The sequence below is a fragment of the Paraburkholderia sp. NMBU_R16 genome (assembly GCF_013282575.1).
Lineage (GTDB): Bacteria > Pseudomonadota > Gammaproteobacteria > Burkholderiales > Burkholderiaceae > Trinickia.
In genome coordinates, this window is sequence record NZ_JAAAYE010000003.1 from 115,343 (window position 1) to 171,107 (window position 55,765).

A 55,765-nucleotide genomic window follows, 5' to 3' on the forward strand; every position below is an offset into this window, starting at 1 on the left:
GGCGCGGCGCAGGCCACGCTGCAGCAGGATTCGCCGCTGCAATCGGATATGCATCAGGCGTTGAACCAACTCACGCAGACGCTGCAATCGCTGAACGCGCTCGCCGATTATCTCGAGCGGCATCCCGAATCGCTATTGCGCGGCAAAGCCAAGGATGGCCATCCATGACCTCCATTCGCACTTCCTACCGGGCCAGGCTCGTTCGTGCTGCGATCTGGGCCAGCGCCGCGGCGCTCATTGGCTGCGCCTCGCCCTCGAGCCGCTTCTATACATTGAGCGGCGCGAATGCCGGCGGCGACGCAGCGGTGCCGGCAGCGGCAGCGCAACGTCCGGCGACGGCTCCCGCGTTGTTGTTCGAGGTGCCCCCCGTCGACACGCCGGCCCAGGTTTCGCGCAATCAGCTCGTCGTGGAGGCTGGCGATGCACGCGTCGACGTGCTCGAGCAGGAACGCTGGGCCTCACCGCCCGCCGATGAAATCCGCAGAGCGCTGTCGAGCGATCTCGCCGCGCGCCTCGGCTCGTTCGATGTGTATGGCGCGCCCTATCCGGCAGGCGTGCCGGTTTACCGCATCACGGTCAACGTGCGCCGCTTCGAATCGTGGCCTGGTTCGCGCGCGGTGCTCGACGCGGTGTGGAGCGTGCGCGCCGTAGGCTCTCAGGCCTTGCTGACCTGTCGAACCGTGGCGAGCGAGCCTGTCGAAGCCGGCTACCCCGCGCTCGTCGACGGGCACCGCCGCGCCGTCGCACAAATGGCCGACGACATCGCGGCCGCCGTGCGCGCGTTGGCGGCGCGGCCGGCCGCCGCGGGTGCGGGTGCGACGGCCAGCGGGTGCGCGTCGGGAAGCCAGGGCGCTGTGAGCAGTTCGAACTGACAGCGCGGCGAAATCGGACGCCGGCAAGGCCGTCCCGGCAGCGCAGATTGAAAACGGTTTCGCCGCCACAGCGCACACTTGTGTTCGAGCCGCGCGTGGAGGCGCCGGGACGCATGGATGAGGCGCGTACAATGGCGTCTTTGAATTACCCCTGTGCCTTATGTCCTCACCCACGCCGTTCGATTTTTTCGCCCCTTGTCCGCGCGGGCTCGAAGCCGCGCTTGCCGCCGAGCTCGCGGAAATCGGCGCCCGCCTGCAAACGGCAGGCGCTGCCGCCCCGTACGAGGCCGGCACCCAAGTGCCTGGCGGCGTACAGTTTCGCGGCGGCTGGGCGGTCGGCATGGCGGCCAATCTGCATTCGCGCATTGCCAGCCGCGTGCTGCTCAAGATCGCCGAGCGCTCCTATCGCAATGAACAGGATGTCTATGCGCTTGCTGCGGAGCAGCGCTGGGAGACCTGGTTTTCCGCGAACGAAACGCTGCGCGTGGACATCACCGCGATCAAATCGCCGCTGCGCAGCCTCGAGTTCACCACGCTGCGCGTGAAGGATGCGGTCTGCGACCGTCTGCGCAGCGTGAGCGGTGCGCGTCCGAGCATCGACACGGCGCAGCCCGACGTGCGCGTGTCCGCGTTTCTGACCGCCGATCTTTGCACCCTTTATCTCGATACTTCGGGCGAACCGCTGTTCAAGCGCGGTTGGCGGCTCGACAAGGGCGCAGCGCCGCTGCGCGAGAACCTCGCCGCCGGCATCCTGCGCGTGGCGGGCTGGACGCCGGGCACGCCGCTTTACGATCCCATGTGCGGCAGCGGCACGTTCCTTGCCGAAGCGGCGCAAATGTCGCTCGGTATCGCACCCGGCGTCGAGCGCCGGTTCGGTTTCGAGAAGCTGAAGCAATACGACGTCGCGGCCTGGCAGGCGATGAAAGTCGAGGCGATGGACGCCAAACGCGCGGCACGGGCATCGAATGCGTCCGATCTGCGCATTTTCGGCAGCGATATCTCGGGCGATATGCTGGAGAAGGCCCGCGCGAACCTCGAACGGGCTGGGTTGCCGTCGATCTCGCTCAAGCAGCTCGACGCGCGGGCGATCACGCCGCCGATCGCGGCCCCCGGTATCGTCGTCGCGAATCCGCCCTATGGGGAGCGACTCACGGTACGTGGCCGCGGCCCGCGCGGGGAACTGCGCGAGCCGCGTGAAAACGCGGAAGGTTTTCGCCGTGCTCACGAAGAAACCCCGGATGCGGAGTTCTTTCAGGCGTTTGGCGATGCACTCAAACAGCGCTTCGCGGGCTGGAGCGCTTTCGTGTTGACGGCGGATCGCAAACTGCCCGGGCTCATGCGGCTACGCGAATCGACGAAGACGCCGCTTTTCAACGGCGCGCTCGAGTGCCGGCTCTTTCGCTTCGATCTCGTGACGGGCAGCGTGAAGTCGCGGCCGGCGCGTGACGATGGTGAGCCTCGAGAGTGAGTGCTTAAAGCCGGAGCGGTTCTTGGGGAGGCCGCATTGCCGTTCGAGTTGAATGTAAAGCCGACATTCCGGCTGCGCAAACGGCGTACGGTCAACTACGTCGGCGAGCTACCAATCGATTGGCGGCCCAGACGAGAGCCGAAGCGAACGCGACCGCGATGAGCAGGCTGGCGATCACGTAGACGTCTTCGACCTGCTCGTCACCGTACATGCCGAACCCTGCAGCAAGGCGGATCAACAAATCCGTCGCCCATGGTGCAAACGGAATACCGCCGAGAATGCGCACGACACCGAGCGCAATGGCGATGACCGACACGATGTTGACTGTTATGCGGGTTATGCGCTTCATCGCACGTCTACCGTCCCATAGGCGCGCATCGCCGTTCCGGGTATGGAAATGGTTGGAGTCGACTTCAAACGGTCGTACAGCATTTTGAACTGACTCGGACTGACTATTGCGATACAGCCGTCGCTGAGTCGGCGCGGGCCAATGGGGTGAAGCCTGAAGTTGCCACGGCGGATGCCGTTTATGCTGGTCCAATCATCAATCACATCGTCGCTGCGATATAGCGCAAACCAAGTGGTCCTGTCGGTGCCGTAAAAATGTTTAAGTACGAAATCACGGATGCTGCCCATCCGCCCACCGGACTCGCGATCAACGATGTAATACCGCCCAGGCGGCAGGGGCCCAATATCGGGTTTGTCTACGGCTGCTGGATTGTCGCGCCCCAAACCATTGCCGGAAAAAGCGGCGAAGGCACCGATGCCGGCGCAGGTGAATGTCGAAAACTGGCTGTTGTTCAATGCAAACTTGCACGAAATCGGCATGGCGAGGCTCGCGTAATGGATCGCATGCCGCAAGATACAACAAACTTCAGATGAATCCACACCGAACCGCATGATTGCGCCGCGCGTCCCGGCACGCCAATGCGCGAACGCCGCAGCCGCTTACCGCCCCCCTCTTGAAATCTCCATTTTCTGCACTATCTTAGGTTTCGCTCAGGCAGTCGCGGTTCACGCGCTGCGTGTTTCGATTTGTTTGTCAGCGGGCTTCCTCGCGGACGGATGAACTGGAGCGCGTAGTCCGGTTCAGCTCCGTGCGGGCCCCCGAAAGGAGCCAATCATGAGCGATCTTTTCTTCGACGCCAATCTGCTGGGCGAGCTCGATCGCCTGCAAAGGCAGATGACGAACCTCTTCGCGGGGTTCCCGGCGAGTCTGCGCGCCACGCGCTTCGACGCCTTCCCTCCCATCAACATCGGCACGACCGACGAATCGGTCGAAATCGTCGCATTCGCGCCAGGGCTCGATCCGGCCACGATCGACGTTTCAATCGACAAGGGCTTGCTTACCATCAGCGGCGAGCGCAAACGCATCGAGCCGGAGTCGTCCGACGAGACACGAGTCTATGCCGAGGAGCGCTTCGTGGGCGCATTCCGGCGCGTCGTGGAACTCCCGCAGCCCGCCGACCCGGACAAAGTCAACGCGCGCTACGTGGACGGGTGCCTGACGATCAGCGTCGGCAAGTCCGAAGCGTCGAAGCCGCGTTCGATCACCGTGCAGTAAACGCGGCGACGCACGAAACAGCGAATTCGGCCGGTGGGGCGGCCCGCCCAAGGCATTACGGAGGACATCATGAATGACACAACCGAATTGGCCACGCAGGCCCAAGGGAGCAGCACGACCGCGAGGAACCCGGGGAACGAACAGACCGCAACGCGTCAAGTGCGCCTCGCGCCGGACGTGGATATTTTCGAGGACCGTCATGGCATTACGCTCTACGCCGATCTGCCAGGCGTACCGCGCGAAAAACTCGATGTGCGCGTACACGACGGCAGTCTGACGATCGAAGCGGAAGCGGTCGTACCGACGCCCTCCGGGTTGCGTCTGCAGCACGCGGAAATCCGTCACCCGCACTTCGCGCGCGCGTTCACGCTGAGCCCGGACTTCGACGTATCGCGCATCGACGCGCAACTGCGCGACGGCGTGCTGAAGCTGACGATTCCGCGCCGCGACGAAGCGAAGCCGCGGCGCGTCGAAATCAGCGTCGGCTGATCGGCGGTTGGCCACTGCATGTCCGTGTTTTGCGAACCGCGCGACGGTGGTATAGCGCGGTTGCGCGTGCGGTCGTTAAACCCACCGCCTTGCCGCGCGCAGCCGTCGCGATACGCTTTCCTTTAGCGCCGTGCCCTGATCGACGAGGGATTCGCGGCCGCCCTCATTCCGCCGGCGTGACGCAGGCGCACCCGGCGGTGACGATCCGGTCGGCAGCAGAACGCAGGAACGCAGGGAACTCGACGGCGGTCAAGGGCCGGCTCAACAGGAACCCCTGCATCTGATCGCAGGCAAGCTCGCGCAGCGTCAGGAACTGCGACTGCGTCTCGACACCTTCCGCCACGACCTCGATCTGCAACGCGCGCGCGAGCGTCATGACGGCCGACAGCAATGCGCTGCCGCGCTCGCCGCCGGCGACGAGATCGCGCATAAACGAGCCGTCGACCTTTATCTGGTCGAACCTGAAGCGCTGTAGATAAGCGAGACTCGAGTATCCGGTGCCAAAATCGTCTACTGCGACGGTATAGCCGCGCGACTGCAGCGCTTCGATCGTGCGGCTCGTCTTCTCGATGTTCTGCATCGCCGTCGTTTCCGTGATCTCGAACATCAGGCGACAGGGATCGACGCCGGCTGCGCCGATCAGCGTGTCGATGCGGTCCACCAGATCTTGCACGTTGAACTGGATCGGCGAAAGATTCACCGCCACACAAACCGCAGGCAGCCCTTGTGCATCCCATAGCGCAATGTTGCTGCACACCTCCCGCAATACCCAGTCGCCTATCTCGACGATGAGGCCCGAGCGTTCCGCGATGGGGATGAACTCGAGCGGGGGAATCTCGCCGAGTTCGGGATGGCGCCAGCGAATCAGTGCCTCCACGCCCGTCACCGATTGCGATGCAACGCTGAACTTCGGCTGAAACGACACGCTGAGTTCGCCGCCCGTCAACGCACGATGCAGATCGCGTTGCAGAATCAGCGATTTGAGGGTGGTATGGTTCATCTGCGGCTCGAACACCCGGAACGTGTTGCGCCCGCTTTGCTTCGCGACGTACATCGCGGCGTCCGCACTGTGCAGCAGTTCGCCGGCATTGCTGCCGTCACGAGGATAGAACGCAATGCCGACGCTTGCGCTCACGCGCAGCGGCAATCCGTTGACGTCGATCTCCTGGCTGAGCCGCCGCAGGACGCCATTGGCAACCGCCACGGCGGACGACGGCTCGGCCAAGTTCTCAACCACGATCACGAATTCATCTCCGCCGAGCCGGGCGACCATGTCGGTCGTGGGCACGTCCTGGCGTAGACGTTCGGCGCACACTTTAAGCAGGTCGTCGCCGACGCCATGGCCGAGTGAATCGTTGATCGACTTGAAGCCATCCAGATCGATGAAGAGCACGGCGAATTGCGATTCTCTGCGCGAGCATTCGGCGATCGCCTGCGCGATGCGCAACGAGAGTTGCTGGCGGTTCGGGAGATTCGTCAGCGCGTCGTGCGTGCCGAGATAATGCAGTTGCCGGTTCGCGCGCCTGAGCGAGATCGAGAGGCTGCTCGTATGGAAGCCAAGCAATGCGAGTGTGCCGACCAGCACGGTGAACGACGTCGCGGTGACGACGAGCGCAAGCCAGTTCGCATCGAGCTTGCCGACGGAGAGGCAAATACTGCCCGCGGCGAAATTGGCCGCGCTCATGCCGACATAATGCATTCCGGTGATCGCGATCGCCATGATGAAGGCTGCGCCGAGCCGCTTGACCACGACGTTCTGCACGTCCGAAGCGCGCAGCGTGAAGGCGAGCCAAAGCGCCGCCATCGAAGCGGCGATCGCCACGCCCACCGACAACGCGACTCTCCAGATCGTGTAGTCGATTCCCGGCGACATCTGCATCGCGTGCATGCCGGTGAAGTGCATCGCGGCGACGCCGATGCCCATGATCGTCCCTGCGGTGCACAGGCGCCTGCTCGACAGCACGCCGCGGCTCGCCGTGGCAAGCGCGATCAGCGACACGCCGATCGCGAGGAACAGCGACGCTATCGTGCTGGCGAGATCGTAGCCGACCTCAACGGGCAGCGAGAACGCAAGCATGCCGATGAAGTGCATCGACCAGATGCCCACGCCCATCGACACCGCGCCACCCGCCAGCCATAGCGGCCGCCGTTTGGCGCCCGTGAGCGTATTCAGGCCGCCGGACAGTTCCACTGCCGTGTAGGACGCAAGGAATGCGACCACCAGCGACAGGCAGACCAGCAGCGGGTTGTAGACCCCGGTCATCGGCTCTCTCTTGTGTAGTATCAGTCAGTCTTGTGCGACTGTGTCTTCGTGCGGTCCAGCTTCAAAGGGTCGCACCACATCTGCGTGGAGCGCACTGTATCCAGCTTGTTGTATCGACAAACTGGCGGATTACTTTATCCGTAAGAACCGCATCCCGATGCGTGCCGGAGAGATGCAACAGAGACCGCCATTGCCGGACCTCGAAACCCGGACGGCCTCACCGCCACCTCTACTGACAGAACGCTGTCAGCAGCACCGCCTCAGACTCTCCCTCACGCGCCGCCCGGCGCACTGTCCGGCACACCGCCGCCCCACGATGGAGACTGTCATGACCGCTGTCGCTGCTGCCACTCGCGTTATCGCCTGGTTCGAACTTCCGGCCGTCGATCTCGAACGCGCCGCCCGTTTTTACGAAGCCGCGCTCGGCATCGAATTGAACCGTGAAGTCGTCGGCGGGGTGCCGATGGCAGTATTCCCCCACGAAGACGGTGCAACGGGCGGTTGCATCGTCAACAACCCCCAGCAGTTGCGGCCCGCTCAACCCGGTGACGGCGCCCTCGTCTATCTGAATGCCGAGCCGTCGTTGCAAGCCACGCTCAAGCGCATCGAAAAAGCCGGTGGCAAGCAGGACGGCTCGCTGGTCGAGTTGCCGAACGGGTACGGCTACATCGGGTTTTTCATCGACTGCGAGGGCAACCGAGTCGGTCTTCATTCGCTCGAACTGCGCTGATGTGTGCCGGGCGCGGCCGCTCATTCGGCGACTGTTGGGTGACGGCCCGCGCTATCATCGCGCCATACCGAGCCCGGGCCACCGGCCCCGCCGAGCCGTACCTGCCTTGCCTTGCCCTTGGCCATTTCGCTACCGTTAGCCGAGTCCGTCCGCCATGAGCCGCCGAGCCGACCGCCTGTTCCAGATCGCCGAGTTGCTGCGCGGGCGGCGCCTGACGACGGCGCAGCAACTCGCGGAATGGCTGAATGTCTCCCCGCGCACCGTCTATCGCGACGTTCGAGATCTGCAACTATCGGGGGTGCCGATCGAAGGAGAGGCAGGCATCGGCTACCGGCTTTCGCGTACGGCAAGTCTGCCGCCGCTCACCTTCACGCCCGACGAACTCGCGGCACTGGCAGCCGGCGCCCGCATGATCGAAACCTGGGGCGGCGCGGGCCTCGCGGCCGGCGCCCGCAGCGCGCTCGCGAAAGTGGCTTCGGCCATGCCGGCCGACAAGCGCGCGACACTGGAGCGTCTTGCCGTTTTCGCGCCGTCGTATCACATCGATCGCCAGTTCTCGCAAAACGTCGATGCGCTGCATCGCGCCGTCGATACGCGCCGCGTCGTCAGCTTCTCGTATCGGGACAAGAAAGGCGCCCGGACCGAGCGGCGCATCTGGCCGCTCAGCCTCGTCTATTGGGGTGGGCAATGGACGGTCGGCGCCTGGTGCGAACTGCGCGAAGACTTCCGCAACTTCGACATCTCGCGCATGGTCGACGTCACGCCGCACGAGGCGTTTCCCGACATGACCGGCCGGCGGCTCGCCGACTACCTGCGGCATGTCGAAGCGCCATCGTCGGCATGACGCCCGAGCGCGCAAGCGCTGCCGCCGAGGGCCGGCCTGACGCGCGGCAACATCCCGCGCGTCAGGCCCCGCATCTCAATCGACCGACTTCACCATATCCTCGATGACCTTCTTGGCGTCGCCGAACACCATCATCGTCTTGTCCATATAGAACAGCTCATTGTCGAGCCCCGCGTACCCGGCCGCCATCGAGCGCTTGTTGACGATGACGGTACGAGCCTTGTAGGCCTCGATGATCGGCATTCCCGCGATGGGCGATGCCGGGTCGTTTTTCGCCGCGGGATTCACGACGTCGTTGGCGCCCAGGACGAGCACGACATCGGTCTGGCCGAACTCGTTGTTGATGTCCTCCATTTCGAAGACGAGATCGTAGGGCACCTCGGCCTCGGCGAGCAGCACATTCATATGCCCCGGCATGCGGCCCGCGACCGGGTGAATCGCATAACGCACGTCGACGCCTTTCTCGATGAGCTTGTCGGTCAACTCCTTCAGCGCATGCTGCGCACGCGCGACGGCAAGACCGTAGCCCGGCACGATCACGACGTTTTCGGCATTGCCGAGCATGAATGCGGCGTCTTCGGACGAGCCCGACTTCACGGGCCGCTGCTCCGCCGGACCGCCCGCGGCGGCCGCGCCTGGCTCGGCGCCGAAGCCGCCCAACAGTACGTTGAAGAACGACCGATTCATCGCGTGACACATGATGTACGAGAGAATCGCACCGGACGAACCGACGAGCGAACCCGCCACGATCAGCATCGCGTTGTTCAGCGAGAAACCGATGCCGGCCGCCGCCCATCCCGAGTACGAGTTCAGCATCGAGACGACGACGGGCATGTCGGCCCCGCCGATCGGAATGATGATGAGCACGCCGAGCGCGAAGGCGATCAGCGTCATGATGATGAACGGCAACCACGACTGCGTGAGAAAGAAGATGATGCCGAATCCGAGCATGCCGAGCGCGAGCATCAGATTGATCAGATGCTGGCCCGCATAGACGACGGGCGCGCCTTGAAAGAGTCGAAACTTGTACTTGCCCGAGAGCTTCCCGAACGCAATCACCGATCCCGAGAACGTGATGGCACCGACGAACGTGCCGATGAACAGCTCGATCCGGTTGCCGAACGGCAGATAGCCCGCATAGGGTGCATCGGGCGGCACGAGCCCGAACGCGGCCGGCTCGGACACCACGGCGTAGGCAATCGCGACTGCTGCGAGACCGATCAGCGAATGCATCGCGGCGACGAGTTCGGGCATCTTCGTCATTTCGACGCGAGCCGCCACGAACGCCCCCACCGCACCGCCGACGACGAGCGCGGCGAAGAGCAGCCCGAGCCCGAGTGCGAGATTCGAGCCCAGCAGCGCGGCTTCTCTGACGATCAGCGCGACCGTGGTAAGGATCGCAATCGCCATCCCGGCCATGCCGAATACATTGCCCGCGCGTGCGCTCTTCGGATTCGAGAGGCCCTTGAGCGCCTGAATGAAACAGATGGAGGCGACGAGATACAGGAGCGTAACGACGTTCATGCTCATTTACGCACCCTCCTTCGTCAGTTTTTTCGGTTCTTTTCTCTTGAACATCTCGAGCATGCGCCGGGTCACGAGAAAACCGCCGAACACGTTCACTGCCGCGAGCAGCACGGCCAGCGTGCCGAAGAACTTGCCGGCGCCGCCGACGGTGAGCCCGGTCGCCAGCATCGCGCCGACGATCACGATTGCCGAAATCGCATTGGTCACGGCCATGAGCGGGGTATGCAGCGCAGGCGTGACGTTCCAGACCACGTGATAGCCGACATAGACGGCCAGCACGAAGATGATCAGATTGATGACCGTGTGGTTGATGATTTCCATCGCCGGCTCTCCTTAGGATGTGCGCGTGGTCGCACCGTCGCGGGCAATCAGCGTTGCCGCGACGATGTCGTCGGTCAGGTCGATGTTCAGCGCGCCTTCTTTCGTCACGATCAGTTTGAGGAAGTCGAAGAGGTTGCGCGCGTAGAGCGAGGATGCGTCGGCGGCGACCATGGCCGGCAGGTTCGTGTGACCGACGATCGTCACACCGTGTTTCGTCACGACGCGGTCGGCCTCGGTGAGCGGACAATTGCCGCCGCGCTGACCGGGGCGGTCCGCCGGCTCGGGGCCGCGCCCTGCCGCCAGATCGACGACGACCGAGCCCGGCCGCATGGCCTTGACCGTATCCTCCGACAGCAGCGTCGGCGCGTCGCGCCCCGGAATCAGCGCTGTCGTGATGACGATGTCGGCAAGCTTGGCGCGTTCGTGGACCTGCTGCGCCTGACGCGCAAGCCAACTCGCCGGCATCGGCCGCGCATAGCCGCCGACGCCTTCGGCCGCATCGCGCTCTTCCTGGGTTTCGTAAGGCACCTCGACGAATTTCGCGCCGAGCGATTCGATTTGCTCCTTGACGGCCGGCCGCACGTCGGACGCCTCGATGACCGCACCGAGGCGACGCGCCGTCGCAATGGCCTGCAGCCCGGCCACGCCCGCGCCAAGCACCAGCACGCGCGCGGCCTTGACCGTGCCCGCGGCCGTCATCAGCATCGGCATGAAACGCGGATAGAGATCGGCCGCAACGAGTACGGCTTTGTAGCCCGCGATATTGGCTTGCGAGGACAGCACATCGAGGCTTTGTGCGCGCGTCGTGCGCGGCGCGGCCTCGAGCGCAAAGGCGGTCACGCCCGCGGCGGCCAGGCGCGCGGCATTCTCGGCGTTGAACGGTTCGAGCATCCCGACCACGACGGCGCCCCGCTTCATCATCGCGAGTTCCGCCGGCTCCGGCGACTGCACCTTCAGGACGAGTTCGGTGCCGAACGCGGTCGCCGCGTCGGCAAGCTCCGCGCCCGCGGCGGCGAACGCGTCGTCGGTCACGCTAGCGGCACTTCCCGCTCCGCGCTCGATCGTGACACGATGTCCGGCCGCGACGTACTTCTTGACCGTCTCGGGCGTCGCGGCCACGCGCGCTTCATGCGCACGCGTTTCGGCTGGCACTCCGATGTGCATCGTTCAATCCTCCTCACCTTCTCGTTCGTCAAGCAAAGCGAAGACAGGCCGACCACGCACGCCGGCTCCATCTGTCGAGATACACGGCTGACACGGCTGATTCGAAGCGACACTTTAACCGAACTTGTGCCGGCTGACGAAAATCGGTGCGGATCGATCGCCAGGAGGTGTCGAGCGGCCGCATCGCGCATTCGGTAAAATGCGCTGCTATGAAAAATGAACGCTGGGCGCCGCATGTGACGGTCGCGGCCGTCATCGAGCGCGACGGCCGCTTTCTGATGGTCGAGGAGCAGACGGCGGACGGCCTGCGGATCAACCAGCCGGCTGGCCATCTCGAAGCCGGCGAGACGCTGCTTCAGGCCGCCATCCGGGAAACGCTCGAGGAAACGGCGCACACGTTCGCCCCGCAAGCGCTCGTCGGCGTCTATATGACGCATATCGACAAACCTGGCAGCGGCACAACGTACCTGCGCTTCACGTTCTGCGGCACCTGCAGCGCCGAGCCTGCGCCGCGCACGCTCGATGCGGGGATCGTGCGTACGCTTTGGCTCACGCCCGACGAACTGCGTGCCTGTCGCGAGCGTCACCGGACGCCGCTCGTCATGCGCTCGCTCGACGATTACCTCGCCGGCCAGCGCTTTGCGCTCGACCTTCTGCATACGCATTCGGTCGGACCGCCAGTCGCCGACGCGCCATGAACCCGATAGCAGTGAATTCGATGAGCAAGCAAAAAGTGGTGGTGGGTATGTCGGGCGGTGTCGATTCGTCGGTGACCGCCTGGCTCCTCAAGGAAGCCGGTTATGACGTCGTCGGCCTGTTCATGAAGAACTGGGAGGACGACGACGACAGCGAGTACTGCTCGACGCGGCAGGACTGGATCGACGTCGTCTCCGTCGCGGACCTGATCGGCATCGACGTCGAAGCCGTCAACTTCGCGGCCGAATACAAGGACCGCGTGTTCGCCGAGTTCCTGCGCGAATATTCGGCCGGCCGCACGCCGAACCCGGACGTGCTCTGCAACGCGGAGATCAAGTTCAAGGCGTTTCTCGACCATGCGATGTCGCTCGGCGCCGAGACGATCGCGACAGGACACTACGCGCGTGTGCGCGAAGCCAATGGCCGCTTCGAGCTGCTCAAGGCGAAAGATCACACGAAAGATCAGTCCTACTTTCTACATCGCCTCAATCAGGCGCAGTTGTCGAAGACGTTATTTCCGCTCGGCGACATTCCCAAAACACAGGTGCGCGCGATCGCCGAGCAAATCGGCCTGCCCAATGCGAAGAAAAAGGATTCGACCGGTATCTGTTTTATCGGCGAGCGGCCGTTCCGCGAGTTTCTGAACCGCTATCTGCCTACCCGGCCGGGGCCGATGATGACGCCCGAGCGCGTTGTCGTCGGGGAGCACATCGGTCTGGCTTTCTATACGTTTGGACAGCGCAAGGGAATCGGCCTCGGCGGCAGCAAGAGCGGCAGCGGCGAGCCGTGGTTCGTCGCCGGCAAGGATATGGCGACGAACACGCTCTACGTCGTGCAGGGCCACGATCATCCGTGGCTGCTGTCGGAGACGCTCGTCGCGGGCAATACGAGTTGGGTGGCAGGCGCCGCGCCCGACGATCGCGCGCGGCTCGGCGCCAAGACGCGCTACCGGCAAGCCGACGCCCCATGCACGTTCAGCGCGCAAGGCGGGCCGCAACAGTTCTCGCTTGGCTTCGACACCCCACAGTGGGCCGTGACGCCCGGCCAGTCGGCGGTGCTCTACGACGGCGATGTCTGCCTGGGCGGCGGGATCATCGAACAGGCGGCGGCCACGACGTCGATCGCCACCGATATCGCAACGAGTACGACGAGCGCCGCATAAACGCCGCCCGCATTGAATTGATGTAGCGAACGCACGATCAGAAAGCCGACACCGCGGCTCGGGGCCAGGCATTCGGCGAGCACCGCCGCGGCAAGTGCAAGCTGGCACCGCAGGCGTAAGCGCGACGACGTGCGAAGCGACTTGCGCCCATCGGCCATCGCTATCGCGAACACGGCCAGCGCGGCGAACACAGCCTTGGGCACCCATCCGCTTGCGCCGCTCAACCCCATGACAAGCGCCGCAGCAATGCCGATACCGACGGCCGGCTGCGCGATGCCCGTCGCGAGCCGCAGTATCCGGCCGCGCATCGAATCCGCCGGACAAGCTGCGACAGCCAGCGCGGCAGCCAACGAGCCGCCTGCCACCCCGGCGGCCGTCTCGCCGAGCGTCAAGCCAATGTGTGTTGCCAATGGGCCGCGCGACGTTGCGCCATGCCACCAGTCGAAAAGCTGATACGCAATGACGGACGGCTGCGAGACGAAGAACGGGTCGACGAGACCGCGCCGCGCGGCGAATTCCCACGCAAGCACGAGCAAACCGAGAAGTATGAGGAAAGCGAGCGCCGCACCGGCCATCCTCCGCCCGCTCAGCGCGCGTGCGTGGCAAACCGCGGCCGGGTCGGTGTGCTCGGGCGAGCGCTCATCGTGCGGGGGCGCGTCGGGAAGATTCAAGCGGGGATCGTGTCGATGAACGACTGCCGCTGCGAAAGCTTCGCGAAGTGCTTGTCGAGATTCGAATGCTTTTCGCGCCAGCCAAGCTCCGGCATCCGGAAGTCAAGGTAGCCGAGTGCGCAACCGACTGCCACATCGGCAAGCGAAAAATGGTTGTTCGCACACCACGGCTTGCCGGCGAGCCCTTGCGACATGGCACCCAGCGCTTCCTCGATCTTGCGCCGCTGGCGCGCGACCCAGCCTTCGCTGCGCCGCGCCTCTTCGCGCTGCGTAGTCTCGAGGCGGATCAGGACGCCGGCATCGAGTACGCCGTCAGCCAGCGACTCCCAGCAGCGGACTTCGACGCGCTCCCGGCCCGATTGCGGAATGAGCCGGCCAACGGGCGACAGCGTATCGACATACTCGCAAATGACGCGGGAATCGAATACGGCCTCACCGTCCTCCATGACGAGGCAAGGAACCTTGCCAAGCGGATTGAACGTATGAATAGTCGTATCGGGTGCCCAGACGTCTTCGAGCACCAATTGGTAGTCGATCTTCTTTTCGGCCAGCACGATGCGTGCTTTGCGCACATATGGGCTGGCCAGCGAACCGATTAGTTTCATCATCTGCGTTTCTCAGGTGTGCGACGGAGAGTATAACGTTGCCAACGATCATAACGGCGGACAGCGTTGCGGGGGTATCGGCCCGATCGGCCAGATCAGCACCTGTCGGCGGAATGCAACAGGCCGGCTGACGCGCGCGCCGCGCCGCGACGGCGCCACGCCATCGGGCCGCCGTTTGGGCGCTACAATCTCACGATGAATCGACCGACCGATCCCCCCCTCGCCGTTGCCGTCTACCGCGAACGCCGCGAGCGCCTGCTGGCTGCGCTGCGCGCGGCCGGCGGCGGTGTCGCCATCGTACGGACGGCCCCGGAACTCGCGCGCAATCGCGATACCGACTACCCGTACCGGCACGACAGCTACTTCTACTACCTCACCGGCTTCACCGAACCGCAGGCGTTCATCGTGCTCGACGCGGAGGCTCGCGACGACGAGCCGGCCAGTCTGCTTTTCTGCCGCCCCAAGAACGCCGAGCGCGAAACCTGGGAAGGCTTTCACTTCGGCCCCGAGGCCGCGCGCGACGCATTCGGCTTCGATGCGGCATTTTCCGTCGACGAAATCGATGCCGAGCTGCCGCGCCTGATTGCCGACGCGCCGGCGCTGCATTACCTGTTCGCGCAATCGGGCGAACTCGACGGTAAAATTCGCGGATGGCTCGACGCGGTGCGCTCGCAAAGCCGCAGCGGCGTCGCCGCGCCCGTGGCGCTCGTCGATCTCACGCCGAAACTCGACGATATGCGGCTCTTCAAGGACCCGCACGAGGTCGCGATCATGCGCCGCGCCGCGCAGATCTCGGCCGAAGCCCACCGGCGCACGATGTCCGTATGCCGGCCCGGCATGACCGAGTACGAGCTCGAGGCCGAGCTGCTCTATACCTTCCGGCGCCGCGGCGCGCAGAGCCCCGCCTATGGCTCGATCGTCGCAGCGGGCGCCAACGCCTGCGTGCTTCACTACCCGGCCGGCAATGCGGTGTTGCGCGACGGCGAACTCGTGCTGATCGACGCAGCGTGCGAGCTGGACGGCTACGCCTCCGACATCACACGCACGTTCCCCGCGAACGGGCGGTTCTCCTCGCCGCAGCGGGAGCTCTATGACATCGTGCTCGCCGCGCAGCAAGCCGCCATCGATACGACGCGCCCGGGCGTGAGCTTCGAGGCGCCGCATGACGCCGCCGTGCGCGTGCTCGCGCAGGGGCTGCTCGATACCGGCATCATTGCGCGCGAGCGCTTCTCGTCGGTCGACGATGTCATTGCCGAGCGCGCCTATGCGCGCTTTTATATGCACCGCACTGGCCACTGGCTCGGCATGGACGTGCACGATTGCGGCGATTACCGCGACCGCGGCGCCCCGCGCGATGCGCAAGGCGCCTTGCCTTGGCGCACGCTCGCGGCCTCGATGACGCTCACGATCGAGCCGGGGCTCTATATCCGCGCGGCCGAGGACGTGCCCGAGCGCTACTGGGACATCGGCATACGGATCGAGGACGATGCGGTCGTGACCGAGACCGGCTGCGAGCTGCTGTCGCGAGACGTGCCCGTGCAAGCCGACGAAATCGAAGCACTCATGCTTGCCTCGCGGGCCGCTCAGCCATGACCGCGCAATCGACCCCAAACGGACCGACCGGATCCGCCCAATCTGCCGACGTGGCCCAAGCCTCGCGCGAGGCGGGCGGTCCTGACTTCGATGTGGCGATCGTCGGCGCGGGCCCCGTCGGCCTCGCGCTCGCCGCCTGGCTTGCCCGGCGCAGTGCAAGCGCCGGACTCGCCGTCGCGCTCGTCGATGCGCGCGAGCCGGAGGAGGCGACCAACGATCCACGCGCCATCGCCGTCTCGGAGGGCTCCCGTATGTTGCTGGAGCCGCTAGGGGCGTGGCCCGCCGACGCCCATCCGATCGAGCGCATCCACGTTTCGGAGCGCGGACGATTCGGCCGCACGCTGATCGAACGTGACGAGCACGGCCTCGCGGCCCTTGGTTATGTCGTTCGGTACGGCTCGCTCGTGCAGACGCTCGCCCGGACCGTGCGGCGCACCGCCGTACACTGGTTCACGTCCACCTCCGCACTGCTGCCGCGTAACGAGCCGGGCGACGACGCGCTGACGCTGCCGCTCGAAACGGCAGCCGTGCGGCGCACCGTGCGCGCGCGCATCGTCGTCAACGCCGAAGGCGGACTCTTCGGCGAGGTGCGCACCGGCGAGGGCGAGGGCGAGGGCGAGGACGACAGGTCGCATGGCGCGGCAGGCTCTACCGAGGTCGCCCGCCGCACGATGCGCGACTATCGACAAACCGCGCTCGTCGGCGTCGTGAGCGTCGCCATACCGCAGCCGGATACAGCCTGGGAGCGCTTCACCGACGAAGGGCCGATCGCGCTTTTACCGATGGGCGGGGTCGGACAGGCCGATTACGCGCTCGTCTGGTGCATGTTGCCCGATGAGGCCACCCGCCGCGCCGGACTTGCCGATGCCGAGTTGCTCGACGAACTCGGGCGCGCGTTCGGCTCGCGGATGGGCCGCTTCGAGGCGATACGGGGCCGTGCCGCTTTCCCACTCGGCCTCGCCGCGGCAAAGACGCTCGTCGATGGCCGCATTGCGGCGATCGGCAACGCCGCGCAGACGCTTCACCCGGTCGCGGGACAAGGCCTCAATCTGGGGCTGCGCGACGCGCACGCGCTGGCCGATGCGCTCGCGCGGCTCGGGCCCGTGCCGGAGGCACTCGCCGCGTTCGCCCAAGCACGCCGGTTCGACAGAAGGCTCACGATCGGCGCGACCGACACGCTTGCGCGCCTGTTCACGGCCGATCTCGGGCCGCTGTCGCCGCTGCGCGGCCTCGCGCTGACGGCGCTCGAATTCCTGCCGCCCGCCAAGACCGCGCTCGCGCGACAGATGATGTTCGGCCAGCGCCAGTAGCTTGCGAAACGAGGGCTGACCGGGGCTGACCGTTAACGCGGTAAAATGCCCGTTTCCCTTGTCGCCAGCCTGCGTCCGCGCCGCGTCACGAGCCCGGACAGCCGTTCCATCATGCCAACCCTCGGCCCCCACACTCTGCGCAACAATCTGTTCGTCGCTCCGATGGCAGGCGTCACGGACCGGCCGTTTCGGCAGCTCTGCAAGCGCCTGGGCGCCGGGTACGCCGTATCGGAAATGGTCGCATCGAACGCTCAGCTCTGGAAAAGCGAAAAGACGATGCGCCGCGCGAATCATGCGGGCGAGGTCGAGCCGATCGCAGTGCAGATCGCGGGCGCCGATCCGGCAATGATGGCCGAAGCCGCTCGCTACAACGTGGCCAACGGCGCGCAGATCATCGATATCAACATGGGTTGCCCGGCGAAAAAGGTCTGCAATGTCGCCGCGGGCTCCGCGCTTTTGCAGGACGAGCCGCTCGTCGCCCGCATCGTCGAGGCGGTCGTGGCCGCCGTCGGCGTGGGGCCGGATGCCGTGCCCGTCACATTGAAAATCCGCACCGGCTGGGACCGCGAGCACAAGAATGCGCTCAACATCGCCCGCATCGCGGAGAACGCCGGCATCTCGATGCTGACCGTGCACGGCCGTACGCGCGCCGATCTCTATCACGGTGAAGCCGAGTACGACACCATCGCTGCCGTGAAACGCGCCGCGCGAATCCCCGTGGTAGCAAACGGCGACATCGATTCGCCTGCGAAAGCGCAGGCCGTGCTCGCCGCCACCGGAGCCGATGCGATCATGATCGGCCGCGCGGCGCAGGGGCGCCCTTGGCTCTTTCGCGAAATCGAATACTACCTGCGGCACGGCGAGCTGCTGCCGCCGCCGCGCATCGCCGAGATTCGCGAGGTGATGAACGAGCACCTCGAGGATCATTACGCGTTTTACGGCGAGTTCACTGGCGTGCGTACTGCGCGCAAGCATATCGGCTGGTACACTCGCGGCCTTCCTGGCGCCAATGCGTTCCGGCACAGGATGAACACGCTCGATACCACACGCGAACAACTGCTGGCCGTCAACGAGTTTTTCGACGCGCAACTGGCTTTGTCCGACCGTCTCGTCTACGTGGAAGACGAAGCGGATACGAACGGCGAGCCGAACCAGCCGAGACATCAAGAACCCATAGCAGCATGAGCAAACACAACATCGAACAATGCGTCCGCGACAGCCTGGGGCGGTACTTCCAGGATCTCGACGGCGCGAAAGCACACGACGTCTTCGACATGGTGATGTCGTGCGTCGAAAAACCGATGCTCGAGGTGGTGCTCGAGCAGGCCGGCGGCAATCAGTCGCTTGCCGCCGAATATCTCGGCATCAACCGCAACACGTTGCGCAAAAAGCTGCAACAGCACGGTCTGCTGTAGTCGCGCCGCCCTCGTCCCTTTTCGGTATTGGTTTCCATCATGATCAAGCAAGCGCTCATCTCCGTTTCCGACAAGTCCGGCATCGTCGAATTCGCCCAATCGCTCTCGGCGCTCGGCGTCAAGATTCTGTCGACGGGCGGCACGGCCAAGCTGCTCGCCGAGGCAGGCCTCACCGTAACCGAAGTGGCCGACTACACCGGCTTTCCCGAAATGCTCGACGGCCGCGTCAAAACGCTGCACCCGAAAGTGCACGGCGGCATTCTCGCGCGCAGGGACCTGCCGGAGCATATGGCCGCGCTCGAAGCGCACGGGATTCCCACGATCGACCTGCTCGTCGTCAATCTCTATCCGTTCGTCGCAACGGTTTCGAAAGACCAATGCACGCTCGAAGACGCTATCGAGAACATCGACATCGGCGGCCCGACGATGCTGCGCTCGGCCGCCAAGAATCATCGCGACGTGACGGTTATCGTCGATCCGGCCGACTATTCGGCGGTGCTCGATGAAATGCGGGCGAACGGTAACACGGTCGGCTACAAGACGAACTTCCGCCTGGCGACGAAGGTCTTCGCGCACACGGCGCAGTACGACGGCGCGATCACGAACTATCTGACGAGCTTGACCGAGGCGCTCCAGCACAGCTCGCGCAACGCGTATCCGGCCACGCTGAACCTCGCCTTCGAGAAAGTGCAGGACCTGCGCTACGGCGAGAATCCGCATCAGAGCGCGGCGTTCTACCGAGACTTGTCGGCGCCGGCCGGTGCGCTCGCGGCCTATCGCCAGTTGCAAGGCAAGGAGCTCTCGTACAACAACATTGCCGATGCCGACGCGGCATGGGAGTGCGTGAAGACGTTCGATGCGACCGCCTGCGTGATCGTCAAACATGCGAATCCCTGCGGCGTCGCCATCGGGGCCGATCCGCTCGAAGCCTACTGCAAGGCGTTCAAGACCGATCCGACTTCGGCCTTCGGAGGCATCATCGCGTTCAACCGGGAGCTCGACGAGGCTGCGGCCCAAGCCGTGGCCAAGCAGTTCGTCGAAGTGCTGATCGCGCCGTCGTTCACGGAGGGCGCCAAGGCCGTCTTTGCGGCCAAACAGAATGTGCGTTTGCTCGAGATCGCTCTGGGCGCCGGGCAGAACACGTTCGATTTCAAGCGCGTCGGCGGCGGGCTGCTCGTGCAATCGCCCGATGCGAAGAACGTCTCGTCGCGTGAATTGCGCGTCGTGACCAAGCGTCACCCGACACCGCAGGAAATGGACGATTTGCTCTTCGCCTGGCGCGTCGCGAAATACGTGAAATCGAATGCGATCGTCTTTTGTGCAAAAGGCATGACGCTCGGCGTCGGCGCGGGCCAGATGAGCCGGGTCGATTCGGCCCGCATCGCAAGCATCAAGGCGCAAAACGCGGGCCTCACGCTGGCGGGCTCGGCCGTGGCGTCCGATGCGTTCTTCCCGTTCCGCGATGGCCTCGATGTCGTCGTGGCCGCGGGCGCGACCTGCGTGATTCAACCGGGTGGCTCGATGCGCGACGACGAAGTCATCGCCGCGGCGGACGAGCACAACATCGCCATGATCATGACGGGTGTGCGGCACTTCCGGCACTGATTGCACGCGAGAGGGTGCCCGGATCGGCCGGGCACCCGTTGCGTGTGCAACGTTTTCATCGAAGACAGTCGAGCCACCGACCGACACGCTCTCGTTGAATCGGCCAGAACGCTGGCCCGGCGTAGCCGATCGTCCCAATAGCTGCGCCGCTTTTCGCCTCTCCTCACACCGCTTCGCCCTCACTCGCGTTTCGATACGTGCGCCCTCGATGCGCACGCGTGCCACGTCGCGCCGCCGTTCTCCTCTTCGCCCACCTCCATGCGCCCATTGTGCGCAACGCGATAATCGTCACCACTTCAGCGCGAGAGCCCTACACGGCACGCACTGAGCCACTGCAAGGCGCTTCGATCACATGAAGTCGTCAGCCATCGCGGCGACAACGCGATCGTCGAGCCGATGATCAAGAGAAGAACCTCCCAAGGAGACGTGAATGTCAACGCCCACTCTCTCGCCCACGGCGGCATCGAACGTCCCGCATGCGCAGCATCCCGCAGCGGACCGGCAGCCTCCCGCCCCCGTCGCTGACGATGTCAATCGGGACAACGCCTCCCGCCTGCGAGGCGGCAAGCTGCGCACTCTCTTACGGATGGACCGGAAGCGAGAGCCCGTCAACGTCGAGGGGACTCTGAACGAGGGTGTCCGAAGGATGTTCAACACCGTCGGGGATCGTTCGAGTGGGCGGGCTGCAGGCGCCGAAAGTGCACAGGACGACAGAGCCAGCACGCGTACAGAAATCGAATCGATGTTCCGCGGCATCAACCCCCAGCTCGTCGAGGAACTGCTCGATTGGCGCGAACAAAGCGATATTCCCATTTACGGCAACGCACCGCGCTACGCTCAAGCCCGCTTGCTGGCCCGGGCGCTTGCGACGGCCACGGGAGGCGATGCCGAACGCGCGAAGGCAGTCATCGGCAACTGGAATCGCCAATCAAAACTCGAGCCGTGGCGGTTCAGCGAGACGACGCAAGCCGACGACTTGGCCACTCACTGCCTGCTCGCAAAAACACCGCTCGGATGGGACATTCTGACTGCCTTGCCCCAGTCGCGCTATGTCAGCCTGGCGGATACGGACGACGAACGTCGGCACATGTCGACTGCGCTGCAGGCATGCGCGCACTTGTTCGAAAATCTTCCGTTCGACGAGGAAGCGTTTGCTCGCCCGCGCAATCTCGACGAAGCCCGCGAGCTCGCCGAAAACATCGTCGCCCAGGGCATGCCCGCGCCCGACGACGACCAGCCGCGGCCCGACGCAAATCCGGCCTTCCGCTTCAAAAGCAACGTGATCGCAGCGCGCGCGCTCATCGGTTCGCTCTCCACGGCCCCGAGCCCGAAGCAGCGCGAGGCGATCGTGCTCTTTCTCGGTGGCAAGCGCGAGCGCGAGATCGACAACGCGTCGATGATGCGCCATCGGGTGAACCAGCTGTTTGGCGAAAGCAACGAGAAGCGTGGCTTGTTCCGACGCATGCCTACGGCGGATCAGCGGACCATGGATATGCTCGCCAAGCGATCCCTCGGCGAGCTTGCCAAGGAGCTTGCGGATCAGCTCCAGGCGCCCAGGATATTGGTAAATGGCTGCCTTGTCCCGGATCCCGACTTCGCGCCCGAACCGACGACGGAACGCATGCGTGCCGAGCTTCACCGTGCCGCATTGGAAACCGCCGTCAAACGCGTGGACCACCGGTCCCGGAGCAGCTCGATCGACCTGAAAGACGATTTGAAGGACCTGCGCCGCACGGTAGCGCGCCGGCTGGGCATCAGGGAGAAGGATCTGAAAAAAGACCCGGAATGGCGAGCGGCGAGCGAGGAGTGCAAGCAATTGAACCTCGACACCGTGCGCGCATGGATGCGCGAGGCCGAAATCGACCCGGACACGTCCGAGCTCGGGCAGCACCTGCAGACGCTCGACGATATGCGCTCCGGCACGGCAAGCCGCGCCGACGGCATACGCGAGCTCGTCAATACCCTGCGTCCAGGCTCATCCCTGGCGTTCACGAGCCACGGCGCAAAAGGACCGAATGTCACCTTGTGGTCGACGATCGCACCTGAAGTATTGAAGCACAAGTGGGGGCATCCCACCGTCACGCCGTTGCCCACATACTCGAATATCAAAGGCCGCGGCGCGGCACTCATTCTCTCGGGAGACGAAGGTCCCGACGGCGCCTACGTCGATATTGACGTCGGGACGTTCGATCGCAAGGCATGGACTTTCCTGGCGGGTATCGTTTCTCAGATCCACTCGGAGACGCCCGCGCACATGACGGACAACTTCTGGTGGCAAGTGTTCGAAATAGGCCCTCATCGGTCGACCGAGAACTCCGAGGGTCTCAAGATTCGCATCAAAGCGGATACGTTCAATGAGGCTAAGCGCCTCGCTTGCAAGGTCGTCGAGGAAATATCCGATACGAAATCGGAAAAGGGCCGCAGTGGATGGCAGCGTCTCGTCGAAACGGCTTGCGATCGCGACGACATCAGCGTCCACTATCAGACGCGCGAAGACAAGGATAAAGTACGCGTCATGCAGACCATGACGGTCCTCGGGCAAAACACGATGACGGGACCTGCCGTTCCGCCAAACAAATGGGTCGGGTGGGGCGTCAACAACTGGTGGAATGCGTTCGCCGCCCAGTTGTCGCGCACCAAAGGAACGACCACGAGCCGGATTCGCGGAGCGAACGACGAATCGCGGATATCGACTCGCCGCGAGCAGCATCTGACTCTGGGTGGCCTGACCTATCCCTTGCCCAGCCTGACGGCGCCGCACTCGGTGTGGGGCATGTCGTTGAGCGGTGGACACGGCGCGTGGTGGCTGCCTGCCAAACGGTTCACTACCGGTCTCGAAAGCGGGCAGGCGCGGTTGTGTCTGCCACCTCCGGGCTCGGGCGGCACTCCGTACCGCGAGTGGGCGATGACCGAGCTCGAGTACATCGAATGGCAGACCGAGCTCTTCGGCGCGTCCTCGCCTACACCTCCTGAGCACTTGCGCAATCATATCCTCCCCGATCGGCCGGATGGCGCACGGGGACCGCGCATGGTCATCGTACGTCAGTTCGCCACGAAGAAGGCAGCGGGCGAGCTGAACGCAACGTTCGACGACATCGAGACAATGAGCGGCGATCCGTCGGCCAGACCGACGATGCAGCGCAAGTTCGACGAAGCCAGCGCGCGTTTGCAGCACCCTTCGACCTGGGGCGAATTCCAAGTCTCGTTCGAATACACCAATCAGCAACAGCGCGTCACTGGATTGCCGCCACTGGGTTACCAGAATCAAGGCTTCATTACCGACACTGAACACGATCGCGAGCATGTGCTGGGCCGCAAGGGTGGACGCAACACCGTCATCGGCACGCGAGTACCGGAAAAGGCGGTGCCCGACGCGGAAAACCGGCGGATTCTTGCCAGGAATGAGCCGACGCGATTTGCGCCTGCAGCTCCGGACTTCAAGCGATCGCCGATACAGGAGCTGGTCGGCGAGATGATGGCGAGCGCCCGGGAGGAATGGCTGCCAGGGGATCCGGTTGTCATGCGCAGCCACATGGACAACTTCGGTCACCTGTTCCACCTTCTGCAAATGCGGGACGAAATCTATCCCATGGGCAGCAAGATTCGCGAACAGCTGCACGCCTATCTCGGCACTTCCGATGGCATGGCGGTGGTGGATTGCACGCCCAAGCGGCATCCGTTCGAGATCATGAAAGACTTCGAGATCGAGCGCGACCTTTACATCATCCGGAAGGGGCACTCGCCGAATGAACGCGATACCTTCGACGACGAATTCTGGAAGGACTTCGACGTCGCCTCCTTCTTCGAGGCAAACTTCGACCCACCTTATCGTCCGCTGGCCGATAAGCAGCCGCCGCCGCAAGACACATTGATGGACCACATCAAGGTGCACCGCACCGCGAACAGGCTCGACATGAGCCACGCGGAGCTTTACTCGGCAATGATCGCGCTGCTTGGTGTCGGCAACGTGGAGTCGAACCGCTTCAGCCTCCAGTTCGGCTGGGACAAGATTCTCGACGCAATGGGCCTCATCGCGGGCGAAACCGAAAGTCCACAGGAAAGAGCAGAAAACCTCGCCACCGTGCGACGCATCATTCAAAACAAGCAGCACCTAATCGACTTGTTGAACATCGACCCGAACGCGAACGCCACGCATTTCACGGGCCGTCCACAGCCGCTGACACTCGGCGTCATCGCGGAGGGATATGCCAACGAGACGGGCAACGACGATATCCTTGTCGAAATTCTGCCTCAGCTGATGGCCGAAACGTTCACCGCAGTGCGCGGCGCCGGCGACTTGCTGCCAGGACAAATTTTCAACGGTATCGCCATGCTGCCGGATGGGCGCTTACAACTCGCGCCGTATGACTACGCCTCATACAAAGGCCCGCGGCCGGAGAGCTATAAGGAGGACAAGCACAAAGCCAAGCTGCAGCTGGAGGAAAACCAAATCAACCAGCTGTTCACCATGATGCACCAGCGCATGAGCGCAGCAACGGGCATCGACTTTTCGGACGCGCAAGTCAATCCGGATGATGGGCGCCCTGAATTGCCGTACTTGCTCTCGTTGCAACAGAACGCGCACTTCCTTCGGTCCCTGGCGGTCTTGAAGCGCGGGTTGATCGCGGCGGCCAAGCGAGATCCGGAGGTCGCGAAAAAGCTCAAAGAAACGGGGGCTCAGGGCGAGGAAGAAATGGCCATTTGGGCGATGAGCGATGCCGGACGCATGGCGCGTCTTGTCGACCAGCTCGAAACCGAATGGACCAAGGCGACACAACAAACGTTCTTCGAGCCGCGCAAAGATATCGAGGTGCGGCGCGGACCGAATGGGACGACGCCGCCGACGCCGTTAACAGTAGGCTCCTACTATCGGGTGAGGACGGCAGAATTGCATCCGACGCTGTCGGCGGAAATCGCCAACGCCTTGTGGGCCGGCATCGTACCCCCCGAAGCCATGGAAGGTACGATCGAAAAGCTTATGCAGTTGATCACGCCGGAAGGCGTCATGGCCTCGGAGCTCCTCAACAGCGGTCAGCAGTGGGATGGCAAAAACTATTGGGCGATGCATGCCTATAAGACAGTGGAAGGCCTCATGCGTAACGGTTACGAGGTCCTTGCCAGGAAAGTAGCCATCGCTTATTGCGAGAACGCGTACCAGGCGTTCTGCATGGAGCGCAGGACGGTGGAGAAGTTGGGGCCGAACGGTGCCTACGGCGGGGGGGGGGAATATTCGGTCGAGTTCAATATGACGATGACGAACGAGTTCCTCGCGTACCTCGGCGCTCTGTTCCCCGAGTGTGCCGAGATCCTCGAGCGTCGCGTGCCGGAAACCGTGGCCGCGTGAGGCGGACCAGCAAGCCGATGTTACTCGCGCGGCACAGGGCTGCGCGAGCGTCGCTATGGTTACTCAGGGCGCAGATCGAATCGGGGCCCAACGCGATAGGCGAGGTGCCGGCGTTCGTTGTAGTATCGCAGGCACTTCCCCGCCTGAATCTCATGAGAATCCTCGGCATCGACCCCGGCCTGCGCGTCACGGGCTTCGGCATCATCGACCAGACCGGCCAACGGCTCACTTACGTGACGAGCGGCGTCATCCGCACGGCCGACGCCGACCTGCCCTCCCGTCTTCGTACCATTTTCGACGGCATCTCCACGCTGATCCGCCAGCACACCCCGGACCAGTCGGCCATCGAAAAAGTCTTCGTCAACGTCAATCCGCAATCGACGCTGCTGCTTGGACAAGCGCGTGGCGCGGCAATCTGCGGTCTCGTGTCCGGCGGCGTGCCCGTTGCCGAATATACGGCGCTGCAGCTCAAGCAGGCCGTCGTCGGATATGGCCGTGCGACGAAAGAACAAATGCAGCAGATGGTTGGACGCCTGCTCGATCTGCCCGGCCTGCCGGGCACCGACGCGGCGGACGCGCTCGGCATGGCGATCTGTCACGCCCATGGCGGAGGTGCGCTCGGCGCCCTCGGCGATATCGCCCCTGGGCTCGCGAAAAAAGGATTGCGCGTGCGGCGCGGGCGACTCGTCGGCTGACATGCAAAGGCGTGCGGCCGGCTCGAGACACTCGGCATACGCTACACTCGCGCATTGCCTTTCCACTCGCCTCAGACATGATCGGTCGAATCGCCGGCACCTTGCTGGAAAAGAACCCGCCTCACCTGCTCGTCGATTGCACCGGCGTCGGCTATGAAATCGACGTGCCGATGAGCACGTTCTACAACCTCCCGTCGACCGGCGAAAAGGTCGTGCTGCTTACACAGCTGATCGTGCGCGAAGATGCGCACCTCCTCTACGGCTTCGGCACGGCCCAGGAGCGCACCACATTCCGTGAACTGCTCAAGATCAGCGGCATCGGCGCACGCATGGCGCTGGCGGTGCTCTCCGGCATGAGCGTTCAGGAGCTCTCCCAGGCCGTGACGCTGCAAGACGCCGCGCGCCTCACGCGCGTGCCCGGCATCGGCAAGAAAACGGCCGAGCGTCTGTTGCTCGAGCTCAAGGGCAAGCTCGGCGCCGATCTGGGCGCGGCGGCCGCGGCCGTGTCCCCGTCCGATCACGCGAGCGATATCCTCAACGCCCTGCTCGCGCTCGGCTATTCGGAAAAAGAAGCGCTCGCCGCCATCAAGAACGTTCCGGCCGGCACGGGGGTGTCCGAAGGCATCAAGCTCGCGCTCAAGGCGCTCTCGAAGGGTTAAGGGGCACGACGGCCCAGCGGCGCCGCGCGCGGTACAATGGCGCGCATGATCGAAACCGACAAGCTCGCCACCGAGCGCATCATCTCCGCGGCACCCTCTTCCTCGCACGAGGAAGCGTTCGAGCGCGCACTGCGTCCGCGCCAGCTCGAAGAGTACGTCGGCCAGGAAAAAGTGCGCGGCCAGCTCGAAATCTTCATCGAGGCAGCCAAGCGCCGCTCGGAGTCCCTCGATCACGTCCTGCTGTTCGGCCCCCCAGGCCTCGGGAAAACGACACTCGCGCACATCATCGCCCGCGAAATGGGTGTCAATCTGAGGCAAACGTCCGGGCCCGTGCTCGAGCGTGCCGGGGATCTCGCCGCGCTGCTCACGAACCTCGAAGCCAACGACGTCCTGTTCATCGACGAAATCCATCGCCTTTCGCCCGTCGTCGAGGAGATTCTCTATCCCGCGCTCGAGGATTATCAGATCGACATCATGATCGGCGAGGGTCCGGCCGCGCGCAGCGTGAAACTCGATCTGCAGCCGTTCACGCTCGTCGGCGCAACGACGCGCGCGGGCATGCTGACCAATCCGCTGCGCGATCGCTTCGGCATCGTCGCGCGCCTCGAGTTCTATAACGCCGAGGAGCTCGCGCGCATCGTCGTGCGCTCGGCATCGCTGCTCGGCGCGCAGATCCACCGCGACGGCGCGTACGAGATCGCGCGCCGCTCGCGCGGCACGCCGCGTATCGCGAACCGGCTGTTGCGCCGCGTGCGCGATTACGCCGAAGTGAAGGCGGACGGCAATATCACGGCGCGCGTGGCCGATGCGGCACTCGCCATGCTCGATGTCGACGCCGTCGGCTTCGACCTGATGGATCGCAAGCTGCTCGAGGCCATTTTGCACAAGTTCGACGGCGGACCGGTCGGCGTCGACAACCTCGCTGCCGCCATCGGCGAGGAGCGCGATACGATCGAAGACGTCCTCGAGCCGTATCTGATCCAGCAGGGCTATTTGCAGCGCACGCCGCGCGGACGCGTCGCGACTTTGGCGGCGTACCGCCATTTCGGCCTGGCCGCCCCCGACGCCGCCAGCCCCGTGCGCAGCCTCTGGGATAACGACGCTCCCTGAGGCGCAAGCATCGAGCGCACGCGTCGGGCAACCCTCATTTCAACGGTTCCCAGCTCTCCATGTCCGATCGCGCCGGCAAAGCCCCTCGTCCGAGCATGGCATGGCGCGATGCGCTCGGCGCCCGGCTGCGTGCCAAGATCGTCCAGGGCATCACTCATCTGACGACAGGCAGCGGCCCGACGCTCGATTTCTCGTCGCCGCCCGGCGACCCGGGCCTCTTCGGTCCCGATGCCGTCTGCTGGCAAGTGCATGCCGATTTCACGGCGATGATGGTGGGCGGCATCTCGGCCTTGATGCTGCAGGCCCTCCATCCGCTAGCGTTAGCCGGCGTCTGGGACCATTCCACGTTTCGCACCGATATGCTCGGCCGCCTGCGTCGCACGGCCACGTTTATCTCGGGCACGACGTTCGGCAACCGCGCCGACGCACTCGCGCTGATCGAACGCGTCAAACGCATCCACCTCGCCGTCAGCGGTACCGCTCCGGACGGGCGGCCTTACCGCGCCAGCGATCCCGCGTTGCTGACATGGGTCCACGTGGCAGAGGTCTCGAGCTTCATGGCTGCCCACCTGCGCTACGTCAATCCCGCGCTGTCGATCGGTGAACAGGATCGCTATTACGCCGAGATGGCCATGATCGCGCAACTGCTGGGTGCCGATGATGTGCCGCACTCCCGGGCGGAAGTGGCGACCTATCTCGCCGCCATGCAGCCCGCGCTCGAGGCAGGGCCGCGCGTGCACGAAGTCGTGGCCGTGCTCGCCCACGCCGCCCCGAAAGGACGCCTAATGCGGCCTGCCGGCGCACTCGTGTTCCGCGCGGGCGTCGATTTGTTGCCCCGCTGGGCGCAGGACTTGATCGGTTTTTCGGCGCCGGCACGGTATGCGGGCAAGCTGGCACGCCATGGGGTACGCATGATCGCGCCCGTGATGCGCTGGGCGCTCGTCAATGGGGCATCGAAGCGCGCACGCCGGCGCGTGGCGGCGCGAGTGTGAAGGGCGTGACCGCAGTAAGCGCGCCATGGCATCGCCCGCGACTAAGCTCACCGCTCGCAGCGCACGCGCGCGTGCGGCGCGGCGCGGCGGCGTCGATGCTGCTCCGTATAGCCTATTTGCGGTCGACGCCTTTCGCCACCGCCAAGCCATCGTCGGCGCTCGCGCCTTCGAGATGTGCGACATCGCCCCATTCGACGATCGAGGCGCGGCCGGCTTCGTCCCACTGCACACTATTGAGACTCGCATTGAGCAACGGATAGTCGCGCGGCGCATCGAGCGCCAGCCCGCGAGCACAGCGATAAACGCAATCGAGCACGCCACCGTGCGTCACGCAGACGATGCGGCCGTCCGGATGCTCGGCCGCGATTTGCGCGACGGCGTGCAGCACCCGGTGATAGAACACCCGCGGCGACTCGCCGCCTTCGGGCGCAAAGCCTGGATCGCGCGTCTGCCAGACCGCGTAGGCATCGGGATACCTGTCCGCGATCTCATCGCTGTTATGTCCTTGGAACACGCCGTAAGCGCGCTCGCGCAGCCCCGGTTGTAGCTTCAGCGACAAGCCGAGCGCGGCAACCGTCGGCTCGGCCGTTTGCCGCGCTCGCATCAAGTCGCTCGCATAGATGGCATCGACCCCGCGGCCGGCGCCGGCGTCGCGCGCCATCCGCGCCGCAATTCGGCGGGCCTGCTCGAGCCCAGTCTCGTTCAGCGGGATATCGATGTGGCCCTGGATGCGCTTGATGCGATTCCAGTCCGTCTCGCCGTGGCGGATGAAAACGATGCGGGTTGGCATGATCGAATACGTATGGACGGTCAGGTCACGTCAGCCCGGACCGTTCGGATCAGTTACGGGCGCGTAGCCAAAACGTGACGGGACCGTCGTTGACGAGCGAGACCTGCATCTCGGCTCCGAACTCGCCGGTTTCGACGAGCGGGTGACGGTCCCGCGCCGCAGCGACGAAATAGTCGAACAAACGCCGCCCATCCTCGGGCGGCGCGGCAGGCGTGAAGCTCGGACGCAGGCCGCTGTCGGTATCGGCCGCCAGCGTGAATTGCGAAACGAGCAGCAACCCGCCGGCACGTCCGGCGCCATCGATATTCGAAAGCGGCAGATTCATTTTGCCGGCCGCATCGCCGAACACGCGATAGCCCAGCACCTTGGCGACGAGTTTGTCGGCCACGGCTTCGCTGTCGCCGCGCTCGGCGCACACGAGCGCGAGGAGTCCCGGGCCGATCTCCCCCGTGACGCGCGTGCCGACGCGCACTTGCGCCTGGCTCACCCGCTGGATCAAGGCGATCACGAGCCCCCTCCGTCAGGCGGTCAGCGTGATGCGCGCGAAGCGCCGCTTGCCGACCTGCACGACATATTCGCCGGCATCGACCTTCAGCCCTTTATCCGTCACCGTCGTGCCGTCGACCTTGACGCCGGCTTGTTCGATGTTGCGCAGCGCCTCGCTCGTCGACGGGACAAGGCCCGCCTGTTTGAGCAATTGGCCGATGCCGAGCGGCGCCCCGGCAAGCGTCACCGACGGGATGTCATCGGGCACGCCGCCGCGCGCGCGGTGATTGAAGTCCTCGAGCGCGCGCTCGGCGTCGGCCTGCGAATGAAAGCGCGCCACGATCTCCTGCGCGAGCAGCACTTTGAAGTCGCGCGGATTGCGGCCTTCCTGCGCTTCGCGGGCGAAGTGTGCAATCTCCTCGACGCTGCGAAACGACAACAGCTCGAAGTAGCGCCACATGAGCGTATCCGAGATGCTCATCAGCTTGCCGAACATGTCAGCGGGCTTCTCGCTGATGCCGACATAATTGTTCTTTGACTTCGACATCTTGTCGACGCCGTCCAGCCCCTCGAGCAGCGGCATCGTCAGAATGCACTGCTGCTCTTGTCCATACTGCTTCTGCAACTCGCGGCCGACGAGCAGGTTGAACTTCTGATCCGTGCCGCCGAGCTCGAGATCGGCATTCAGCGCGACCGAGTCGTAACCCTGCATCAACGGATAGAGGAACTCGTGGATGGAGATCGGCACCCCACCCTGGAACCGCTTCGTGAAGTCCTCGCGTTCGAGCATGCGCGCAACGGTATAGCGCGACGCCAGCTTGATCATGCCATCGGCACCGAGCGGCATTGACCACTCGCTGTTGAAGCGGATTTCCGTCTTGTCGCGATCGAGCACCAGCGCGGCCTGATCGAAATAAGTCTTCGCATTCGATTCGATCTGCTCGCGCGTGAGCGGCGGTCGCGTGGCGTTGCGCCCCGAAGGATCGCCGATCAGCGAGGTGAAGTCGCCGATCAAAAAGATGACGGTATGCCCGAGATCCTGAAGCTGACGCATCTTGTTCAGCACGACCGTATGGCCGATATGAATATCCGGTGCCGTCGGGTCGAGCCCGAGCTTGATGCGCAGCGGCTTGCCCGTCGCGGCACTTCGCGCCAGCTTCTGCACGAACTCCTCTTCGATCAGCAGTTCGTCGGCGCCGCGCTTGGCGACAGCCAGCGCGTGAAGGACCTCGTCCGTGACTGGAAACTTCGAGGCGGGTTGGGCAGTGGAGTCGGTGCTCATCGGAAAGTCGCGTGCTGGGACGTTGCAAAAGCGGTAATTGTCCCATATTCTCGGCGCGCGCCGCCCTCGCAACGCCGCTGAACGCAAGCGCGCCATTGCTTGGATAATGTCGGGGTTGCGGTGCCGTCTTGCGCCGCCTTGTACAGTCTTCCGGCCCGCGCCGGCCACCCCGAAACGACGAGGAGTTTTCCGTGCCCCGTACCGCACCCTCCGCTCCCGGTGACGGCATTTACTTCGGCCTGATGTCCGGCACGAGCCTGGACGGCGTCGACGGCGTCGCCGTCAAATTCGCCGAAGGACGGCCGCCGACCGTGCTGGCCGACGCTTTCGTCGGGTTCGCCGACGGCCTGCGCGGCGCGCTCTTCGCGTTGCAGCAGCCCGGAGACAATGAGATCGAGCGCGAGGCGCTCGCCGCATCGGCGCTCGCCACCCGATACGCGGTGTGCTGTCACGAACTGCTGCGCTCCGCCAACCTGGCACCGTCGCGCGTGCGAGCCATCGGCGTGCACGGACAAACGGTGCGCCATATGATCGAAAAAGGCTATACGCGCCAGATCAATAATCCCGCCTTGCTCGCGGAAATGACGCACATCGACGTCGTGGCGGATTTCCGAAGCCGCGATGTGGCGGCTGGCGGCCAGGGCGCGCCGCTCGTGCCGGCCTTTCACGAGCAGATCTTCCGGTCCGCAGACGAGACCCGCGTGATCTGCAATCTCGGCGGGATCAGCAATATCACGATTCTTCCCGCCGACGCGGACACGGCTGTCCGGGGCTTCGACTGCGGGCCCGCGAACGTGCTGCTCGATGAATGGGCCAGCCGCCATCTGGGCACGCCGTACGACGAAGGCGGTCGATTCGCGGCAAGCGGCACGGTTGTCGAGCCGCTCTTGACCCGGTTGCTGGACGAGCCGTTTTTTGCATTGCCGCCACCCAAGAGCACGGGCCGCGATTTATTCAATGCGAGTTGGCTGGATGCGAAGTTAGCCGGTTTCTCCGGATTGGACCCGGCTGACGTGCAGGCCACGCTGGCCGCGTTGACGGCGACGACCGTCGTGCGGGAGGTCGAGCGGCATGCCGGCGGATGCGGCGCTATTTACGTCTGCGGAGGCGGAGCGCGCAATCCCGAACTGCTTCGAGCGTTCGAGACGGCATTGACGAAGAGTGGTACAAGCGGCGCATCGGTGAGAACCACCGACGAACTCGGCGTACCGCCCCACCACGTGGAAGCGCTCGCGTTCGCCTGGTTGGCGAAGCGGTGTATCGAGCGGGCGCCGGGAAATCTGCCCGCAGTGACGGGCGCAGCGGGCGAGCGCGTGCTAGGGGCGCTCTACCCGGCGTGAAGACCGGGACGGGGAACTTACGTTACGCCGAGAACGACGAGCCGCAGCCGCACGTGGTCGTGGCGTTCGGGTTCTTGATGACGAATTGCGCGCCGTTGATATCGTCCTTGTAGTCGATTTCAGCGCCGACGAGATACTGATAACTCATCGAATCGATCAGCAGTTGAACGCCCGCCTTGTTCATGACGGTGTCGTCTTCGTTGATCGTTTCGTCGAACGTGAAGCCGTATTGGAAGCCCGAGCATCCGCCGCCTTGCACGAAAACGCGCAATTTGAGGTCCGGATTGCCCTCTTCGTCGATCAATTGCTTCACTTTTTCAGCCGCCGCGTCCGTGAAGACGAAGGGGCCGGGCATTTCGGTCACGGGGGTTTCAGTGACGGCGGTCATTCGAACTCTCCAAAAAAGCTGCTAAGCGCCATTGTAGGGCTCTTCGGAATATCGTGCTGTAAGTCCATGAATTCAATGGGTGCTTGCGTGAGACATTCCGTATGACGCCCCGGAAATGAACAAAGCCGCCGGTGCGAACAGCAGCGGCGGCTTTTTTGCGGACCGCGCCAGCATTGCGGCGCGGTACCGGCGCGTATTAACGCTTCGAGAACTGCTTGCGGCGGCGTGCCTTGTGGAAGCCGACCTTCTTACGCTCGACTTCACGTGCATCGCGCGTCACGAAGCCGGCGCTCGACAGCGCGGGCTTCAGAGTCGCGTCGTAGTCCATCAGCGCACGCGTGATGCCGTGACGGACCGCGCCCGCTTGACCCGTCTCGCCGCCACCCGACACGTTGACCTTGATGTCGAACGTCGTGCCGTGGTTCGTGAGCTCGAGCGGCTGACGAACGATCATCAGCGACGTTTCGCGCGAGAAGTAATCAGCGATGGGCTTGCCGTTGACGACGATATCGCCCTTGCCCGCCTTGATGAAGACACGAGCGACGGCGCTCTTGCGGCGGCCCGTACCATAGTTCCAATTACCGATCATGTGGGCTCCCCTTAGATCTCGAGCGCTTGCGGCTGCTGAGCCGTATGCGGATGCGTGGCTTCGGCGTAGACCTTCAGCTTCTTGATCATTGCATAGCCAAGCGGGCCCTTCGGCAGCATGCCCTTGACCGCTTTCTCGAGCGCACGGCCCGGGAATCGCTCTTGCATCTTGCCGAACGTCGTTTCGTAGATACCGCCCGGGTAGCCCGAGTGGCGGTAGTACTTCTTGTCGGTGTTTTTGTTGCCCGTCACCTTCAGCTTGCCAGCGTTGATGACGATGATGAAATCACCAGTGTCGACGTGCGGGGTGAATTCAGGCTTGTGCTTGCCGCGAAGACGGCGTGCCACTTCGCTGGCGACACGGCCGAGAACCTTATCCGTCGCGTCAATCACGTACCATTCGCGCTTTACCTCTTCGGCTTTCGCGGAAAATGTCTTCATGATCGATCCAAAATTGTGACCTGCCCTTGCTTTCATTCCTGCTTGGATAGTTGCGTATCGAGACGCGGCGCAGGCTCTCCCTGTTCTTCTCCCGCGGGCATGGATGCGGAAAAGCCCTGAATTATAAAGGAATTCAAGGCGACACGTCAAAAAAAAGCCCGAACACTTGGCTCGGGCTTAATCCACCTAAGGAGGAGGGTGGAGGAGACATGCGGAGATTGCCGAACAAGCACGGCAACCAATGAGTCGTATTGTACAGAGGATCGTCCCATCGCGCAAGAAAATTTGCATGGCGAAATCGCATCTCACAATACGATATATCGATAGCACGGGCGGTGAGATTCCGCGGGGAGCGGCCGCGTTCGGGCGAGGCTACAATGCGCTCTTCTTTTGACTGCGCGGGAGCCTGGACATGGAATGCAAAGTGAGCTGGATGGGGCCTGACGGCATGGCGTTCGCCGCCGAGACCGGCAGTGGGCATCTGGCCATGATGGACGGCGCCCCCGAGGGCGGCGGCCGCAATCTCGCCCCGCGGCCGATGGAAATGGTCCTGCTCGGCACGGGCGGCTGCACGGCCTATGACGTCGTCATGATCTTGAAAAAGAGCCGTCAGGAGATCGCCGGATGCTCGGTGACGCTGAAGGCGGAGCGTGCGAGCGTCGATCCGAAGGTCTTCACGAGCATTCACTTCCACTTCACCGTGACCGGGAAGAATCTGAATCCGGCCACGGTCGAGCGAGCCATCAACCTCTCGCACGACAAGTACTGCTCGGCGTCGATCATGCTCGCGAAGACGGCCGAATTGACGCACTCCTTCGAGATCGTGGAACAGTAAGGACCATCGCGTCATTCCGCCTTATTTAGCGGCGCGCGAACGCACTGAGCTCGGCCGACAGGCAAGTTTCGATCCTTCGAGTCGGTTTTCAGGCCAAGGGGATATAGGCCGGCTCATCTTCGCGAGGACCCTCCTTGAATCCCAACATCGATCTGATCGGCGTGCCGGGCGGCCGGCACCTGAGCCGGCGCATCTTGTTCTCGCCGACGACGGGTGAGGAATTCGATTCAACCGGCCAGGTATTCACCGAGATGCAGCCCGGGTCGTATCTGTTCATGGATTCGGACTACCTGCAAGCATTGAGCGACCCGTTGCACCCCGCACCCTTCGAGACGTCTTTATTCGTGCAAAGTACGGTCGTCAGCGTCAACGCAGCGGGCTGGGTAACCGTCGATGCCGGCATCAAAAGCTTCGCGACGGATAGCGGCAAGCCCACCGTGGCGCGGGGCATCGACGGGCCGTCGACCTATGAATTCTTCGGCGACGAGCACGGCAAGCTGGTCGTCGACGAAGCCCATCGACCGGCACTCGGCGAACGCGTCGAATTCATCACTTCGCATTGCGATCCGACCGTCAATCTCTACCGCCACTATCATGTCGTCGATAGCGACGCGCTCGTCGCAATATGGCCGATCGACGCGTAGCCCCCCTTAAGCCCCGCCCCGAAATACGACAGTCCGAAGGTGTCGGGCATGCCCGGTCCTCACCACAGCGGTCCACGAAACCATCGAATTCAGACCGAACTCCCCGGGAGACATCATAGACTGTGCTGCTCATCAAGCTATGATCGCGATGCGTGCGTGCCCCAAGGGTCACGGAGCCCCCAGTCAAGGACAAGTGTCACCGTTCCGCGCGGCGTGCGCCGTCAGTCAGGCGCCGGACTTCTCGGCGCAGTCGCCGGTTTTCCGTGAACAACGCGACGAACACGATGACGCCCAAAATCAACGAACTCCACTCCCCCGCGGCATGCCCAAAGGCCCATGCCAGCGACGCCAGAATCAACGACACAAGGAGTAGCAACGTGCGGTCTTTCCACCACTCAGCCGAACCGAACTTCATAGTTACCTCGCTGTGGCTGAAACGCGCGAATCGCAGACGAGCGCCGCATGCGCATACGCTAGGCGGCCGGGCGCGCTTTGATTGAAAATTTCGGGATGGCACTGTATATGGTGATACAACTGCGGCGAAACACGTATGCCGGTATCCCCCCGAAAGCGTAGCACCGCGCGCCCGTTGTTTGCCGGAGAGGGCCCGCAACTCGTGTATTTGCCCATGGCGACCATTGCGCTGCCGATGGCCGCACCCGCGTAGTAAGAGGCATAAATTGCCCCTCCGACCAACAGCTTTTCGGGCAACGTCGTGGCGCCCACCAGTTCCGCAAGCGTCGCCCCCTTACCAAGCTTATCGACGGCTGCCACTAGCGCGCCGAGTTTGGTGAGTATCGTCACCTGAGTGCCGTACCAACTCGCCGGCACATCCAGGCCAAGCGCTTCCATATTCGTCTTGTAGGCGAGGAAAAAACCGGCCGCACCACATTGCATTGGCATAGGAAGTCTCTCAGGAAATGTTGTTATTGGTAAGCCCGCACGGGACTTGCCGCATTTTACACGCGGGCTTTTCATCCGCGGCATCAGAGGAGGTCCAAGTGACCGTCGGGACTTACATCCGCAGGAAGGTGCTCACTCTGGCGTAAAAAGAAAAAGGCGGCACCCTGACAACGGGTGCCGCCCTTCGCGTCAATCGGCAAAGTAAGCCGGTAAGCCGGATTCTGTGCACGCGCAATGCGCCTGACGGCGCGTTACACGCGTGGCAGTCATTCCTCTAGGCGCGCCATTGCTGACGCGCTCGAGCTTCCTACCCGCAGACGAGACGGGGGCCCCGCCTTGCACCCGAGGATGCGTGCCTGCCTATTTGGAATTGCTCCGGGTGGAGGTTACCGTGCCGGACTGCGTCGCCGCAGCCGCGGTGCGCTCTTACCGCACCGTTTCACCCTTACCTGATCCCGGCTTTCGCCGGGCCATCGGCGGTTTGCTTTCTGTTGCCCTGTTCCGCGTGTCGCCACGGATGGCCGTTAGCCATCACCCTGCCCTATGGAGTCCGGACTTTCCTCGCCCGTCGACGGCTTACGCCGGAAACGGCCGCGACTGCCTAGCCTGCTTTGCAACCGGGAAGTTTAGCACGCGGGGGACTGCCGATCCGCGCGACGCCCGCGGCGAAAGACGCACTCGTCGTCGTAAAACGCCGGCTTCGCATTGGCCGGCCACCACCCCGGCACGCCGAGGACCGGTAGCGGAGCGAACAGGCGGCTGGAAAGCGGCGCCTCGGCGAGCGCATCGGCCACCGTCGCGTCGAGCCACTCGGTCTGCCGCGCCGCGGTCCACGAAAAATAGGCCTCGGGAGCGTCGACGATCCAGGCGTGAGCCGTACAGCCCTTGTAGGGCGCAATCAGTTTTTCCTGAAGCGCATGGCCAAACAGGCGCACCGCGCAGCGCTGGCCCCATGCCGTACGACCGGTCACGAACAGCCGCCGCCAATCGAATCCGGTGAGCGCATCCCGAAGCTCGGTGTCGGCCACGACGAACAGCGCGGCGTTCTCGTCGAAAAGCGTCAGTGCGTCGCGTTCGGGCCCGCGCCTGGCATTCACGCCGTCGCGCGCAATGATCCGCGCCTGTCGCGCGTTGAGCGTGGCCTTCACGCGCGGATACGTGAACCACATCAGTGCATTGAAGAAGTCGTGCAGATTGTCGCGCGTCGGAACGCGGCCGGTCGCCGCGATATGCGCTTCGTATGCACTCCCCGGCGGTAAATCTGCCTGAGCGATGAACGTAAGCGCCTCGCCCCGCCCCGTTCGATGGCCGGCTGCGGCGGCGTCGTCCCGCAGCGCCGCGAGATAGGCCTCCGGGCGCTCGATCGCCACGCGCTGCCAGCGCGCGCCGCGTTCGGCGCAGGGTGCAAGCCATGGCGCCGCCCAATCGATGCGGTCGAAGCCCGCGAATGCGGGTGCGCTCGGCGCGACGCCCTTCGCGAGCAGGCTCATCCCGGGATCATCGACGAGTCGTCATTCGAGCGCCGGCCAAGCTCAGGCAAGCCGCCAGCCGATTTCCTCGCCGCCGCGCAACGGCACGACACAAGCGTCGCCCGCATCGAATTCGGCCGGCAACGCCCACCGCTCGCGCCTGAGCGTTACCTTCGCCGTGTTGCGCGGCAAACCGTAGAAGTCGGCGCCGAAAAAGCTTGCAAACCCCTCGAGCTTATCGAGCGCACCCGCCTGCTCGAACGCCTCGGCGTAGAGTTCGAGCGCGTGCAACGCGGTGTAGCAGCCGGCGCAGCCGCAAGCGTGCTCTTTCGCCCCCTTCGCATGGGGGGCGCTATCGGTACCGAGGAAAAACCGCGGATTGCCCGATGTCGCTGCAGCCACGAGGGCACGACGGTGGGTTTCGCGCTTGAGCACAGGCAGGCAGTAATAATGCGGCCGGATGCCACCTTGAAAAATGGCGTTGCGATTGTAAAGCAGGTGGTGAGCCGTGATCGTAGCGCCAAGCTGCCCGTCGGCCGCGCCGTCGTCGCGCACGTAATCGGCGGCATCCTGGGTCGTGATGTGTTCGAACACCACTTTGAGCGCGGGAAAATCGCGCCGCAGCGGGATCATGACGCGATCGATAAACACCTTTTCCCGATCGAACAGGTCGATCGACGGATCGGTCACCTCGCCGTGCACGAGCAGCGGCATGCCCAGTTCCTGCATCGCTTCCAGCGTTTTTGCGCACTTGCCCAGATCGGTTACGCCGGCGTCCGAATTGGTCGTCGCGCCTGCGGGATACAGCTTTACGCCGTGTACGAAACCGCTTTCGCGGGCCCGCCGGATTTCCTCCGCAGGCGTGTTATCGGTCAGATAAAGCGTCATCAGCGGCTCGAAGGCGGCGCCTTCGGGCAGCGCACCCAGGATGCGCTCCCGATAACTGCGCGCGGCCTCGGTCGTCGTCACCGGGGGCTTCAGGTTCGGCATGACGATGGCCCGGCCGAACTGGCGCGCGGTATGCGGCAGCACCGCGGCAAGCATCGCGCCATCACGCAGATGCAGATGCCAGTCGTCAGGGCGGGCAAAGGTCAACGAGTCGGGCAAGGAATTCGAAGAGGCAGTCATGGCAGCGGCAGAACGGAAACAGGAGAAACGGCGCCCCTCGAGAGGCCGCCAAGAGCAACAACGGGCATATCGGCGCCCGCACGAACGTGGGAAAACCGCAACGCCCGGCCGCGCCGGGCCACTGATTTCGCTTTTTTCGGTCAGCGGCTCGGTATATGCTTCAAACAATATATTGTAGCGGGTCCGTCAATCGGCTCGCCCGTACCGCACGCCCTCGTACCATGTGCCAACTTCTTGGAATGAACTGCGCCGCGCCGACGGACGTCACGTTCTCCTTCACCGGCTTCGCGGCGCGTGGCGGCGTCACCGACCATCATGCCGACGGCTGGGGCATCGCGTTTTTCGAGGACAAGGCCTGCCGGCTTTTCATCGATCATCAATCGTCGGCCACCTCGCCGATCGCGGAGATGGTGAAGCGATATCCGATCAAATCGAAAAACACGATCGCCCATATCCGCAAAGCCACGCAAGGGCACATCCTGCTCGAAAACTGTCACCCTTTCATGCGTGAACTCTGGGGGCGGCATTGGATATTCGCGCACAACGGCGATCTCGCGGGCTATCGGCCGACGCTGACAGGTGTCTATCAGCCGGTAGGCACGACCGATAGCGAACTCGCCTTTTGCGCGATCATGCAGGGCTTGCGTCAGGCATTTCCATGCGCGCAGCCACCGTTGCACGATCTGTTCGCGGCGCTCACCGCGCTCACCCGCGAAGTCACGAATTACGGCGTGTTCAATTTCCTGATGTCGAACGGGCAGGCGCTGTTCGCTCACTGCTCGACGCACCTGCATTACCTCGTGCGCCGGTGGCCGTTCTCGACGGCGCATCTCATCGACGCCGATATGTCGATCGACTTCGCGCAATACACGACGCCGGAAGACCGCGTCGCGGTGATCGCCACTCAGCCGCTGACGGACAACGAGACTTGGACGGCGTTCGAGCCGGGCGATCTGCTGATGTTCCAGGATGGCGATGTCGCCGCGCGGGCCCATATCCCGGTGCCGCCGTCAGTGCTCGAAAAAGCACGCAACCCCGCGTGCGATCCCACTGCTTCGAGTACGCGGATCGCTGCCGCGGGCGGCGATCTGGCCGCCGAAGCGGACGACATCGCCGCGTTCGAGTCGTAACGGCTGCCGCCGTTGCCGCGGTAGGTCGCCGCGGCAACGGCTAGCGGCTCAATGCAGAATCTTCGCGAGAAAGTCTTTCGCGCGATCCGATTTTGGATTCGCGAAGAAATCCTCCTTGCGATCGTCCTCGACTATCGCGCCCCGATCCATGAAGATCACGCGGTGCGCGACTTTCTTCGCAAACCCCATTTCGTGCGTCACGCACATCATGGTCATGCCTTCGCGCGCGAGCTCGACCATCACGTCGAGCACCTCGTTGATCATTTCGGGGTCAAGCGCCGAAGTCGGCTCGTCGAACAGCATGGCGACAGGATCCATCGACAACGCTCGCGCGATCGCCACACGCTGCTGCTGACCGCCCGAGAGCTGGCCAGGGTACTTGTCGGCGTGTGCCTGCAGGCCGACGCGATCGAGCAGCTTCAGGCCCTTCACCCTGGCCTCGTCCTTCGAGCGCCCGAGCACCTTCATTTGCGCAAGCGTCAGATTCTCGGTGATCGACAGATGCGGGAAGAGCTCGAAGTGCTGAAACACCATGCCGACCTTGGCGCGGAGCTTCGAGAGGTTCGTGCCCTTGTCGTTCAGCGACTGCCCGTTGACCACGATATCGCCTTGCTGAAACGGCTCGAGACCATTGACCGTTTTGATGAGCGTCGATTTTCCCGAGCCCGACGGCCCGCACACGACGACAACCTCGCCTTTTTTCACTTCGGTCGTGCAATCGGTGAGCACCTGGAATTGCCCGTACCACTTCGAAACGTTCTTGATCGAAATCATCTTGCGACCTTTTTACGGAGTACTTTGACCAGGCTCGACGCCAGCGTACAAATTACGAAATAAACCGCGCCCGCGAACAGTACCATCTCGACCATCGTGCCGTCGCGATCGCCGATGTTGGTAGCCGTGCGGAAAAAGTCCGCGAGGCTGATCACATACACGAGCGATGTGTCCTGAAAGAGCACGATCGCCTGCGTGAGCAGCAGCGGCACCATCGCGCGAAACGCCTGCGGCAGGATGATGTAGCGCATCGACTGCCCGTAAGTCATGCCGAGCGCGAACGATGCGTTGACCTGTCCGCGAGAGACCGACTGAATCCCGGCACGGATGATTTCCGAGTAGTAGGCGGCCTCGAACAGGGAGAACGCCACCATGGCCGAGGCGAGCCGAATGTCGATGTTGGCCGACAGCCCGAGCACGCTTTGGAGGAACTGCGGCACGATCAGGAAGAACCACAGCAGCACCATGACGAGCGGAATCGAACGGAATACCGTCACATAGCCCCTCGCGAACCAGCCGAGCGGGGCGACGCCTGACAGGCGCATCAGCGCGAGCACGGTGCCCCACACGATGCCGACGACGATCGCAAGCACCGTGATCTCGAGCGTGACGATGGCCCCGCTCCACAGCGTCGGCAACGCCCCCGCTATGCTGCTCCAATCGAATTGATGCATCACTTGCCTCCGATGTAGCCGGGCAGGCGGCTCTTATATTCGATGAAGCGCATGATGCCCATGACGACCAGGTTGATGACGACATAAGCGAGCGTGACCGCGATGAACGACTCGTAGGTCTGTGCCGTATAGTCGACGAGTTGCCGGGCTTGCGCCGACAGATCGAGCAGACCGATCGTCGAGGCCACGGCCGAGTTCTTGAAGACATTCAGGAACTCGGAGGTCAGCGGCGGCACGATGATCCGGTAGGCCACGGGCAACAGCACGTAACGGTACGTCTGCCATTGCGTGAGCCCGAGCGCGAGACCCGCGGCACGCTGCCCGCGCGGCAACGCCTCGATGCCGGAGCGAACCTGCTCGCACACACGCGCGGACGTGAACAGGCCGAGACAGATGATGGACGACGAAAAGAATTGCGCGCCGGGCGGCAACTGTTTGAACCATGTGCCGATCGAAACGGGCAACAACTCCGGAACGACGAGATACCAGATAAAAAACTGGACGATGAGCGGGACGTTACGGAAGACCGCGACATAGCCGGTCGCGAAACCCGATAGCGTACGGTTAGGCACCGTGCGCAACACACCGACGATCGAACCGACGATGAGGGCGATCACCCAGGCCGACAGCGACACCGTCACCGTCACGCGCATGCCGGAGAGCAGCCACCCGAGATAGGTCGTCGGTTCGCCGGTCGACACGGGCTGAAGCAAAACGCCCCAGTTCCAGTGATAGGACATGATGAGACTCCAACGAAAAGAACGGAAGGAGCGAGGCCCCTTCCGTTCGATTCAACTTCCAACCGATGCGGATGTGCCGATCAATCGATCGCTTTGTCGTTCGGGTTCTTGAACAGCGCCTTCATGTCGTCGCTTTCCGGGAAGTTCAGATTGAGCCCCTTCGGCGGAATCGGCGATTCGAACCACTTCTTGTAGCTCTTGTCCGCCTCGCCCGATGTTTCGAACTTGGCTATCGCATCGTCGACGACCTTCTTGAATGCCGGATCGTCCTTACGCATCATGCAGCCATAGGCTTCACGCGACTGCGGCGTGCCGACGATCACCCACTCGCCCGGATTGTGTGCTTTGGCGCGCTCGCCCGCGAGCAGTGCATCGTCCATCATGAACGCGACGGCACGGCCCGATTCGAGCGTATGGAACGAATCGCCATGATCCTTCGCGCTGATGATGTTCATACCCATGTTCTTGTCCTGATTCATCTTGCGCAGCAGACGCTCGGACGTGGTACCGGCCGTCGTCACGACGGTTTTACCCTTCAGATCGTCGAAATCCTTGACGCCCGAATCCTTTTTGGTCATGAGCCGCGTGCCGATCACGAAGAACGTGTCCGAAAAGGCGGCTTGCTGCTGCCGCTCCTTGTTGTTCGTCGTCGAGCCGCATTCGATATCGACGGTGCCGTTCTGCACGAGCGGAATACGGTTTTGCGAGGTGACCGGAATATTCTTCACCTGCAGGTTCGGCATGTTGAGCTTCTTTTTGACCGCATCGACGACCGCCATTTGAACGTCGCGCGCGTAGCCCACGACGTCTTGCTTCTCGTCGTAATAGGAAAACGGAATCGACGATTCGCGGTGGCCGAGCGCGATGACGCCCGTGTCCTTGATCTTTTTCAGCGTGCCCGAGTCTTGCGCGAGCGCGCTGCCCGCGACGAGGGTACATACGGCGGCAAACAATACAGCTGTCTTCTTGATCTTCATTGTGGCGATCTCCTTTGGCCTGAACCGGCGCCAGTGTATCAAGTTACCTTTTTGAAAGCATCGGATTTGCGCAAATGCCTTTTCGCGCCGCGAGTCTCGTGCCCGCTCGGATGAGGAAACGGGCGACACCGATCGATGTCGCCCGCGTCGAGGTGCCGGCAGCGCCGCCTCGTGCGCGGCATGCCGGACAACAGGGGAAAAGCTTCCCGGGATAACCGGTATCAGGGGTAAAGCCCGCGCATTTCGCGCGCCATCAGAATGCGCTTGCACGCCACGATGAACGCCGCGGTGCGCATCGAAACCTTGTTTTCGCTCGCCACCTGCCAGACGGCGTTGAACGCTTCGCGCATGACGCGCTCGAGGCGCTGGTTGATCTCGTCTTCGGTCCAGAAGAAGCTCGAGAAATCCTGCACCCACTCGAAGTACGACACGGTCACGCCGCCGGCATTGGCCACGACGTCGGGGATCACCAACACGCCCTTGTCGTGGAGGATGTCGTCCGCCGCGGTCGTCGTCGGACCGTTCGCACCTTCGACGACGATCTTCGTCTTGATCCTGGACGCGTTCTTCTCGGTGATCTGGTTTTCGAGCGCGGCAGGGATCAGGATATCGGTCTCGATCGTCCAGAATTCGTCGCTGCTGACCGGGTCCGCACCCGTGAAGCCGCCGACGCCGCCCGTTTTCGCAACATGCTCGAGCAGCGCGACGGTGTCGATACCGCTCGCCCTATATAGCGAGCCAGTGTGATCCTGCACCGAAATCACCTTGGCGCCGGCTTCCTGGAAAAGGCGCGCCGCGATGCCGCCCACGTTGCCGAAGCCCTGCACGGCCACACGCGCGCCTTCGATGCTCAAGCCCACCCGGCGCGCGGCTTCCGTGCCTACCACGAACACACCGCGCCCGGTCGCTTCGCGGCGGCCCAACGAGCCGCCCAGCGTGATCGGTTTGCCCGTCACGACGCCCGTGGCCGTTTGGCCCTGGTTCATCGAGTACGTGTCCATCATCCACGCCATGATCTGCTCGTTCGTATTGACGTCCGGCGCGGGGATATCGGTATTCGGCCCGATGATGATGCCGATCTCGCTCGTATAGCGACGCGTGACCCGCTCGAGCTCGCCGCGCGAAAGCTTGCGCGGATCGACGCGGATGCCGCCTTTCGCACCGCCGTAGGGAACGTTCACGGCTGCGTTCTTCACCGACATCCAGGCGGACAGCGCCATGACTTCGGAGAGCGTCACATCCTGGTGATAGCGCACGCCGCCCTTGCCCGGGCCGCGCGAGACATTGTGTTGAACACGATAGCCTTCGAAATGCGCGACGGTGCCGTTGTCGAGTTCGATCGGCACATCGACGATCAGGATGCGTTTGGGGCGCTTCAGGGTTTCGATCCAGCGGGAAAGCGAGCCGAGATACGGCGCGACGCGGTCGACCTGACGCAGGTAATTGCCCCAGGGACCTAGATCGTCAGCATGCAGATACGAAGGGATGGATTGCGTAAGTGCGTCTGACGGCAGTGGCGATGACATGAAGACTCCAACGGTCACGGAATGAGCGCCATTGTCGGAAAACCGCTTTTTGAAATCCAATGCCGTATGGTCATCCCGTTATGCGTTTTTTGCATGACAGCCGGACGTCGCAATCGGTGCGGTTTTGCTGTGTCCTTTTCGCGTCCGAGCCTTCACCCGCGGCCAACGCTTGCTACAACCGGAACTGTCGAATCCGAAAGGAACACATCATGAGCGTCCAAGGGCCCAATGGGTGGGCGGGAGGGCAAACTCCGCCCGGGGGGTATCCCGACGATCAGCCCGGCGTGCATGGCACGCCGCAGGGCAATTCGCCACCGCCCCCCGGTTATCCACCGCCGCCGCCCGGTTCCCCTCCACCCGGCGCTTGGCCGAACGGCGGACAGTTCTCGAACGCGCCTCAGTGGGGACCAGGATCGGCCCGCGGCGCCCAGTTCCGGGAAAGCGGCGCACGCCTTGCGGAGGTCGGCGCCCAGGTGGCGGGCAGAGTAGGCGACTGGCTGGGCAAGACGGCCAAAAAGCTTCTGCCGCCTGAAAAGGCCGTAGCGAACGGAGCGAAGGTATCGTGGGTCCTCGAGAACTATGGCTTGCACCCAAGCTACCGTCCCGAACTCGAGAGACTCGCCGCCGAGGGGGCCCAGGCAAGGGAGCGGGCCGTCAAAGCCGTGTTGGCTCCTCATCCGCCCGGCGACATGATTGCGCAAGTCGCGCGCGACCGATTCGGAATCAACGATCAGCGAAACGTCACGAGGCTGCGTTGGAACGTAGCTCAGGATCTCGTCCGTCAGCATCGTATTACACCGGATGACGCCATGACGAGGTGCGGGCTGCCTGAATCGGCGCGCGAGGATCTCATGGAGATCGCGCTCGAGGGCCCGGCACGACACGCCGTGCAACAAGGCTATGCGATCACCCCTGCGATGATCCGTGAGATCGCCAACGCTCACGGCATCGGCGGGAACCCGATGGATGTCATGCGGTTGACGGCTTACGCCGCCGCGCATCGATGGAACCAGGAGGCGCAGAGCGCCGCGATGTACAGGATGCCGCCGCCGCCCTTTGAGCCGATTGCCTCGCAATATGGCATTCATCCAGACGTGCTGCGAACCGTTTTGGCCGCTGTTGCGATCGAACAAGGGGAGCCGATCGACTCCATCATGTACCGGCTCGGGTTGCCGCCCAATACACGTATGCAGCTCGAGGCTCACGCCATGGAAAAGGGCCCCGCAAGTCTTTCCGCAGCCCAGCAACAGATCCCCCCGTGGCAGCTTGCCCGCCAATACGGCATCAGCGATCCGCTCGGTAGCGGACTCGAGCGTGCAGCATTACGCGGACCCATCGGCGCCGCCGTTCGAGCCGACTTGCAAGCACACGTCGACATCGGAGAAATATCGCGCAGGTACGGCATCACGCCGGCGGCTATCCAAGCGGCACACGGCACGCCGCTGAACGAAATTTTCCTGAATCCATCGCTGTCCACCGAGCAACGCCAACGTGCCAACGCGCAACTCGCGCACATTCTCCTCGATGGCCGGGCCGGCGAGGCATTGCGCGCCGGAGCCGATATAAGCGTTGTCGTGAAGAACTACGGCATCGACCAGCCCACTGTAGAGGCGTACTCGAAACGAATGCAGTACCGGCAACCGTAAAGCCCGCGGCCCGGATAGCCTCACGTCCCGGCCGCGCCCGCTTCCAGTTCGTTCGCCACGACGTCCCATAGCCGGCGCACGAGCGCACGGCGCGGGTCGTCTCCGGCGACGGCAAGCTTGTCGCGGTATAGCCGGATCTCCATCGTCAGCGTGAAGCGGGCCGTCGCCGCCCCGCGCGCGGGGCGGTCGAGCCGCAGCAAATCGCCGGCCGCCACCGCGTCTTCCACTGCGCTGTGCGGCAGGAACGCAATCCCATGTCCGGCGATTGCCATCGCCTTCAACGCCTCTGCCATGTCGGTCTCATAGATGCGATCGAGATAGAGACGCTCCGACGCATTCGCGACGATCACCTCCGTCATGCGCCCGAGATAGGCATTCTGCGTGTATGAGAGATACGGCACCGGTGCATCGGGCGTGCCGGGCAATTGATGGCGGGCACGCCCGGCGCGGGCCGGCGCCGAGAACGGGCTGATGGGCTCGAAGCCGAGCGTCAGCATGTCGTAGCGGGCCGGATCGAGCGCGACCGGATGGCTCGGATGGTGATAGCCCATGACGAGATCGCACCCGCCTTCGACGAGCGACAGCACCGCATCATGCACGTTCAGCGCCCGCAGCCGCGTATGCACCGGCCCCATGCGGGCCTCGATACGCTGCAGCCAATGCGGGAAATAGGTGAGCGACAGCGTGTGCGGCACGGCGAATTCGATCGTCGCCGCCGGAGCGCCGATATGCCCGCGCAAAACGATTCTCGCTTCGTGCATCTGCGAAAGCATCGCGAGCGCCTGCTCGTAGAACACTTCGCCGGCCTGCGTGAGCCGCGTCGGATAGACCGAGCGGTCGATGAGCTCAGTGCCGAGCCACGCCTCGAGCGCCTGGATGCGCCGCGAAAACGCGGGCTGCGTCACGTGCCGCAGCTCGGCCGAACGGCTGAAGCTGCGCGTCTCCGCCAGCGAGACGAAATCCTCGAGCCATTTCAGTTCCATAAGAGCATCGGCCAAAAACCGCCGCGGCGGCAACGCCTCGCATTGTACTGTCGCCGGTATCCGCTGCGCCGCGCCCTTGACCAAGGGATCCGCCGGTTTGCGCAGAAGATTGGCGCGGCGCACCATCGAAGCGCGCGCCGCGCACGGGTGCAGTGCCGATTGCGCACGGCAGGTGCGCATGGCTGGGCCGCGCACCATTAAAGCCGCGGCGCACGCGCTGGGCCTCGGTTCTGCGCTCCCTTCGCACTGCGCCAAGCCCCACGCGCCTCGCGCGAGTGTGCCTCCGGTGATGCGGCCATATGGCACAGCCCTTGCATAACCACGCCGTCGCGCTGCACTGCAAAATAACAAGGCGCATCTTTCTCCGATCACCCGCGAGGCTGTCATGAAGAATCTGCAACACGCGCTACAGAGCGGCAACTGGCGATCGCTGCTTGCCTGCTTCCTCTATTTCGATACCGGCTTTACCGTATGGGTGCTTTACGGCCCGCTCGCCCCGTTCATCGGCAAGGACGTAGCGATGACAGCCGCGCAGCAAGGCTTTCTCGTCGCCGTCCCGGTACTGGCCGCCGCGATTTTGCGCGTGACGCTCGGCAACCTCTATCAATCGACCAACGGACGGCGCATTGCGCTCGTCGGCGTGCTGCTGTCCGCGCTACCGACGATCGTGCTGCCGCTTTGGCCCGCCGCGCCCACCTACACACTCCTGCTCGTACTCGGCGTGTTTCTCGGCATGGGCGGGGCGAGCTTCGCCGTCGCGCTGCCGATGGCCGGTAGCAGCTATCCCCCGAAAGTCCAAGGTCTCGTGCTCGGCCTGGCCGCCGCCGGCAACATCGGTGCGGTGCTCGACGGGTTCCTGTTCCCGCGCGTCGCGACTGTGCTCGGCTGGCAAATGGCCACCGCGGCGGCGCTGCCGCTGCTCGCGATCGCGGGCCTCGCGGTCTTCGCATGGGCGGAAGACCGCGGCGAAAAGACCGGCAGTACGCTGCGCGCAACGGGCAGCTTCATCGCTACGCTCGCCGGCCTCATCGTGCTCGTGCTCGCGGTGAAAGCAGGCGTGTTCGGCACGGGCAAGACCGGCTTGCTGCTCCTGCCGGTGCTCGGCGCGATCGGCGCGATCGCGCTGTTGCCGGCGCGCTACCGGAGCGTGCTGGCGGAGCGCGACACCTGGGTCATCATGCTGATCTACAGCATCACGTTCGGCGGCTTCGTCGGCATGTCGTCGTATGTGACGCTGCTGCTCACGAATCTCTATCAAATGCCCAAGCTCGAAGCGGGCTTGTTCATGTCGTTGCTGGCGTTCCTCGGCGCGATGGTGCGCCCGCTCGGCGGCTACCTGGCCGATCGCGTGACCGGCGTGCGCGCCCTCGTCGTCCTGCTCGCCGTCATCTCGGCCGCCGATCTGCTGTTCGCGGCATGGATGCCACCGTTGAGCGGCGGCATCGCAATCCTCGTGTGCCTGTATCTCGCCTTCGGACTCGGCAACGGCTCGACGTTCCAGCTCGTCCCGCATCGCTGGAAGGGCAAGACGGGACTCTTGTCCGGCGTCGTGGGCGCCGCGGGCGGCATCGGCGGTTTCTATCTGCCGGTTGTCATGGGCATCGCCAAGGAAAGCACGGGCAGCTATCAAATGGGCTTCGCCACCTTCGGCGCGCTCTCCGCCTGCGCCTGCCTGGCCGTCGTCGCGCTGCGCGCGCAGTGGCTCGTCTGGGCGGCGCCGGGCGCCCCGGTCGCGGCCCCTGCGGCGACGGCCAGCATCGGTCGCACGGCCACAGCGGGCGACTGAGTTCGGTTCGCGCGCTACGCGCGCGTCATTCTTTGCAAGGCATGCGGCAGCGCATGCCTTTTTCTTTGGTGACGCAGCCACCGGCAGCCAGATACACGAGCGGCGGGTCCCGCTCGGCGGCGACGCCCCCGCTCGATGGTAAAATGCGCGATTCCCTTGCCGCTTATGTACGGGCGCTTGCTGCGCTCCGTCGCCCCATCATGTCCGATACCCGCGCCGATACCCTTTTTGCCCTCACCGCACTCTCACCGCTCGACGGCCGCTACGCCGCCAAGACAGAAGCCCTGCGCGATTGGCTGTCCGAAGCCGCTTTCATGCGCCACCGCGTCACCGTCGAAGTGCATTGGCTGATCGCGCTCTCGCACGCGGGCTTCGCCGAAGTGCCACGCTTTTCGGGCGAATCGGAGCGGTTCCTGCTCCAGCTCGTCGAACGCTTTTCGGCGCACGATGCCGCGCGGATCAAAGAGATCGAGCGCGTCACGAATCACGATGTGAAGGCGGTCGAGTACTGGCTCAAGGAATCGGTCAAAGGTCAGGCCGAACTCGAGCGCGCGAGCGAATTCATTCATTTCGCCTGCACGTCGGAGGACATCAACAATACGTCCCACGGGCTCATGCTCGCCGGCGCACGCGAGCACGTGATCCTGCCCGCGCTGCGCTCGGTCGAAAGCCGGCTCGTCGCGTTGGCGCGCGCGCATGCCGAGCAACCGATGCTCTCACGCACGCACGGCCAGCCCGCGAGCCCGACGACGCTCGGCAAGGAAATCGCCAACGTGGCCGCGCGTCTGGCCCGCGCGATCGAGCGGATCGCGGAGGTGCGGATTCTCGGCAAGATGAATGGCGCGGTGGGCAATTACAACGCGCATTTGTCGGCGTATCCCGAGTTCGACTGGGAAGCGTTCTCGCGCGAGGTGGTCGAAAAGCGGTTGAAGCTGACGTTCAATCCCTACACCATTCAGATCGAACCGCACGATTACATGGCGGAACTCTTCGACGCCATCGCGCGCGCCAACACGATCCTGCTCGACCTCGATCGCGATGTCTGGGGCTATATCTCGCTCGGCTACTTCAAGCAGAAAACGAAAGCGGGTGAAATCGGCTCGTCGACGATGCCGCACAAGGTCAATCCGATCGACTTCGAAAACTCCGAAGGCAACCTCGGATTCGCCAATGCGACGCTGCGCCACCTCGCCGACAAGCTGCCCGTGTCGCGCTGGCAGCGCGATCTGACCGACTCGACGGTGCTGCGCAACATGGGCGTCGCGCTCGGCTATTCGCTGCTCGCCTATGACGCGCTGATTCGCGGCCTCGATAAACTCGAAGTAAATCCGCAGCGCCTGAACGAAGATCTCGACAACTGCTGGGAAGTGCTCGCCGAGCCCGTGCAAACGGTGATGCGGCGGTACGGTATCGAAAACCCGTACGAGCAATTGAAGGAGCTGACACGCGGCAAGGGCATCACGCGTGAGGCGTTGCAGCAGTTCATCGCTCAACTCGCGATTCCCGAAGATGCGAAGGCACGCCTCGCGGCCATGACCCCGGCATCGTACACGGGCAAGGCCGTGGAACTGGCGAAACGAATCGCGTGACCGGGGTTCCCCCGTTGCCCGCGTTGCCGCTCCACGCCCCGACCGCGTGGCGCTTGCGGCGACGCCTCTCGTAGCGGCCCGGGTCTAGGGTCTGTTTACATATGGAACGCACGTGCGAATGCCCGAAATCGCTCGCAGGGCAAGGAGTGAGGAGCGCCGTTTGGCCGAGCCAAACAAGCGACGATCGACGCCGCCATGCGGGCGATTTCGGGCATTCCCCTGGAATGAATTTTCAGTTTGGGGTTGCCACGAGAACGGCCGCTCGCCGCGTTGCGCTCCTTGCGAATACGTCTAGTATTCGCAGCGTCGCGCGCCTCGCGAGCGGTCGTTCTCGTGGCAACGCACGTGCGTTCCATATGTAAACAGACCCTATGACGCGCCGATCGTCTTCAACCGCGCGAGCACCTCGTCGACGATCGCCTCGGGTGTCTGTTCGATGCCGACCGTGATCGCCTCATCCTCGCCCGGCTCCTCGAGCGTATCGAGCTGGCTCTGTAACAGCGCCGGATCGAAGAAATGCCCGGAACGCGCGCCGAGCCGCTCGTGCAGCACGGCGAACGACCCCTTCAAATAGATGAAATGCACGCGGCCGTCCGGCGGTACGCCGCCGCGCAGCACGTCGCGGTACTCGCGCTTGAGCGAAGAGCAGCCGAACACGGCCGTCTCACCCTCGTTCTCTTCCTCGAGGATCGCCTCGCGTATCGAAGCCAGCCACGGCCAACGGTCGTCGTCGGTCAACGGGATGCCGTGCGCCATCTTGTCCTTGTTCGCCGCGCTGTGAAACGTATCCCCGTCGATGAAACCGCAGCCGAGCCGCTCGGCCAGCAGCTCGCCGATGAGCGTCTTGCCAGCGCCCGATACCCCCATCACGATCAAAATCATTGCGCCTCCCGCTGCGGCACCCATGGGCCCCAAAGGGCCGGAAAGTGCATCAAAGAACAGCGCCCAACGCGTAGGTGAGCGCAAGGCCGAGCAGCGAGATGATCGTCTCGCACAAAGACCAGGTCTTGAAGGTCTGCCCGACCGTCATGCCGAAATACTCTTTGATCAGCCAGAACCCCCCATCGTTCACATGCGAGAAGATCAGCGAGCCCGAGCCCGTCGCCAGCACGAGCAACTCGGGACGCACGTGCATCACACCGGCCGCGGCCACCGGTGCGACGATGCCGCAAGCGGTCGTCATCGCCACAGTGGCAGAGCCGGTTGCGAGCCGGATCAGGGCCGCGGCGAACCAGCCGAACAACAGCGGCGAGAGATGCGCCTGCGTGGCGAGCGCGACGATCTGCTGCGAAATGCCGCTATCGCGCAAGACGCCGCCAAAGCCTCCGCCCGCACCGACGATCAATGTAATGCCGGCGATCGGTGCAAGACAATCGCCGCAAAACTTTTGGATCTGCGCACGTGTAAAACCGCGCAGCGCGCCGAACGTCCAGAAGCTGACGAGCACCGCGATGAGCAGCGCCACGTCCGCATTGCCGACGAACCGCAGCAAGTCGTTCGGCAGTGTCTTCGGCGCGAAGGCGAGATCGGCCCAACTCCCTACCAGCATCAGCAAGACCGGCAGCAAAATCGTGAAAAGTGTAATCCCGAAGCTCGGTAAATCGCGCCGCGCCGCAGCCGTGCCCGCGCCGGCCACCCTTGCGTCGTCGGATTCGACGAATTGCGCGGCGAGCGGATTCGTATCGGGCAGTTTGACGTGGCGATAGATGAGCAGCGCAAAAATCGGACCGGCGACGAGCGCGGTCGGCACGCCGACGATGAGCCCATATGCCACGGTCTTGCCGATATCCGCGCCGTACGCCTGCACCGCGAGCAGTGCCGCCGGGTGCGGCGGGATGAGTCCGTGCACGACGGACAACCCCGCCACCATCGGCAAGCCGATCAGCAGCAGCGATTTACCGGTCCGCCGCGCGACGTTGAAAGCGATTGGAATCAGCAGCACGAAGCCGACTTCGAAGAAGACCGGCAAACCGACGATGATGGCGACGAACAGCATCGCCCAATGGATGTTCTTTTCTCCGAACCAGCGAATGAGCGTGGTGGCGATCTGCTCGGCCCCGCCGGACTCCGCCATCATCTTGCCGAGCATCGTGCCCAAACCCACGACGATCGCGATGTGGCCGAGCGTGCCGCCGTTGCCCGCCTCGAACGATTTGACGATCTTGTCCATCGGCATGCCCGCCGCCATGCCCAAAGCAAGCGAGACGAGGATCAGAACGATGAACGGGTACAGCTTGAAGCGGGTGATCAGAATGATGAGAACTGCAATCGCGATCACCGCGTAAAGGAGCAACAGGCCGCCGTGGACCGATCCCATGAAACCCTCCTTGGCTTGTCGTGCAATGAAGGTAAGTGACCGGGCGCGATGCGCCGCGCCGTCGCTGCATTGTAGGCGGACAGACGGCGCGGCGATAGAACGGCTCAGATAAGCGCGGCTTCCCGCGCTAGGGCAGTGTCAATGTTGATGCGCGGCCAGCTCCGAGGCACCGCGCGCGAGGCGCGTGACTTCCTCCCAGTTGTGAGCCGCCAGCGCCGCCTTCGGCGTCAACCAGGAACCGCCGACGCAGACGACGTTCGGCAACGCGAGGAAATTCGGCGCCGTCTCGGCGGTGATGCCGCCCGTCGGGCAGAATTTGAGCGCCGGGAACGGACCATGGAACGCTTGCAGCATCGCCACGCCACCCGCTTGCTGCGCGGGGAAGAACTTCACGATCTCATAGCCGAGTTCGAGCGCGAGCAGGATGTCGGTGGGCGTCATGACGCCGGGCAGGAGCGGCAGTCCGGCATCCTGAGCAGCCTTATGCATGTCCTTCGTCAGCCCCGGGGACACGCCGAATTGCGCCCCCGCTTTCTTGGCCAGCGCGCACTGCCCGGGCTCGGTAATGGTACCGACGCCGACGACGATATCGGGCGCAAGCTGGCTCGCCCGCTCGATCGCCTGCAGCCCGGCCGGTGTGCGCAACGTGATTTCGAGCACCTTGACGCCGCCCGCATGGAGCGCGCGCGACACGTGCTCGCCCTGCTCGACGGACTCGAACGCCAGCACCGGAATGACCGGGCCGAGCCGGACGATGTCTTCGATCTTTTTCATCTGCACTCCTTATCGCTCGATGGCATGAATATGTCGTTCGGCCTGCTCTCCGACGACCAACGGAAGTCCCTGTGGGACGAGTGGGCCGAACACGGAGGCGCCCATTTCCGCCGGCAACGCGGCCGCGCGAAAGACGCCGAACAATTCGCGGCCGAAGCCGACTTCGTTTTCGGCCTGATGCTTCGGCGCATCGACGGCGCGCGCGGCCCATTCGGCCTCGTCGACTTCGACATCGAGCACGCCACGCTCGGCGTCGATCGTGACGATGTCGCCGGTGCGAACCTTGCCCAGCGGTCCAGCAAGCAGTGCCTCGGGCGAGACATGGATGACGGCGGGCACCTTGCCCGATGCGCCCGACATCCGGCCGTCGGTCACCAATGCGACATGAAAGCCCTGATCCTGCAGTACGCCGAGCAATGGCGTGAGGCGATGAAGCTCCGGCATGCCGTTCGCCCGCGCACCCTGGAAACGGACGACAGCGACGAAGTCACGCTTGAGCTCGCCGTTGTCGAACGCTTCTTGCACCGCCTCCTGCGATTCGAAGACGATCGCCGGTGCGCGCACGCTCCGATGCTCGCGCGCGACGGCGGAAATCTTGATGACGCCACGGCCGAGTTTTCCCTGCATGAGGCGCAGGCCACCGTCGGGCTGGAACGGCTCGCCGATCGGCCGCAATACGCTGGCATCGCCGGTGGTCTCGGCACCGGGTACCCAGGCGAGTTCGCCCTCGACCAGACGCGGCTCCTGCGTGTAATGCGCGAGCCCCTTGCCCGCGACGGTGTTCACATCGTCGTGCAGCAAGCCGCCCTCGAGCAGATTGCGCACGAGGAATGCCATGCCGCCTGCCGCATGATAGTGATTCACGTCGGCCTTGCCGTTCGGATAGATCTTCGCAAGCAGCGGCACCGCTTGCGACAGGGTGTCGAAGTCGTCCCAGTCGATCAGAATGCCCGCCGCGCGCGCGATGGCGACGAGGTGCAGCGTATGGTTCGTCGAGCCGCCCGTGGCGAGCAAGGCCACGATGCCGTTGACGATCGCCTTTTCGTCGATCACGTGGCCGATCGGCGTGTAATTGCCGCGTTCCACGGTGAGATCGAGCACGCGACGTGCGGCGGCAGCCGTCAACGCGTCGCGCAACGCTGTATGCGGATGCACGAATGCCGCGCCGGGCAAATGCAGCCCCATGACCTCTATCAGCAACTGATTACTGTTGGCGGTGCCGAAGAACGTGCAGGTCCCGTGCCCGTGATACGCGGCCGACTCGGCTTCGAGCAGCGCCTCGCGCCCCACCTGGCCCGTCGCGAACTGCTGCCGGATCTTCGCTTTGTCATCGTTCGACAAGCCGCTCGTCATCGGCCCGGCCGGCACGAAGATCGTTGGCAGATGGCCGAACTGCAAGGCGCCGATCAAGAGGCCTGGCACGATCTTGTCGCAGATGCCGAGACACAGGGCCGCG

The 55,765-nt window shown here is 63.9% G+C and carries 54 protein-coding genes and 1 other RNA gene (2 of these 55 cut by a window edge); 26 read left to right on the forward strand and 29 right to left on the reverse strand.

Going from position 1 to position 55,765, the window contains the following annotated elements; genetic code table 11:
* The 3 genes from GWC77_RS02325 to GWC77_RS02335 form a co-directional block, all read left to right on the forward strand.
* Window positions 1–168, forward strand: the 3' portion of a protein-coding gene (locus GWC77_RS02325) for an intermembrane transport protein PqiB (protein ID WP_173255248.1). It extends 1,485 nt beyond the left edge of the window; only the last 168 of its 1,653 coding nucleotides appear in the window; its start codon lies off the left edge, out of view; the stop codon is at window positions 166–168.
* Window positions 165–872, forward strand: a complete 708-nt coding sequence (locus GWC77_RS02330) for a membrane integrity-associated transporter subunit PqiC (protein ID WP_173255249.1) — start codon at window positions 165–167, stop codon at window positions 870–872. Before GWC77_RS02325 ends, GWC77_RS02330 begins: the two co-directional genes overlap by 4 nt.
* A gap of 160 nt (window positions 873–1,032) precedes the next feature.
* The gene (locus GWC77_RS02335; protein ID WP_173255250.1) at window positions 1,033–2,340 is read left to right on the forward strand and encodes a class I SAM-dependent RNA methyltransferase; all 1,308 of its coding nucleotides are present in this window, start codon (window positions 1,033–1,035) and stop codon (window positions 2,338–2,340) included.
* Between the two features lie 91 nt (window positions 2,341–2,431).
* Here the strand turns inward: GWC77_RS02335 and GWC77_RS02340 are convergent, their stop codons facing one another.
* The gene (locus GWC77_RS02340; RefSeq protein ID WP_173255251.1) at window positions 2,432–2,689 is read right to left on the reverse strand and encodes a non-ribosomal peptide synthetase; all 258 of its coding nucleotides are present in this window, start codon (window positions 2,687–2,689) and stop codon (window positions 2,432–2,434) included.
* Window positions 2,686–3,168 (reverse strand): DUF2778 domain-containing protein, encoded by a 483-nt coding sequence (locus GWC77_RS02345; RefSeq protein ID WP_173255328.1) that lies wholly within the window; start codon window positions 3,166–3,168, stop codon window positions 2,686–2,688. The genes GWC77_RS02340 and GWC77_RS02345 overlap by 4 nt, the downstream gene beginning before the upstream one ends.
* A 295-nt stretch (window positions 3,169–3,463) precedes the next feature.
* Here GWC77_RS02345 and GWC77_RS02350 point away from each other — a divergent pair, with 295 nt between their 5' ends.
* Together GWC77_RS02350 and GWC77_RS02355 are read left to right on the forward strand one after the other, a co-directional pair.
* Complete coding sequence (locus GWC77_RS02350; RefSeq protein WP_173255252.1) at window positions 3,464–3,904, forward strand: Hsp20/alpha crystallin family protein; 441 nt, start codon at window positions 3,464–3,466, stop codon at window positions 3,902–3,904.
* Window positions 3,905–3,973: 69 nt separating this feature from the next.
* Window positions 3,974–4,393 (forward strand): Hsp20/alpha crystallin family protein, encoded by a 420-nt coding sequence (locus GWC77_RS02355; RefSeq protein WP_173255253.1) that lies wholly within the window; start codon window positions 3,974–3,976, stop codon window positions 4,391–4,393.
* 163 nt (window positions 4,394–4,556) lie between these two features.
* Here the strand turns inward: GWC77_RS02355 and GWC77_RS02360 are convergent, their stop codons facing one another.
* Window positions 4,557–6,656, reverse strand: coding sequence for a bifunctional diguanylate cyclase/phosphodiesterase (locus tag GWC77_RS02360; RefSeq protein ID WP_173255254.1), 2,100 nt, complete (start codon window positions 6,654–6,656; stop codon window positions 4,557–4,559).
* A 328-nt stretch (window positions 6,657–6,984) separates the two neighbouring features.
* Here GWC77_RS02360 and GWC77_RS02365 point away from each other — a divergent pair, with 328 nt between their 5' ends.
* Together GWC77_RS02365 and GWC77_RS02370 are read left to right on the forward strand one after the other, a co-directional pair.
* A complete protein-coding gene (locus GWC77_RS02365; protein WP_254366727.1) occupies window positions 6,985–7,386 on the forward strand; it encodes a VOC family protein in 402 nt (133 codons plus the stop codon).
* A 154-nt stretch (window positions 7,387–7,540) separates the two neighbouring features.
* Window positions 7,541–8,230: a YafY family protein gene (locus GWC77_RS02370; RefSeq protein ID WP_173255256.1), complete on the forward strand. Its 690-nt coding sequence runs from the start codon at window positions 7,541–7,543 to the stop codon at window positions 8,228–8,230.
* A gap of 75 nt (window positions 8,231–8,305) precedes the next feature.
* On the opposite strand, the gene GWC77_RS02375 is transcribed toward GWC77_RS02370, so the two are convergent.
* The 3 genes from GWC77_RS02375 to GWC77_RS02385 are packed head-to-tail and all read right to left on the reverse strand — an operon-like array spanning window position 8,306 to window position 11,242.
* Window positions 8,306–9,760: an NAD(P)(+) transhydrogenase (Re/Si-specific) subunit beta gene (locus GWC77_RS02375; RefSeq protein ID WP_173255257.1), complete on the reverse strand. Its 1,455-nt coding sequence runs from the start codon at window positions 9,758–9,760 to the stop codon at window positions 8,306–8,308.
* Complete coding sequence (locus GWC77_RS02380) at window positions 9,761–10,078, reverse strand: NAD(P) transhydrogenase subunit alpha (protein WP_173255258.1); 318 nt, start codon at window positions 10,076–10,078, stop codon at window positions 9,761–9,763.
* Between the two features lie 12 nt (window positions 10,079–10,090).
* A complete protein-coding gene (locus GWC77_RS02385; RefSeq protein WP_173255259.1) occupies window positions 10,091–11,242 on the reverse strand; it encodes a Re/Si-specific NAD(P)(+) transhydrogenase subunit alpha in 1,152 nt (383 codons plus the stop codon).
* A 209-nt stretch (window positions 11,243–11,451) separates the two neighbouring features.
* On the opposite strand from GWC77_RS02385, the gene GWC77_RS02390 reads away from it, so the two are divergent.
* The gene (locus GWC77_RS02390; protein WP_173255260.1) at window positions 11,452–11,940 is read left to right on the forward strand and encodes an NUDIX hydrolase; all 489 of its coding nucleotides are present in this window, start codon (window positions 11,452–11,454) and stop codon (window positions 11,938–11,940) included.
* A gap of 20 nt (window positions 11,941–11,960) precedes the next feature.
* On the forward strand, window positions 11,961–13,100 hold the full coding sequence (gene mnmA / locus GWC77_RS02395) for a tRNA 2-thiouridine(34) synthase MnmA (RefSeq protein WP_173255261.1): 1,140 nt from the start codon (window positions 11,961–11,963) through the stop codon (window positions 13,098–13,100).
* Here the strand turns inward: mnmA and GWC77_RS02400 are convergent.
* Together GWC77_RS02400 and GWC77_RS02405 are read right to left on the reverse strand one after the other, a co-directional pair.
* The gene (locus GWC77_RS02400; RefSeq protein ID WP_173255262.1) at window positions 12,998–13,771 is read right to left on the reverse strand and encodes a hypothetical protein; all 774 of its coding nucleotides are present in this window, start codon (window positions 13,769–13,771) and stop codon (window positions 12,998–13,000) included. The two genes, mnmA and GWC77_RS02400, sit on opposite strands and share 103 nt — an antisense overlap.
* Complete coding sequence (locus tag GWC77_RS02405) at window positions 13,768–14,379, reverse strand: glutathione S-transferase family protein (protein WP_173255263.1); 612 nt, start codon at window positions 14,377–14,379, stop codon at window positions 13,768–13,770. Before GWC77_RS02405 ends, GWC77_RS02400 begins: the two co-directional genes overlap by 4 nt.
* Window positions 14,380–14,571: 192 nt before the next feature.
* On the opposite strand from GWC77_RS02405, the gene GWC77_RS02410 reads away from it, so the two are divergent.
* The 10 genes from GWC77_RS02410 to GWC77_RS02455 all read left to right on the forward strand — a co-directional run bounded on the left by GWC77_RS02410 (window position 14,572) and on the right by GWC77_RS02455 (window position 29,099).
* Window positions 14,572–15,969 carry an aminopeptidase P N-terminal domain-containing protein gene (locus GWC77_RS02410; protein ID WP_173255264.1) on the forward strand — a complete coding sequence of 466 codons (1,398 nt, stop codon included), beginning with the start codon at window positions 14,572–14,574 and terminating at the stop codon, window positions 15,967–15,969.
* A 50-nt stretch (window positions 15,970–16,019) separates the two neighbouring features.
* Window positions 16,020–17,279, forward strand: coding sequence for a UbiH/UbiF/VisC/COQ6 family ubiquinone biosynthesis hydroxylase (locus GWC77_RS02415; protein WP_367948986.1), 1,260 nt, complete (start codon window positions 16,020–16,022; stop codon window positions 17,277–17,279).
* Between the two features lie 111 nt (window positions 17,280–17,390).
* A complete protein-coding gene (gene dusB, locus GWC77_RS02420) occupies window positions 17,391–18,464 on the forward strand; it encodes a tRNA dihydrouridine synthase DusB (protein ID WP_173255329.1) in 1,074 nt (357 codons plus the stop codon).
* The gene (locus GWC77_RS02425) at window positions 18,461–18,694 is read left to right on the forward strand and encodes a Fis family transcriptional regulator (protein ID WP_173255266.1); all 234 of its coding nucleotides are present in this window, start codon (window positions 18,461–18,463) and stop codon (window positions 18,692–18,694) included. The genes dusB and GWC77_RS02425 overlap by 4 nt, the downstream gene beginning before the upstream one ends.
* Window positions 18,695–18,733: 39 nt before the next feature.
* Entirely contained in the window at window positions 18,734–20,299 is a 1,566-nt protein-coding gene (gene purH / locus GWC77_RS02430) for a bifunctional phosphoribosylaminoimidazolecarboxamide formyltransferase/IMP cyclohydrolase (protein ID WP_173255267.1), read from the forward strand.
* A gap of 430 nt (window positions 20,300–20,729) precedes the next feature.
* Window positions 20,730–25,643: a trehalase family glycosidase gene (locus tag GWC77_RS02435; protein ID WP_173255268.1), complete on the forward strand. Its 4,914-nt coding sequence runs from the start codon at window positions 20,730–20,732 to the stop codon at window positions 25,641–25,643.
* 152 nt (window positions 25,644–25,795) lie between these two features.
* Window positions 25,796–26,338 carry a crossover junction endodeoxyribonuclease RuvC gene (ruvC, locus tag GWC77_RS02440; RefSeq protein ID WP_173255269.1) on the forward strand — a complete coding sequence of 181 codons (543 nt, stop codon included), beginning with the start codon at window positions 25,796–25,798 and terminating at the stop codon, window positions 26,336–26,338.
* Window positions 26,339–26,415: 77 nt separating this feature from the next.
* Window positions 26,416–26,997: a Holliday junction branch migration protein RuvA gene (gene ruvA / locus GWC77_RS02445; RefSeq protein ID WP_173255270.1), complete on the forward strand. Its 582-nt coding sequence runs from the start codon at window positions 26,416–26,418 to the stop codon at window positions 26,995–26,997.
* Between the two features lie 45 nt (window positions 26,998–27,042).
* Window positions 27,043–28,107 carry a Holliday junction branch migration DNA helicase RuvB gene (gene ruvB, locus GWC77_RS02450; protein ID WP_173255271.1) on the forward strand — a complete coding sequence of 355 codons (1,065 nt, stop codon included), beginning with the start codon at window positions 27,043–27,045 and terminating at the stop codon, window positions 28,105–28,107.
* Window positions 28,108–28,202: 95 nt separating this feature from the next.
* Window positions 28,203–29,099: an oxygenase MpaB family protein gene (locus GWC77_RS02455; RefSeq protein ID WP_173255330.1), complete on the forward strand. Its 897-nt coding sequence runs from the start codon at window positions 28,203–28,205 to the stop codon at window positions 29,097–29,099.
* Between the two features lie 112 nt (window positions 29,100–29,211).
* Here the strand turns inward: GWC77_RS02455 and GWC77_RS02460 are convergent, their stop codons facing one another.
* The 3 genes from GWC77_RS02460 to tyrS are packed head-to-tail and all read right to left on the reverse strand — an operon-like array spanning window position 29,212 to window position 31,657.
* A complete protein-coding gene (locus GWC77_RS02460; protein ID WP_173255331.1) occupies window positions 29,212–29,892 on the reverse strand; it encodes a histidine phosphatase family protein in 681 nt (226 codons plus the stop codon).
* A gap of 46 nt (window positions 29,893–29,938) precedes the next feature.
* Entirely contained in the window at window positions 29,939–30,397 is a 459-nt protein-coding gene (gene dtd, locus GWC77_RS02465; RefSeq protein ID WP_173255272.1) for a D-aminoacyl-tRNA deacylase, read from the reverse strand.
* 12 nt (window positions 30,398–30,409) lie between these two features.
* On the reverse strand, window positions 30,410–31,657 hold the full coding sequence (gene tyrS, locus GWC77_RS02470) for a tyrosine--tRNA ligase (protein ID WP_173255273.1): 1,248 nt from the start codon (window positions 31,655–31,657) through the stop codon (window positions 30,410–30,412).
* A 191-nt stretch (window positions 31,658–31,848) separates the two neighbouring features.
* Here tyrS and GWC77_RS02475 point away from each other — a divergent pair, with 191 nt between their 5' ends.
* Window positions 31,849–32,997, forward strand: coding sequence for an anhydro-N-acetylmuramic acid kinase (locus GWC77_RS02475; RefSeq protein WP_173255274.1), 1,149 nt, complete (start codon window positions 31,849–31,851; stop codon window positions 32,995–32,997).
* A gap of 22 nt (window positions 32,998–33,019) precedes the next feature.
* On the opposite strand, the gene erpA is transcribed toward GWC77_RS02475, so the two are convergent.
* The 3 genes from erpA to rplM all read right to left on the reverse strand — a co-directional run bounded on the left by erpA (window position 33,020) and on the right by rplM (window position 34,414).
* Complete coding sequence (erpA, locus tag GWC77_RS02480; RefSeq protein WP_173255275.1) at window positions 33,020–33,385, reverse strand: iron-sulfur cluster insertion protein ErpA; 366 nt, start codon at window positions 33,383–33,385, stop codon at window positions 33,020–33,022.
* Between the two features lie 196 nt (window positions 33,386–33,581).
* Window positions 33,582–33,974: a 30S ribosomal protein S9 gene (gene rpsI, locus GWC77_RS02485; RefSeq protein WP_173255276.1), complete on the reverse strand. Its 393-nt coding sequence runs from the start codon at window positions 33,972–33,974 to the stop codon at window positions 33,582–33,584.
* 11 nt (window positions 33,975–33,985) lie between these two features.
* On the reverse strand, window positions 33,986–34,414 hold the full coding sequence (rplM, locus tag GWC77_RS02490; RefSeq protein ID WP_173255277.1) for a 50S ribosomal protein L13: 429 nt from the start codon (window positions 34,412–34,414) through the stop codon (window positions 33,986–33,988).
* 412 nt (window positions 34,415–34,826) lie between these two features.
* Here rplM and GWC77_RS02495 point away from each other — a divergent pair, with 412 nt between their 5' ends.
* Together GWC77_RS02495 and GWC77_RS02500 are read left to right on the forward strand one after the other, a co-directional pair.
* Window positions 34,827–35,249, forward strand: coding sequence for an OsmC family protein (locus GWC77_RS02495; RefSeq protein WP_173255278.1), 423 nt, complete (start codon window positions 34,827–34,829; stop codon window positions 35,247–35,249).
* Window positions 35,250–35,383: 134 nt separating this feature from the next.
* Window positions 35,384–35,893 (forward strand): hypothetical protein, encoded by a 510-nt coding sequence (locus GWC77_RS02500; protein ID WP_254366729.1) that lies wholly within the window; start codon window positions 35,384–35,386, stop codon window positions 35,891–35,893.
* 196 nt (window positions 35,894–36,089) lie between these two features.
* Here GWC77_RS02500 and GWC77_RS02505 read toward each other — a convergent pair whose 3' ends face one another.
* The 5 genes from GWC77_RS02505 to pyrC form a co-directional block, all read right to left on the reverse strand.
* Window positions 36,090–36,308 carry a hypothetical protein gene (locus tag GWC77_RS02505; RefSeq protein ID WP_173255279.1) on the reverse strand — a complete coding sequence of 73 codons (219 nt, stop codon included), beginning with the start codon at window positions 36,306–36,308 and terminating at the stop codon, window positions 36,090–36,092.
* 2 nt (window positions 36,309–36,310) lie between these two features.
* Window positions 36,311–36,796 (reverse strand): hypothetical protein, encoded by a 486-nt coding sequence (locus GWC77_RS02510; RefSeq protein ID WP_254366731.1) that lies wholly within the window; start codon window positions 36,794–36,796, stop codon window positions 36,311–36,313.
* Window positions 36,797–36,990: 194 nt separating this feature from the next.
* Window positions 36,991–37,409: RNase P RNA component class A (rnpB, locus tag GWC77_RS02515), an RNA gene on the reverse strand.
* A 13-nt stretch (window positions 37,410–37,422) separates the two neighbouring features.
* On the reverse strand, window positions 37,423–38,286 hold the full coding sequence (locus GWC77_RS02520; protein ID WP_173255280.1) for a DUF3025 domain-containing protein: 864 nt from the start codon (window positions 38,284–38,286) through the stop codon (window positions 37,423–37,425).
* 42 nt (window positions 38,287–38,328) lie between these two features.
* Window positions 38,329–39,393 carry a dihydroorotase gene (gene pyrC / locus GWC77_RS02525; protein ID WP_173255281.1) on the reverse strand — a complete coding sequence of 355 codons (1,065 nt, stop codon included), beginning with the start codon at window positions 39,391–39,393 and terminating at the stop codon, window positions 38,329–38,331.
* Between the two features lie 221 nt (window positions 39,394–39,614).
* Here pyrC and GWC77_RS02530 point away from each other — a divergent pair, with 221 nt between their 5' ends.
* On the forward strand, window positions 39,615–40,523 hold the full coding sequence (locus GWC77_RS02530) for a class II glutamine amidotransferase (RefSeq protein ID WP_173255282.1): 909 nt from the start codon (window positions 39,615–39,617) through the stop codon (window positions 40,521–40,523).
* A 48-nt stretch (window positions 40,524–40,571) separates the two neighbouring features.
* Here the strand turns inward: GWC77_RS02530 and GWC77_RS02535 are convergent, their stop codons facing one another.
* The 5 genes from GWC77_RS02535 to GWC77_RS02555 form a co-directional block, all read right to left on the reverse strand.
* On the reverse strand, window positions 40,572–41,297 hold the full coding sequence (locus tag GWC77_RS02535; RefSeq protein ID WP_173255283.1) for an amino acid ABC transporter ATP-binding protein: 726 nt from the start codon (window positions 41,295–41,297) through the stop codon (window positions 40,572–40,574).
* Window positions 41,294–41,971, reverse strand: coding sequence for a glutamate/aspartate ABC transporter permease GltK (gene gltK, locus GWC77_RS02540; RefSeq protein ID WP_173255284.1), 678 nt, complete (start codon window positions 41,969–41,971; stop codon window positions 41,294–41,296). Before gltK ends, GWC77_RS02535 begins: the two co-directional genes overlap by 4 nt.
* A complete protein-coding gene (locus tag GWC77_RS02545) occupies window positions 41,971–42,711 on the reverse strand; it encodes an amino acid ABC transporter permease (RefSeq protein WP_173255285.1) in 741 nt (246 codons plus the stop codon). The genes gltK and GWC77_RS02545 overlap by 1 nt, the downstream gene beginning before the upstream one ends.
* Window positions 42,712–42,791: 80 nt before the next feature.
* On the reverse strand, window positions 42,792–43,688 hold the full coding sequence (locus GWC77_RS02550) for a glutamate/aspartate ABC transporter substrate-binding protein (RefSeq protein ID WP_173255286.1): 897 nt from the start codon (window positions 43,686–43,688) through the stop codon (window positions 42,792–42,794).
* 221 nt (window positions 43,689–43,909) lie between these two features.
* On the reverse strand, window positions 43,910–45,214 hold the full coding sequence (locus GWC77_RS02555; RefSeq protein ID WP_173255287.1) for a Glu/Leu/Phe/Val dehydrogenase: 1,305 nt from the start codon (window positions 45,212–45,214) through the stop codon (window positions 43,910–43,912).
* A gap of 209 nt (window positions 45,215–45,423) precedes the next feature.
* Here GWC77_RS02555 and GWC77_RS02560 point away from each other — a divergent pair, with 209 nt between their 5' ends.
* Entirely contained in the window at window positions 45,424–46,860 is a 1,437-nt protein-coding gene (locus tag GWC77_RS02560) for a hypothetical protein (RefSeq protein WP_173255288.1), read from the forward strand.
* 20 nt (window positions 46,861–46,880) lie between these two features.
* Here GWC77_RS02560 and GWC77_RS02565 read toward each other — a convergent pair whose 3' ends face one another.
* A complete protein-coding gene (locus GWC77_RS02565; protein WP_173255289.1) occupies window positions 46,881–47,843 on the reverse strand; it encodes a LysR family transcriptional regulator in 963 nt (320 codons plus the stop codon).
* A 385-nt stretch (window positions 47,844–48,228) separates the two neighbouring features.
* Here GWC77_RS02565 and GWC77_RS02570 point away from each other — a divergent pair, with 385 nt between their 5' ends.
* Both GWC77_RS02570 and purB read left to right on the forward strand, forming a co-directional pair.
* Window positions 48,229–49,629, forward strand: a complete 1,401-nt coding sequence (locus GWC77_RS02570; protein ID WP_173255290.1) for an MFS transporter — start codon at window positions 48,229–48,231, stop codon at window positions 49,627–49,629.
* A 200-nt stretch (window positions 49,630–49,829) separates the two neighbouring features.
* Window positions 49,830–51,218: an adenylosuccinate lyase gene (gene purB, locus GWC77_RS02575; protein WP_173255334.1), complete on the forward strand. Its 1,389-nt coding sequence runs from the start codon at window positions 49,830–49,832 to the stop codon at window positions 51,216–51,218.
* 369 nt (window positions 51,219–51,587) lie between these two features.
* Here the strand turns inward: purB and GWC77_RS02580 are convergent, their stop codons facing one another.
* From GWC77_RS02580 to edd, 4 genes are all read right to left on the reverse strand, one after another.
* Window positions 51,588–52,100: a gluconokinase gene (locus GWC77_RS02580; protein WP_173255291.1), complete on the reverse strand. Its 513-nt coding sequence runs from the start codon at window positions 52,098–52,100 to the stop codon at window positions 51,588–51,590.
* A gap of 49 nt (window positions 52,101–52,149) precedes the next feature.
* The gene (locus GWC77_RS02585; RefSeq protein WP_173255292.1) at window positions 52,150–53,535 is read right to left on the reverse strand and encodes a gluconate:H+ symporter; all 1,386 of its coding nucleotides are present in this window, start codon (window positions 53,533–53,535) and stop codon (window positions 52,150–52,152) included.
* A gap of 138 nt (window positions 53,536–53,673) precedes the next feature.
* The gene (eda, locus tag GWC77_RS02590; protein ID WP_173255293.1) at window positions 53,674–54,309 is read right to left on the reverse strand and encodes a bifunctional 4-hydroxy-2-oxoglutarate aldolase/2-dehydro-3-deoxy-phosphogluconate aldolase; all 636 of its coding nucleotides are present in this window, start codon (window positions 54,307–54,309) and stop codon (window positions 53,674–53,676) included.
* Between the two features lie 9 nt (window positions 54,310–54,318).
* Window positions 54,319–55,765, reverse strand: partial view of a phosphogluconate dehydratase gene (edd, locus tag GWC77_RS02595; RefSeq protein WP_173255294.1) — the 3' portion only. The gene runs 446 nt beyond the window's last position; only the last 1,447 of its 1,893 coding nucleotides appear in the window; its start codon lies beyond the right edge, outside the window; the stop codon is at window positions 54,319–54,321.

What these genes read in the sequence shown, in the direction of transcription:
- GWC77_RS02545 (WP_173255285.1), bottom strand. Translation starts at nt 42,711, where the DNA reads ATGTCCTATCACTGGAACTGGGGCGTTTTGCTTCAGCCCGTGTCGACC.
- GWC77_RS02560 (WP_173255288.1), top strand. Translation starts at nt 45,424, where the DNA reads ATGAGCGTCCAAGGGCCCAATGGGTGGGCGGGAGGGCAAACTCCGCCC.
- GWC77_RS02385 (WP_173255259.1), bottom strand. Translation starts at nt 11,242, where the DNA reads ATGCACATCGGAGTGCCAGCCGAAACGCGTGCGCATGAAGCGCGCGTG.
- GWC77_RS02550 (WP_173255286.1), bottom strand. Translation starts at nt 43,688, where the DNA reads ATGAAGATCAAGAAGACAGCTGTATTGTTTGCCGCCGTATGTACCCTC.
- GWC77_RS02425 (WP_173255266.1), top strand. Translation starts at nt 18,461, where the DNA reads ATGAGCAAACACAACATCGAACAATGCGTCCGCGACAGCCTGGGGCGG.
- GWC77_RS02380 (WP_173255258.1), bottom strand. Translation starts at nt 10,078, where the DNA reads ATGGAAATCATCAACCACACGGTCATCAATCTGATCATCTTCGTGCTG.
- GWC77_RS02455 (WP_173255330.1), top strand. Translation starts at nt 28,203, where the DNA reads ATGGCATGGCGCGATGCGCTCGGCGCCCGGCTGCGTGCCAAGATCGTC.
- GWC77_RS02410 (WP_173255264.1), top strand. Translation starts at nt 14,572, where the DNA reads ATGAATCGACCGACCGATCCCCCCCTCGCCGTTGCCGTCTACCGCGAA.
- dusB (WP_173255329.1), top strand. Translation starts at nt 17,391, where the DNA reads ATGCCAACCCTCGGCCCCCACACTCTGCGCAACAATCTGTTCGTCGCT.
- GWC77_RS02330 (WP_173255249.1), top strand. Translation starts at nt 165, where the DNA reads ATGACCTCCATTCGCACTTCCTACCGGGCCAGGCTCGTTCGTGCTGCG.
- erpA (WP_173255275.1), bottom strand. Translation starts at nt 33,385, where the DNA reads ATGACCGCCGTCACTGAAACCCCCGTGACCGAAATGCCCGGCCCCTTC.
- GWC77_RS02520 (WP_173255280.1), bottom strand. Translation starts at nt 38,286, where the DNA reads ATGAGCCTGCTCGCGAAGGGCGTCGCGCCGAGCGCACCCGCATTCGCG.
- GWC77_RS02580 (WP_173255291.1), bottom strand. Translation starts at nt 52,100, where the DNA reads ATGATTTTGATCGTGATGGGGGTATCGGGCGCTGGCAAGACGCTCATC.
- GWC77_RS02570 (WP_173255290.1), top strand. Translation starts at nt 48,229, where the DNA reads ATGAAGAATCTGCAACACGCGCTACAGAGCGGCAACTGGCGATCGCTG.
- mnmA (WP_173255261.1), top strand. Translation starts at nt 11,961, where the DNA reads ATGAGCAAGCAAAAAGTGGTGGTGGGTATGTCGGGCGGTGTCGATTCG.
- purB (WP_173255334.1), top strand. Translation starts at nt 49,830, where the DNA reads ATGTCCGATACCCGCGCCGATACCCTTTTTGCCCTCACCGCACTCTCA.
- GWC77_RS02535 (WP_173255283.1), bottom strand. Translation starts at nt 41,297, where the DNA reads ATGATTTCGATCAAGAACGTTTCGAAGTGGTACGGGCAATTCCAGGTG.
- GWC77_RS02495 (WP_173255278.1), top strand. Translation starts at nt 34,827, where the DNA reads ATGGAATGCAAAGTGAGCTGGATGGGGCCTGACGGCATGGCGTTCGCC.
- GWC77_RS02565 (WP_173255289.1), bottom strand. Translation starts at nt 47,843, where the DNA reads ATGGAACTGAAATGGCTCGAGGATTTCGTCTCGCTGGCGGAGACGCGC.
- GWC77_RS02370 (WP_173255256.1), top strand. Translation starts at nt 7,541, where the DNA reads ATGAGCCGCCGAGCCGACCGCCTGTTCCAGATCGCCGAGTTGCTGCGC.
- GWC77_RS02530 (WP_173255282.1), top strand. Translation starts at nt 39,615, where the DNA reads ATGTGCCAACTTCTTGGAATGAACTGCGCCGCGCCGACGGACGTCACG.
- GWC77_RS02340 (WP_173255251.1), bottom strand. Translation starts at nt 2,689, where the DNA reads ATGAAGCGCATAACCCGCATAACAGTCAACATCGTGTCGGTCATCGCC.
- ruvA (WP_173255270.1), top strand. Translation starts at nt 26,416, where the DNA reads ATGATCGGTCGAATCGCCGGCACCTTGCTGGAAAAGAACCCGCCTCAC.
- rpsI (WP_173255276.1), bottom strand. Translation starts at nt 33,974, where the DNA reads ATGATCGGTAATTGGAACTATGGTACGGGCCGCCGCAAGAGCGCCGTC.
- GWC77_RS02405 (WP_173255263.1), bottom strand. Translation starts at nt 14,379, where the DNA reads ATGATGAAACTAATCGGTTCGCTGGCCAGCCCATATGTGCGCAAAGCA.
- eda (WP_173255293.1), bottom strand. Translation starts at nt 54,309, where the DNA reads ATGAAAAAGATCGAAGACATCGTCCGGCTCGGCCCGGTCATTCCGGTG.
- GWC77_RS02335 (WP_173255250.1), top strand. Translation starts at nt 1,033, where the DNA reads ATGTCCTCACCCACGCCGTTCGATTTTTTCGCCCCTTGTCCGCGCGGG.
- purH (WP_173255267.1), top strand. Translation starts at nt 18,734, where the DNA reads ATGATCAAGCAAGCGCTCATCTCCGTTTCCGACAAGTCCGGCATCGTC.
- tyrS (WP_173255273.1), bottom strand. Translation starts at nt 31,657, where the DNA reads ATGAGCACCGACTCCACTGCCCAACCCGCCTCGAAGTTTCCAGTCACG.
- rplM (WP_173255277.1), bottom strand. Translation starts at nt 34,414, where the DNA reads ATGAAGACATTTTCCGCGAAAGCCGAAGAGGTAAAGCGCGAATGGTAC.
- GWC77_RS02435 (WP_173255268.1), top strand. Translation starts at nt 20,730, where the DNA reads ATGTCAACGCCCACTCTCTCGCCCACGGCGGCATCGAACGTCCCGCAT.
- gltK (WP_173255284.1), bottom strand. Translation starts at nt 41,971, where the DNA reads ATGCATCAATTCGATTGGAGCAGCATAGCGGGGGCGTTGCCGACGCTG.
- GWC77_RS02350 (WP_173255252.1), top strand. Translation starts at nt 3,464, where the DNA reads ATGAGCGATCTTTTCTTCGACGCCAATCTGCTGGGCGAGCTCGATCGC.
- GWC77_RS02360 (WP_173255254.1), bottom strand. Translation starts at nt 6,656, where the DNA reads ATGACCGGGGTCTACAACCCGCTGCTGGTCTGCCTGTCGCTGGTGGTC.
- GWC77_RS02365 (WP_254366727.1), top strand. Translation starts at nt 6,985, where the DNA reads ATGACCGCTGTCGCTGCTGCCACTCGCGTTATCGCCTGGTTCGAACTT.
- GWC77_RS02585 (WP_173255292.1), bottom strand. Translation starts at nt 53,535, where the DNA reads ATGGGATCGGTCCACGGCGGCCTGTTGCTCCTTTACGCGGTGATCGCG.
- ruvC (WP_173255269.1), top strand. Translation starts at nt 25,796, where the DNA reads ATGAGAATCCTCGGCATCGACCCCGGCCTGCGCGTCACGGGCTTCGGC.
- GWC77_RS02555 (WP_173255287.1), bottom strand. Translation starts at nt 45,214, where the DNA reads ATGTCATCGCCACTGCCGTCAGACGCACTTACGCAATCCATCCCTTCG.
- ruvB (WP_173255271.1), top strand. Translation starts at nt 27,043, where the DNA reads ATGATCGAAACCGACAAGCTCGCCACCGAGCGCATCATCTCCGCGGCA.
- pyrC (WP_173255281.1), bottom strand. Translation starts at nt 39,393, where the DNA reads ATGACTGCCTCTTCGAATTCCTTGCCCGACTCGTTGACCTTTGCCCGC.
- GWC77_RS02510 (WP_254366731.1), bottom strand. Translation starts at nt 36,796, where the DNA reads ATGCCAATGCAATGTGGTGCGGCCGGTTTTTTCCTCGCCTACAAGACG.
- GWC77_RS02355 (WP_173255253.1), top strand. Translation starts at nt 3,974, where the DNA reads ATGAATGACACAACCGAATTGGCCACGCAGGCCCAAGGGAGCAGCACG.
- GWC77_RS02375 (WP_173255257.1), bottom strand. Translation starts at nt 9,760, where the DNA reads ATGAGCATGAACGTCGTTACGCTCCTGTATCTCGTCGCCTCCATCTGT.
- GWC77_RS02345 (WP_173255328.1), bottom strand. Translation starts at nt 3,168, where the DNA reads ATGCCGATTTCGTGCAAGTTTGCATTGAACAACAGCCAGTTTTCGACA.
- GWC77_RS02505 (WP_173255279.1), bottom strand. Translation starts at nt 36,308, where the DNA reads ATGAAGTTCGGTTCGGCTGAGTGGTGGAAAGACCGCACGTTGCTACTC.
- GWC77_RS02390 (WP_173255260.1), top strand. Translation starts at nt 11,452, where the DNA reads ATGAAAAATGAACGCTGGGCGCCGCATGTGACGGTCGCGGCCGTCATC.